The sequence below is a fragment of the Echinicola pacifica DSM 19836 genome, from assembly GCF_000373245.1.
In the GTDB taxonomy this organism is placed as follows: Bacteria; Bacteroidota; Bacteroidia; order Cytophagales; family Cyclobacteriaceae; genus Echinicola; species Echinicola pacifica.
The window spans coordinates 173,015-230,685 of the sequence record NZ_KB890756.1 but is presented as its reverse complement, the minus strand read 5'-3'; the positions used below and the strand labels follow the sequence as shown (position 1 = coordinate 230,685).

The following is a 57,671-nucleotide window of genomic DNA, read 5'->3' as shown; positions in this document are numbered from 1 at the left end:
GTTATCAGGATTCGCTAATACATCATTCATATCAGCAATGATATTCTCTGGAAGTGCAGCATTATTTGGGTCAAATACATAGGCCAGGTCATTGGAGCTTACGAAGTCTCCATTCACGTTTCCATTTACCCTGAGTGAGTAGCGGGTGCCGCCGATGCCAGAGTAGCGTACGCCTAGCTTGAAGCCCTTGAAGGAAGGCAGGGTACCATAAAATACCACCTTGTTTCTGAATTGAGAATTGGAGTAATTCATCATGCTGAGGTCTCTCGGATCATCGACCACCATCTGGAAGAGGGTTGCACTATTGGCCACGTTGCCGTTATAGGAAGTATTGTCCTTGGTGTCATTCCAAGTGTAGCTGAAGCTGATTTGGCCATCTTTATAGTACTGGTACGTACCATCGATTACCACGGTGAAGGTATTGTTTTTGCCTTCGCTTACCAGCTCCAACACTCTGCCTAGCTCGTCTGTTTTACGACCCTGAGTCCAGTCTGCCGCGCCATTGCTTGGGTTGATTGATTCAGTAGGTACATATACGCCACGGTCGGCCTCATTGGCGAGACGGAAATAAGGATCGTCCACCATATTGCGGTCGATGTACATATAGTTATTTCTTGCCAGAGACATGATGAAATTTGCTCCCATTCTGAATCGGTCATTGAAGATTCTATTATACATGATATTGGCCTTATAAACAGTAGGGATTTTCAGGTCCTCACTATTCATATTGATGGTGGTCATGGTGTTGATGCCCGGCTGATTTAGCAGGTCCACACCCGGAGCGGTGGATGGATCTTCTCTATAGGACTCAAAATCCGGAACCGGCACATTTTCTCCAGTTACGTCGATCGCAAAGATCTTTGTCCCGTCAAATTGTAGGTTGTTGATATCCGAATAATTGTTCAAGGCTGAGCCAAATATACCGCCACCTACTCGGATGATATCACGTTCCTGCTCATTGATATCCCAGGTAAACTGGAATCTTGGCTGTACCTGGAATCCACCCGCTGAATGGTCTGTGCGTAGGCCCAGTTCGTCAAATACCGTCTGGTTAAAGGTCGGCTTATTCAGGTATTTGGTATAGTCTGCTCTTAAGCCTAAGATTAAATTCATGCCATTACCTAGATAGGTTTCTCCTTGGCCATATATCCCTGTAGCGAAGATATTCTGTGATACGGTAGGGTCTGTGATGGCCACCTCTCTTGCATAGCGATAAGGTGTCAAATTGTCAAAATTGTCTAGTCCAGTGAAGTAGAATCTACCATTAAATTCACTGGTAGCCAGAGAAGTCAGATTGTTTACCATCATGTCCATCCCGAAGGTATAGTTCACATTGCCTGAATTATAGTACAGGTTATTCACCAGTTGGTACACATTGGACTTAAATCTCTCTGGAAGGTAACGCTGGCCACCTAGCTGGATGGTGGTGTTTACATCGCGATCGTTCACCACGGACTCCACACGCTCCACGATGGCTCTAGGGATATTTGACTTAGGAAGCTGGTCGTTTGGACTGCCTTCGTCAAGCGTATAGAGGTACTGTAGCTTCAGCTCATTGGTGAGTTTATTGCTGATTTTAGTTCTCAAAGAGGCCATTAAGCTATTGGCTTCGGAAAGGTGGTTACCGTAAGTTTCGAAGAGCTCGATAGGGCTATTATCGCCTACACCTTGCTCATTGAAATCTCTAGAATAATTGTTTCTTACCGTCAATAGATTGGAATCATTGATCTGGTAGTCTAGTCTTACAAATGCCGTATGAGAATAACGTAGCTTGTCAAAACTTCCTGTCTGAGGGCTGTCCGCCACTCCATATTCGCCTCTGGCGATGCTGAGGTAGCGATCGAGAGATTCCTGCGAAAGATTATAGCGGGCTTCATCCTCTGTAGTTCTGATATCTGCTATATATAGAGGCCTAGCGTCGCGCTGACCGTCATAGGCCACGAAATAATGCAGCTTATCCTTGATGATTGGGCCACCTAGGGTAAGGCCATATTGCTGGATAGCAAATTCATCTTCTCTCTTATTTCCACGAGTATCATAAGGACTGGACAGCCAGTCCGCACGGTTATAGAAAAAGGCAGATCCTTCCAGCTGGTTGGTGCCCGATTTGGTTACTGCACTGATATTACCACCGCCACTTCGGCCATTGGTGACATCATAATCATTGGTGACCACCTCAAACTCCCGGATGGCTTCCATGGAGATCGAAAATGGACCTCTATTGGTCGCTCCGCTGGACACCGGGCTCTTATTGGTCATTCCATCAATGGTGTAATTGGTGGAGGAATACAACTGCCCCAGTAGATTACCCCCATTACTTACTGGAGATAAGTCGGTCAGGGAGGTAAAATTCCGGCCGTTTACTGGCAGGGAGGACATAGCATCGGCGTCCACCGCTGTGCTGGAACCAAAGCGGTCAATATTGTTCTTTAGGGAATTGGCAGAGACACTTACCTCCTCCAATGTGGTAGCTTCCTGACTAAGGCTGATGTCCACCCGAAGGTGATCCCCTTGGTTAATGGCATAGCCGGTGATCTTCTTCGTGCCATAACCTAAAAATGTGCTGGTGATGGAGTAGTCAGTTCCCAATGGGATCTGGGTAAACTTGAAATTCCCGGAGATTCCAGAAATTGTGGAGGCGGTAAAGCCCGTTTGGCCGTTTTTGACCGTAATGGCAGCTCCTGTGAGCAGTTCTCCACGCTCATCACGGACTGTTCCGCTGATGGTACCCAAGGTGGATTGGGCCTGAGCGCCAATGATGCTGAATAGCATCAGGACTACATAAATCGTAATCTTTTTCATTTTAATTAAAATAAATTGGTAAAAGATTGAATGGTTTGTGGCCAACGAAAGGACTTCTAGGCAATTCATAAGGCTGTCGACTCTAGATGGTCTTGCGCCTTCAGCGCAAAAAGGTGATTTGCCGAACCCTTTATATATTTTGCCTTTTATCCGTTTTGTGGACCATTTTTCATGATTTTTAGGAGATTAAATATTTTTGTACCATCCGCTAAAAATTATGAAGTGCAAATAAAAAAATAATAATTGTGCTATTTTTGATTAGAAAATTAACTTTATGTAGTCCTTGTCATGAGGATTTAAAAAAAGGGTAACCTACGTTTTGATGTTTTGATATGGACGGATGTTTTTTTCGGATAAATGGTATTTGATTCCATTCGAAAGGTGTGAAGCTGTTAATAGAAAGATAACTTCGAAATACTTGCAAGGCTTTGCAAAAGTTATTTTCATTTTTTATATCCACTGGCTCTCGTCAAAAAAATGGAAATGAGAGCTTGAGAAAAATATTCCGGGTTAAGAGGAATTCTCTCAACCCGGAAATGATAGTTAGACTTTAGGTCTTTTTGCTTGCAATTTGATATCGATCAGGTCCGCCACTTTTATAGGTTTTTGGCTCTCGATGCTTTTCCTAGCGGCGATGCCAATCAAAATGGACATGGCTCCATCTCGTGTTCCCGCTGACTGGCGATATGGGTCAGCCATATCGGGGCTTTTGAATAGCTTATCCTTCAGACGGGTGTCCCCGCCGCCATGTCCGCCACCGCCATGCGGAATGGTGATGATCTCAGATTCACCAAAGTTTTTGGTCAGCCTGATTTCGTCTGCCGGCTTGGTATCCCAAGGTTGGCTTTCCTGTATCCACGCTTCCAGTCTGCCTTTGGTGCCATTGAAAGCGATCCGGTATCCCTCATATGGCGAATAGGTGGTGAGAGAATAGCTGACTTGTACATTATTCATATACCTGATCTGCACGGCCATCTTATCATAGATGTCGATGTCCTCACGATAAACGCAGCCATCTCTTAAGTAACCATCATATTGCTCATTATCGGTATAGAGGTCGGTAAGTCGCTCGCTTTTGGTGATGTCCCAGTAGAAATCACATTGCTCCTTATGCGGGCAGGGACGGCAGTTGGTATGACGAAATGGACCGTTTTTGCCGTAAAATTCTAGTTTCCCATAGGCGAATACCTCCTCAGGATCGGAGTCCAACCACCAGTTGAGTAAGTCAAAATGATGCGTGGATTTATGGACCAGCAGGGTGCCTCCCTTATCCCGGTAGCCATGCCATCTGCGGAAATAAGAGGCGCCATGGTCAGTGTCTAGGTACCAGTGAAAGTCCACAGAGGTTACCGTGCCGATCTCGCCACCATGGAGCATCTCATATATTTTTTGTCGATGCGGGCTGTAGCGATAGTTGAAGGTGACGATGACCTTCTTTCCCGTCTTCCGCTCTGCATTCAGGATGTTTTGGCACTTTATCTCATCGGTGGTCATGGGCTTTTCGGTGATCACATTGGATCCTGCCTCTAGCCCCTTTATGATAAACTCATCATGGGTGCTGTCCATCGTGGTGACGATCAGCACATCAGGCTTGGTCTCTGCCATCATCTTATCAAAATCCACAAAGGTGGGGCAGTCCGCACCTATATACTCCTTGCCATAGGCCAATCTTCCGGGGTTGATGTCGGATAGTCCTACAAACTCTACCTGGTCAGCATATTCCTCCAATACACTTTTTCCAAACATACTGGTGCCGCGAATTCCTGTGCCCACTAAGGCGATGCGTAATTTTTGCCCCTTATTGCTATGCAAAGCCAGGGCTTCTGCTATTGGGTGAATGAAAAATGAACCTGCAGCCATGACCCCTGCACGGCTGATAAATTTCCTCCTTTGAGGATCTTCTACTTGATTTGACATGTTATTTTGAGCTTTAGGTTATTGCTGGTTTAATATAAGGATATGATGGTAGAAAACTGTACTGATCTTTAGGGTAATCCACCAATGGCCTTATATTATTGGTAATGGAAGCTTTTCTCTTTCTTTTATAGAATAAATAGACTTGATATTCAATTTGTAATGATTAAATTGTCATAAATAATATTTGAATAGATCAATTTTGTCAAGGTATTTTTTATCCTTGGACTTTTATTCCTCTAATAATGATTGTGGGGATCGCTATGAACTGGCGATGCTTATGGCCTTTCGTCGCAGGGGCTTTACTTTATTGTTTGAGGCATTCATCTGAGGGTTTGGGAAATGAATTTTATACCAAATAAAAATTGCCATGTTTAGAATCTTTTTGATAGCCAGTATGCTGTGTTTTATGGCTGGCCCGCTGTTGGGACAGGAGCGTTTTTTAAGTGTTCAGTCTGCGGACAGTCTGGCGGGTAAGCCGCGATTTAGCAGTAGCCTTGGGGTGAATATGAAGCTTAATGGATATTTGGACTTGTTTGGGGGACTTCAGGATAGTGAAACCTTTAATGTGGGCAGCATCAATGTCTTTGGTCATGATGACTCCAAGAGTCTGAAGGTGGACATGTACCAGACTCAGATCAAATGGGCCACAGACCTGATGCTGCCTGATGGACGGATGATCCAAGCGCTGGTGGAGACGGATTTTTGGGCGGGAGAAGGGGCGCTGCGGTTGCGGAGGGCTTTTGTAGAAACTACCCACTGGCAGGTGGGGCAGAATTGGAATAATTTCGGAGATGAGGTATTATGGCCCAATATAATGGAATGGGAAGGCCCTCCCTCCGGCGTGTGGCAGCGTACCCCTCATGTCAAATACAAGAATACCTTCAGAAATCCAGCCTTGGTTTATGAGCTTAGCTTGGAGGCTCCCATCAATGAGCTGGATCACTTTGAGGAGGTGCAGCCCTTTCTGGAAGAAGCCAATCAGTACATCCCTGACTTCACCGCCGCCTTTAAGGCCAGGCAAAGCTGGGGGCATATTCGTCTGGCTTCTGTATGGCGGTCTATAAGGTATAGGTTGGATAGTGAGGATGGGAGTTTTTTGGGTTATGGCTTTAGTCTTTCTGGCATTCACAGAAATGATATTAGTAAAAATAATTTCCAATTCCAGCTAGTAGGAGGCCAGGGAATTACCGCCTATATGACCAGCATTACGGGACAGGGATATGATGGTTTTCCTTCTGAGGATGGCACGGTAAAAGCCACTCCGGTTTTTGGCGGGTGGACGAGCTATGAATATTTCTTCACCCCTAAGTTTCATGCTAATATGGTCCTTGGCTATACCCGTTTCTTTACCAAAAATTCCGACCGTTATTTCCTATTTCCTGAGGAGGATATCAGTGAGCTGTACTTAGAGGGAGATGTTTACCATATGCATTATTATGGGATATTCAATATTATGTATGAGCCTTATGAGCGAATGACCATTGGCTTAGAGATGGATTATGGGGCGAAGAGACTTTCGGCAGATGGCTTGGTGAATGGCAACTTTATTGACCAATCAAAAACCCGTGATGCCATGCGGATCAGCTTTGGCTTTATGTTTTATTATTGATATGCTTTAGCTAGGCTGGTTTAGAAGGTTTTTATTGAGGCAAAAAAAAAACCTTCTACGGAGGTAGAAGGCTTTTTAAACATCCAAAACAAACAATTAACCAATTAAATTTCCTTCTTCATCCCATTGTGCCAGGGTATGTCTGGTATCTGGGTCCATATAGATAGGAAGATATTTTTCTTCTAATTTAAATCCATGTTCCGCCATCACTTCATCAGGGATTCCCTTCCAGACGTTTGGTGTATTTCCTTTATAGTCTAGGTCTTTGAATCCTTCGGGAGAGGTGAAGAAACCTGTGGAAGTAAGATTCCTTAGGGTGTTGAAGAATTTCACGCCCCTTGCCATTTCTGGCTTTGCTTGATCAGGATAAGCGATATCATCGATTATTTTAATTCTTTCATCTTCGGAGGCTTCCATATAGGCCTTGCCATAGCGATCCTGCGCTTCGGTGTCCAGCCACATCAGGCCACCACGCATAGGGGTTTTATAGTAAGGCATATCTTTCACGATAAACTCAATGAAGTCAGGCACGCCAGCTTCGGAGGCACTTCCTGAGGTTTCATCCTTAGGGATAATGACGTCCACCAGATAATTGAGCTTTTTCATTTCGTCCTCTGTGAAAAAAACGTCCTCCTGGAGGGCAGCATTTTCTGCCAATTCCTCAGGAGTACGGCCCCATTTGGTCCCCTCTCCGATGGTGGGAGCATGCAGGGTTTCTTTTGGCGCCTCCGGACCGCAGCCGGTCATAAATATCCCTGAGGCCAATGATCCTGTAAATAACAGTTTTAGATTTTCTCTTCTATTCATGGTTCAGTAGGTTAGATATTTTTCTTTTTCATTTCTCCGACGATGAAGTCAGAGGTTCTCCAGGCTAGGGCCAGGATGGTCCATGTTGGGTTTTTGTCAGCTTGAGACACAAATGGTCCACCATCCACCACGAAAAGGTTTTTGCATTCGTGAGCCTGACAGTTGGAGTTCAACACACTAGTATTAGGATTATCTCCCATTCGGGTGGTACCCACTTCGTGAATGATTCTGCCAGGAGCATGAAGACCATATTTGGAATCTGGTCCTGCTTTCTCACCCATTAGTACAGCCCCCGAATTGGTAAGTACCTCCTCGAAGGTGTCTTGCATATGCTTGGCTTGATTGATTTCCTGATCTGTCCAGTTATAGTTGAATTTGAGTACAGGAATACCGTATTTATCGACGGTGTTATTGTCTATTTCGCAGTAGTTTTCATATCTGGGGATACTTTCACCACGGCCAGACATACCCACCATCGTACCAAAATACGATCTGATGTCCTTCTTAAGACCGGCACCATAGCCACCATTTTGGCTAGGCTTACCAAATTCATCGGTGATATACTTACGGATGGTGTCCATTCCGAAGCCAAATCCATAGCTAGGCATGCTCATGCCGCCCCAGTATTCTATATGATAGCCTCTGGCAAAGTTCAACTTGCTATTGTCTAGCCACCAAGGTGTATAGACGTGCATTCCACCTACGCCATCTTCATTGTACTTCTTCCTACCCAGGAGGTCAGGGATAAAGCCCATTCTGTCGGATCCAGTGGAGTCATGCAGGTATCTGCCGACCATTCCGCTACCATTTCCCAGTCCATCAGGGTGATTGGAGGATTTGGAGTTGAGCATGATTCTCGCTGATTCACAGGCAGAAGCCCCAAGGACTACCACTCTGGATTTCAGCTTATATTCTTTCATATCCACTTTGGAGATATAAGAAACGCCAGTGGCCAATCCCTTCTCGTCAGTGGTTACTTTTCTTACCATTGCATGCGTGTACAGGTCCACCTTGCCTTTTTTCATGGCTGGCTTTACCAGACAGGTGCCGGAAGAAAAATCCGCATAGGCCTGGCAGGCTCTGTTACACTGGTTACAGAAGAAGCAAGCGCCTCTATCATTATTGATCGGCTTAGTGAGTATCGATAATCTTGATGGAATTACCGGTACATTCATTTTGTCCGCGCCTTTCTTGATGAATAATTCGTGGAGACGTGGCTTTGGCGGGGGAAGGAAATAACCGTCTGGTTCATTGAGAATCCCTTCCTTGGAGCCAAATACCCCAATTAGTTGATCGACTTTATCGTAATATGGCTTGATATCCTCGTATCCGATAGGCCAGTTGTCTCCTAAGCCATCGATGCTTTTTCGTTTAAAATCATTCGGGCCAAATCGTAGGGAGATCCTTCCCCAGTGGTTGGTTCTTCCTCCTACCATCCTTGAGCGGAACCAGTCAAACTCCGTACCTTCGGTGCGTGTATAGGGCTCCCCGTCTATGTCCCAGCCACCTATGGCTGCGTCAAAGTCTCCGAATGGACGATTACGGGTGGAAGCGCCTCTTCTTGGAGACTCCCATGGCGGACGCAGCTGCGTGCGGTCTTCCTCTTTGGCAGGGTCAAAATCCCCTCCAGCTTCTACCACTGCCACCGAAAATCCGGCCTCTGACAAAATCTTAGAGGCCATGCCCCCTCCGGCTCCAGAGCCAACGATGATTACATCATACGCCTCTCCCGGCGATTTTATTTGAAAACTCATAATTGATTATTTTGAAATTGTCTCCTAAGTTATTCTAAAATTTTCAATAAGAAAAGCCTGATTTATTATGTTTTAATTTAGGCATTTTTTGCCATAGTCGGAAGCTTTCTTTAGTACTACGAAGCTTTTGAGGTTTTTCTTAGGGGGAAAGATACTAAATATTATTGAAGCTAAAAGGGTTTAGTCATTTTGAATATGACTTCGATTTCATATGTATTTTACACTATTTTCAAGAATGAAAACCCTTATTTGCCGTAATTGAAAATTAACCAAGTGCATTTTATGAAAAATGTAAATCACCCCGCGCCTTGATACTTTTTTGTTCCCTCTGTATTAAGATTATATAATATGAAATCATCCGAAACTTTAAAAACGTTTTACTTTCACCAATTGTCCTTATCAATGCAAATTTTGAAAGCACTGTCCCTTCTAAAGTTTTTTGATTTTTGATGAAATGGGACTTAGTCCTGGATTGATAAGAGAAATGACCTTTATAGAAGCTTTTACTTTTACCTTCTAACAAAGAGGTCTAAGATTCTTTTTTTGGCTAAAAAACGCTAAGAGTGATCCTTGCCTGAGGCAAAGGTCACTCTTAGCGTTTTGCACTGAGGCAAATACTACTTTAGTATTATTTATTGGGGAGGTAAAATCCGGCTTAGGATTTCTCCCTAACGATGGGTTCGAGATATTTCCACACCGTTTTGGCAATGATCTTATGTCCTTCAGGGGTAGGGTGTATGCCATCCGCCTGATTGAGTTTTGGATCTCCGCCCACACCGTCCAGAAGGAAGGGGATGAGCACCAGATCATTGTTTTTGGCAAGAGCGGGAAACATATCCCTAAATTCTTCACTGTAGGTTTTGCCCATATTCGGCGGGATTTGCATTCCTGCCAATACGATTTCGGTGGCAGGGTATTTGGTCTTTACCTTATCAATAATCTGTTGGAGATTCTTTTTGGTTTCGCTGAGGTCTATGCCTCTTAGGCCATCATTACCGCCCAGCTCAAGGACGAAGATGGCAGGTTCATCTTCCATAAACCAATCGATACGAGTAAGGCCGCCAGCGGAAGTTTCTCCGCTCAGGCCTCCATTGATCACCTGAAAGTCCAGATTTAAGGTGTCTATTGCGTCTTGCACCAGGGCGGGGAAGGCTTCCTCTTTTTCTACCCCATATCCTGCCGTCATACTATCGCCGAAAATCAGGATGGTTTTCTTCTCACTATTTTGCTCAGGAACGATCTCACTGCCCTCCTGAGTCTCATTATCGGTGGTGGCGGTACAGGATAATGACAGCATACTTATGAGAAATAGCGCCAAAGGAAAAAGATAAAAGTTAAGTTTGTTCATAGTATGAAACTAATTGCGATGAATTTACGATTTATATACTTATGGTTATTTCGCAGGTCATTGATTGAGGGTGCTTAATATTACCTTAATAACAAGAACCATGCGAGGCTTCCAGCAGGATAACGCCATATGGAAATCAATTGTTTTTGATTTCATGGCAAATTCTTGCGAAGAGGCTCAAAACTATAAGACTAGAGGTGCTGAGGTATAGAGGAGGGAGAAATGGAAACTATATACAATATTAAAGAAAATTTATGACAGTACTCAAGGTGGATAAGGTGAGTAAAACCTATCAAAGTGGCAGCCGTCAACTCACGGTTTTAGATGATATTAATTTTTCGGTAGCTGCAGGCCAAAGCTTGGCGATTGTAGGTCCTTCAGGAAGTGGGAAAACCACCCTTCTTGGGCTCTGTGCGGGGCTGGATCATGTGAGCGCTGGCTCCGTGCAGCTCGCTGGCCATAAGCTCGAATCACTCAATGAAGACCAGCGTGCTGAGGTTCGCTCGCAGGAAATAGGCTTTATATTTCAGAATTTCCAACTCTTACCCACTTTGACCGCTTTGGAAAATGTCATGGTCCCGATGGAGCTCAAAGGCCAAAAGGACGCGATGAAAGTCGCCAGGGAACTCCTCGCTAAAGTAGGCCTTGAAGATCGATTGACCCACTATCCGAGCCAGTTGTCGGGTGGCGAGCAGCAGCGGGTGTCCATTGCTCGCGCTTTTGCCAATAAGCCAAAGATTCTCTTTGCAGATGAGCCCACGGGGAATCTGGATACGGACACCGGCGAGATGATCGAGCGGTTGATTTTTGACCTTAATAGACAAGAAAATACCACCCTAATCATGGTCACTCACGACCTGGAGCTGGCCGCAAAGACGGACAGGATTGTACATATGAGAGGTGGAAAATTAGTCAGTGATAGTAATGAATAAAGCAGGATGGATATTTAAAATGGCCTTTCGGGACTTCAAACAGAATAAGGCGAAACTTTTCTTGTTTGTATCCTCCATCGTCATCGGTATCGCTGCTCTGGTAGCGATTAGTTCTTTCGGAGATAATCTAGTGAAGGACATCGACTCTCAAGCCAAGGAGCTGCTGGGAGCAGATTTGGTTCTGGAAAATAATAAGCCTATTGGGGATCAGGATTTGGATTCTATAGCGATTGACCGCGCTTCGGAAGTGAATTTTGCCAGTATGGTAGCTTTTCCCAAATCCGGCGAAAGTCGCTTAGTGCAAGTCAGAGCGCTGGAGGGAGCATTCCCATTTTACGGAAAACTCGTCACCGCCCCGGAAAGTGCCGATGAACTTTTCCGTAAAGGCGGTAAAGTGGCGCTTGTGGAAGAACTTCTGATGAACCAATACAGCATACAAGTGGGCGATGAGGTGAAAGTCGGTGACCTGATATTTGAAGTAGTAGGAGCCTTACAGGAAGCCCCTGGCCAAACGGGCATTACCGCCACCGTGGCGCCAGTAGTATATATCCCTAAATCCTTTGCCGAGGAAACTGGCCTGATTCAGTACGGCAGCCGACTGGAATATATGGAGTATTATAAGTTTGCTCCTGAGGTCAATGTGGAAACCTTAATAGAACCTTATAAGGAACTTTGGGAAACGGAGCATATCGATGAAGATACGGTGGAGGAGCGAAAGGACCGTACCGGAAGATCATTCGCCAATATGTCTGATTTTCTGAGTTTAGTGGCTTTTGTGGCCTTGCTGTTGGGCTGTGTGGGCGTGGCTAGCGCAGTGAACGTTTTTGTGAAGGAAAAACTTCCTTCTGTGGCCGTATTACGATGCCTTGGCGTTTCCTCACGAGATACTTTCCTGATATACCTCACACAGATCGTAGCGATGGGCATGCTCGGATCTCTTGCTGGCGCAATTTTAGGCACCCTTGTCCAATACGTATTGCCTCAGGTGTTTGGAGAGTTTCTTCCAGTGGAAGTTACTGTGGGCATCTCTTGGTCTGCCGTTGGTTTTGGCGTGCTGACTGGAGTTTTGGTATCTGTATTATTTGCCCTGCTGCCATTGATGAAGATCCGTAAGGTGCCTCCAATGATGACCTTGCGCCCTTCCTCAGACAGCCTCAGCCTAGCTCAGGACCCCATGCGATGGGCTGTATTGGGTCTGATCGCAGTATTTGTGCTGATCTTCAGCTGGGTGCTTTTGGGTGGATGGAAGGAAGCCGCAGGTTTCTCGGCGTTTGTGGCAGGCGCTTTTGGTATGCTCTGGTTTGTGGGGACGGGGATCATGTGGTCCATTCGACGATTTTTGCCGCTTACCCTGCGCTACCCCATTCGGCAGGCCCTCGCCAATCTCTACCGGCCAAATAACCAAACCATTTCATTGATAGCGACTATCGGCCTTGGCACCGCCATGATATCCACCCTATTCTTTGTCCAAAATCAATTGCTCGATCAAGTGCGATTTGCGGATAAAGAAGATCAGCCCAATATGCTGTTTTTCGATATACAGACTTCTCAAGTTACTGAAGTAAGGAAAGCAGTGGAAAACGAGGGCCTGCCCATTATGCAAGAGGTGCCCATCGTCACCATGAGGCTGGAGGAGATCAATGGCGTGGACAAATCCGAAAATGATGACCTCTCCGATGAGGTGCGTAAATCCAGGGGATTATACAATAGAGAATTTAGAGTCACGTATCGTGATAGCTTAATTTCCTCCGAATCGCTGGTGGAGGGTCAGTTGCATACCTATCAGAATGATGGCGACAGTATTTTGGTGTCAGTAGATCAAGGGTATGCTGACCGTACAGGAATTGAGATGGGGGATAAGATCCTCTTTAATGTGCAGGGAAGACCTCTCACCACTTATGTGGGGAGTTTTAGAGAGGTGAATTTCCAGAAGGTAAGTACCAATTTCCTGGTGTTATTTCCTGAAAATGTCCTTGAAAAAGCCCCTAAGTTTCATGTCATCATTACCAAAACCGAAACTGACCAGCAGGCCGCCGACGTCCAGAATAGGATCGTAAAAGATTTCCCCAATATCTCTGTGATCAACTTAGGGATGATAGTGGATACCCTTGAGGATATCCTGGGCAAAATCAGCTTTGTAATCCAGTTTATGGCTTTGTTTAGCATCTTGACAGGTGTATTGGTGCTGGTGAGCTCGCTGATCATAAGTAAATACCAGCGAATGCGCGAGAGCATTTTGCTGAGAACACTCGGAGCAGGCTCGGGAACGGTCAGTCTGATCAATACCCTCGAATATTTCTTCCTGGGTAGCCTGGCCTCCCTGAGCGGAATTTTACTTTCCTTTATTGCCACGGCAATGCTGAGTGTCTTTGTATTTGATTTTCCACTCAAATGGGCCTTTGGGCATGCCGCAATCATTTATCTTGCGATCACCGGATTGACTGTCCTTTTAGGTTGGCTGAATGGAAGAGGGGTATTGAATAAGCCTCCCATGAGGATATTGAGAAGTACTTCCTGATCGATCAGTAGCAGTTATTAATGCGATTCCTCGTCCTAAGAATGGATTAAGGGGACTAAAGTTTCAGTTTGAGGTGGAGATAAAAAAAAATCTTCCTCAAACTGAAACTTTTTTTATATTATATATGTATATACATTTATTGCTCAAGTATAAGAAAAAACTATGAAGCTAGAGGAGGAGATCAAGCAAAAGGAATTTAAGAGTGAGTACAATAAGGCAGTGGTGAATTTGCATTTTACCCAAAGCTATTTGATTACCTTTCAGGCCAGGCTATTCAAGCCTCATGGTGTTTCTCCTGAGCAATATAATGTACTAAGAATCTTGCGCGGGCATCATCCGGAGCCCATTACGGTGAGCTCTATCCAGGAGCGAATGCTCAATAAAATGTCCAATGCCTCCCGACTGGTGGAGAAGCTAAAGCAGAAGGGCCTGGCAGAGCGCAAAGAATGTCCCAGTGACCGGAGACAGGTGGATATTACCATTACCAGCAAAGGCCTGGACCTGCTGGGACAGCTCGACGAAGAAATTAAAAATTTTAACCATTCGATCATCAAACTTGATGAAAGCGAGGTAAAACAACTCAATGATTTACTGGATAAATTAAGAGGCTAAAGCTTGAAATAAAAAATTTTACCCAAATGTATGTATATACATATAATGTCTAAACTTAATTATTTAACTATTAAACAAAAATAATATGAGCACTATCAAATGGACCATTGATCCCACCCATTCAGAAATTAATTTTAAGGCCAAGCACCTAGTAATTTCTTCCGTAACAGGGAAGTTTAAGCAATTTGAAGGTCAGGCAGAGGCAGGCGCAGAGGATTTTGACGGCGCCAAAGTATCTTTCACGGCGGAAATCAGCAGCATAGACACCAATCAATCTGACCGTGATGCGCACCTTAAGTCAGCGGACTTCTTTGATGCGGAGAAGTATCCTGTATTGAAATTTGAAAATGGGCTGATCGAGAAATCAGGCGGTGACTATAAGCTCAAAGGGGAGCTTACGATCAAGGACATCACTAAGCCGGTGGTATTGGATGCGGATTTTGGAGGTATAGCAGAGGACCCTTACGGAAATACAAAGGCGGGATTTGAAATTGAAGGTAAGGTAAATCGGAAGGATTTTGGTCTGACCTGGAGCGCCATCACCGAGGCGGGTAATGTGGTGGTAGGAGATACCATCCGTATAATGGCCAATGTGCAATTTGTGAAAAACTAAGGTATTACCGTAACGATAAGCGGGAAATAGCAAGGAGCCTATGACTGAGGAGTTCCCAAGCGTCAAAAAGAACCTTAAGACTCAGAGAAATTCAATTTAATAATCAATAGAAGCCTTTCAGATTACTGAGAGGCTTCTTTGCTTGCTTTGTATTTTTTCCAATATAGACCTGGAAGAATGAGTGCTTTAAGTTTCCAGCTATTTTTTTCATTGATGCTCAGGTTTTCATCCCGATGCACGGCATTATACATCATGGAGGCCATGATAGCGTGAGCAAATAAGAGGATAAATAAAATCGCGTAAAGGATAAGTTCTGTCATTATTATGCTGGGTTAGGCATCAGTTTGCGGTGAATTTAGCATTTTTTATTTTTATATTGACAAGGCAAAGCAGCATCTTTGGTTTTGTTGATTCATAAGACAGTATAATTCATGATAAAAATAGGCTTAATAAGGGAGGGCAAGATCCCGATGGATAGACGTGTGGCTTTCAGTCCGCAGCAGGTACAGACGCTCAATACTCGGTACCAGGGCAAAGCAATATTCGTGGTTCAGAGCAGTTCGGTCAGGGCATTTAAGGACGAGGAGTATGCCGATTTGGGCATAGAGGTGGTGGATGATGTCAGAGACTGTGAGGTATTGATGGGGATCAAGGAAGTGCCCATTCCGTCGCTTATTGAGGGGAAGACCTATTTTTTCTTTTCGCATACGATCAAGGCTCAGCCCTATAATAAGGGTCTGCTGCAGGAGGTTCTTGCTAAGAATATCCGATTGATAGATTATGAGGTGCTGCGTAGTGGAGGAGATCGTGTGGTGGCCTTTGGTCGCTGGGCAGGTATCGTGGGAGCATATAATGGCTTATGGACCTATGGTAAAAAATCCGACTTGTTTGACCTGAAGAGAGCAAGAGACTGCTTTGACCTGCAGGAGCTATTGCAGGAAGCTAAGAAGGTCCAGTTACCTCCCATCAAGATGGTGATCACCGGAAATGGTAGAGTGGGCAATGGGGTGAAGGAGCTATTATTAGCCACGGGCATCAGGGAGGTAAGTCCAAAGGACCTGCTCAATACCTATTATGAGGAGCCGGTATTTGCTCAATTAAGCATGGAGGATTATAACCGACGGAAGACCGACGGTGGTTTTGATAAGGCGGAGTTTTATAGCGAAGCCGCAAAATATGAAAGTCATTTTCTGAAATATGCCGAAGTTAGTGATATTCTCTTTGCAGCAGCCTATTGGGACCCTGCGGCCCCCCGGTTATTTACGGAGAAGGACCTGCTGAGTGATGAGTTCAATTTGTCTGTGATCGCAGACATCACCTGTGATATCAGGGGTTCCATTCCCACCACCGTCATGCCGAGCACCATTGCTGAGCCGGTATATGATGTGGATCGGGAGACTATGGAGGTGGTAGAGGCCTTTGGAGAGCAGCATAGTATATCGGTGATGGCAGTGGACAATCTTCCCTGTGAGCTTCCAAGGGATGCTTCTGAGGATTTCGGAAGACAGTTGATGGAGAAGGTTATTCCAGCGCTTTTGGAGCATGATGTCCATCCCGTGATAGAGGAGGCTTCCATCACCAAGGCGGGTCAACTGACCTCTTATTTTGATTATCTGTCCAGCTATGTGCAGCCGGACTAAAAGACAGTAAATGAAAATCAACGAATATCTAGAGCATACTATGCTCAAAGCCGATCTCACCGACCAGGACATCTCTAAGCTGGTGGAAGAGGCGCGCAAATATCAGTTTGTAGGCGTATGTGTCCCACCATTTTGGGTGAAGCGTGTGAAGAGGGATTTGGAAGACCTACCCGTACAAGTGGTGACCGTGATTGGTTTTCCACTGGGCTACCAGATGACCGAGACCAAGATGGCGGAAGCCAAAATCGCCATTCGGGATGGGGCGGACGAACTGGATTTGGTATGGTCGATTACGGCTTTTAAGTCAGGGATGAACTGGCCGAAAATCGAAATGGCTAAGATGGCTGAATTATGCCATGAGTCGGGGAAGGTCCTCAAGGTAATCGTGGAGACGGCTTATCTGGATACTGATGAATTGCGTCAGGCCTGCAAGATGGCCACAGATGCGGGAGTGGATTATGTGAAGACCAGCACAGGGATGGCTTCCTCAGGAGCTAGGTTAGAAGATATACGCCTGATGCGCGAGATCTTGCCAGCGGGAGTTGGGATCAAGGCCAGCGGGGGGATCAGCACCTTGCAGCAAGCCCAGGATTTTATAGCAGCCGGTGCCGACCGTATAGGGACGAGCAAGGGGCATATGATCATGGAAGAAATCCGTAAGTAGGAGCTGAGGCTAGTGGGGACTAGAGGTGGAATCCACCTGCTCCACTTGGTCGTTATTGATTTTTAGATCTCTGACATCATCATTTTTATTGAAATAGATCAACATAAATGGAATGATAAAGAAGGCCAGCAGGATATAGGCGATACCGATTGCTTTTTGATCTGCTGCTTTCTTGCCAAAATACAAAGCGAGTTTCACAGGGATATTACGGATGGCCGGAAATGGAAGGAATATCACTGCGCCCACAAAGTTGAATAGGAAATGGACCAATGCGATGGCAATGGCGGCTTCAGTCTTAAAGACGGCTGCGATGGCGGCCGTGATGGTGGTGCCGATATTGGCTCCTATGATAAATGGAAAGACCTTGTTTAGGGCGACCTTTTTGGTGGCCACTGCCGGCACAAGAAGTGAGGTGGTCACGGTGCTGGACTGCACTGCTGCTGTAAAAAATACTCCATAGGCAAAGCCCCTGTAGGGATATTTGAATATATGCTTACTTACTTTCTTGAAGTTAGAACTTACGAAGGTTTTATAAACTGCCGAAGAGAGGATTTTTATGGAAATAAATAATAGGCAGACACTGATCACTAGGGCAATTATGGGGAAATTGATCCATTCGATAAGCTTGATACTTAGCGAGCGAGTGAAAATAATACTGTAGGAATAATCATCTCCCGCAGGTGAATTGGAGGAAAATAAGGCTTCGGAAGCAAATATCGCGACCTTGCTCACCAAGCCAAAGTAATATTCCAGCGGCAGGAGGATGATCACTGTGATGATATTGAATAGATCGTGCAGGATACCGGCTGAGATGGCTTTCCGAAATTCTGCTTTCTTCATGATATAGGTGAAAGAGACGAGAGTGGAGGTGATGGTGGTGCCGATATTAGCGCCCATCACCAAGGGTACCGCCTGCATAATGCTGAGGTTTCCGGAGGCTACCACGGCCACGATCATCGCGGTCACGGTGCTGCTAGACTGGATCAGTGCGGTCATCAATAGACCAATAAATAAGCCTACAAAGGGGTTATTGGTTGCCATGAAGATTTCATTGGCCACCTCATTATTAAGATTGAGCAGAGATACCGTGAGCAAATCTATAGAGATCATAAATAGCAAAAGAGCAAAAAGCATCTGCGCCGCTACTTTCCAGTGATAGTATTTTGATTTCTTTTCGGGTAATTCAGTCATTAAACTCAAAAGCTCTAAAGTATAAAAGCCTAATTTAGGCTAATTCACAAAATAAGTCGAATACAACCAAATAATTTTACAAAACATATGAAGGTTTTGTTAACATTATAAAATGGAAAAATAATTATAGAAAAACTTACCCATATTTTATTTGCGTATTCTTGGTCATTTTAGGATTTCGTTTTGCAACTAAAATAAAATGAAGCATATTGTGGCATGTTAAGCCTTTATTATCGAGGAGCGCGGGATGATTAACAATTTCATAATACGCAACTCTTATAAAGTTATTTAACTTTGTCCCCGAATAAAAAAAACGCCAAAACTAAATCTATGGCAAAGCTAAAAGATCAAAACATCAATCAGGACGCATTATCCAAAGCTGCCTATTCACTTTTTGATTTTACCAAGAAAGAAAAATCCTTTTTACTAGTACTGTGTATTTTGGTGTCTATTGCTGGTTTTATCACCCAATATACCTATGCAGCGATGTGGTTTGGATTTTCTTTGGCCGCTTATTCGGCTATTGGGAATGACAGTATTCAGACCATTGGTACCTTCATCGCCTCCAACCAAAAGAAAAAGTGGTATTGGTTGTGGTTTTTTATGGGGGGAATATTCGTAGTCACAGCAATTTACAGTTGGGTAACCTATGGCGGAGACGTGAGTTATCAGCGTCTTCACGTGAAAGGCCTGGACAAGGCCCCACAGGAATTTGTATTCTTACAGTTGGCAGCGCCGATTGTGCTTATGGTGATGACCAGGCTAAGAATGCCTGTTTCTACCACCTTCCTGCTGCTAAACGTCTTTACCTATAAGGCGGGTACCATAGCAGGGGTAGTTCAGAAGAGTTTGATAGGCTATTTACTGGCCTTTGTGATCGCCATATCCGTATGGTATGTCCTCGAGAAATTCGTGACAGGCTACCTTAAAGGGCAAATCAAGAGCTATTGGTATATCCTTCAGTGGGTGACTTCGGGGACCTTATGGGCCTTATGGCTCATGCAGGATGCTGCCAATATCGCGGTATTTCTTCCACGAGAACTTAATATCTACGAATTTATCGCCTATGCTGGCTTTATCTTCTTCGGAATGGGCTTCCTGTTCTACTTTAAGGGAGATCGAATACAAGGGATAGTCAACGAAAAAACGCAGGTTACAGATGTAAGAGCTGCCACCATTGTGGATTTTGTCTATTGTATCCTTCTATTTTATTTCAAAATGTACAGCAAGATGCCAATGAGTACCACCTGGGTATTTATAGGTTTGCTGGGAGGTCGTGAGATAGCGATCGCCATGGCGAAGTCTAAGAAGCTTAAGAAGCGTAAAGCAAGGCTCTTTAGAGCATTGATGATGGCACGAAATGATGTGGTAAAAGCCTTTATCGGTTTGGTCGTTTCACTGGTTCTCGCACTGGTGATCAATGAAGGCGTAAGAGAAGAAGTCATGAATTTGATATTCAAATAAAATTTTAAAGCGGCAATAGCCGCTTTTTTTTTGCCTCATTTTTAGCCTATTGATTGATAGATAATGCCGGGGCTTTGTACCGCGGATTATTTCCATTAACTTCATTGGCCAAACAGCAGGAAATGGAACTGTACACACCGGAATACTTTATGAATGAGGCTCTGAAACAAGCTCAGATGGCATTCGAGGATGGAGAAATCCCCGTCGGAGCCGTGGTGGTCTGCCGAAATCGCATCATCGCCCGAGCTTATAACCAAACTGAAAGGCTAAAGGATGTCACTGCTCATGCAGAAATCCTCGCTATTACCGCCGCATCAGGAAGCTTGGGCGCTAAGTACCTCACCGAGTGTGAGCTATATGTTACCCTGGAGCCCTGTATTATGTGTGCCGGGGCGGGCTTTTGGTCCCAGATGGGCGCCGTCCATTATGGAGCATCCGATCCCAAAAGAGGATTTAGCAGGCTTGCAGAACCTATTTTGCATCCCAAAACAAAAGTGTCCAATGGGCTTTTGGCGAAAGAGGCTAAAGACCTTATTGATCGCTTTTTTCTAAAGTTGAGAAAGTAGGAAGAAGCTAAGCTTTTTTAGAACTCTTTTGGCATAACTTTGGTTGTTTAGGGTGAAAGATTTTATACCGAAGTATTATTTTAAATGTTTAACCATAAAATTTTATAAACAATGGCTTTCGAATTACCAAAACTACCGTACGACTACAATGCATTGGAACCAAATATCGATGCTAAGACAATGGAGATCCACTACACTAAGCACCATAATGGCTATGTAACTAAGCTGAATGATGCCGTAGCAGGAACTGACCTGGAAGGTAAAAGCCTTGAAGAGCTTATGAAAGTGGCAGGATCTAATGCCGCTGTGAGAAATAATGGTGGTGGTCACTTCAACCACTCCCTTTTCTGGACTATCCTTTCCCCTAACGGTGGAGGAACTCCTTCTGGTGACTTGGCTTCCGAAATTGATGCGAAGTTTGGTTCTTTTGACAAATTCAAAGAAGAGTTTGAAAAAGCTGCCGCAACTCGTTTTGGCTCTGGCTGGGCTTGGCTTTGCGTAAGCGATAGCAAAGGACTATGTGTATGCAGCTCTCCAAATCAGGACAATCCACTGATGGATATCGCTGAATGCCCAGGTACTCCTATCCTCGGACTTGATGTATGGGAGCACGCTTACTACCTAAACTACCAAAACAGAAGACCAGATTATATCTCTGCTTTCTGGAATGTGGTAAACTGGGAAGAAGTAAGTAAAAGATATGCAGCGGCCAAATAATTTAGCCGTTCACCAATAAATTAACTGATTAGGTTCTGGAGCATAATGTGTCCAGAACCTTTTTTTGTGCTCATTATCGTACGGTATTTTTGTTCGATTCCGTACAGTGTTCTTAAAGTCCTGTCTTGTAAAATGCTCTTTAATAGCTATTTAAAGTATTTTTTTGATAATGGCACTACATTTTCAATAAAGATCTTGAATCTAATAAAATTTGATCCTTATCATGAAAATTCCTCATCAACTCTGTATTGCTATCTTTTCATTTTTTCTGCTGTCCGCAGAGACCCTCGCTGAGCAAGGCGCCAAAATCTCCGGAACGGTGATCGATGGTTCTGGACAAGCCATCCCATTCGCCAATATTTCTCTGCTGGAAGCATCTTCGGAGCGATTGATTACAGGTGTGGTTTCCGATGAGCAGGGTGAGTTTCTCCTTGAGACATCAGCCAGTCCTAAGCTTATCGTTCGGGTTTCTACCCTTGGGTTTAGCGTTTACCAGTCGGATACTTTCCAGCTCCTTCCCGGCAACCATAAGAAGATGGGGGCCATTCAGCTAGAGGAAGAAGCGACTGCCCTTGAGGAGGTGGAAGTGCGAGCCAGCCGTCCCGAAGTAACCATAGAGGCCGACAAGACCGTGGTCAATATAGAAGGAACGGTGATGGCAGAGGGTAGTAATGCCCTTGATGTGGTGGGAAGATCGCCTGGTGTATATGTGGATTCTGATGGTAATATCAACCTCAACGGTAGAAGTGGGGTGGTGGTCATGATCGATGATCGCCAGACGTATATGAGTGCCAAGGAGCTGGCTAATTTTCTGAGATCCATGCCTGCGGATAATATTAAGAGCCTCGAGGTGATCAATAGCCCCTCAGCAAAATACGATGCTGAAGGTGCCGCAGGGATTATAAATATCCGATTGAAGAAGAATGATAGCGATGGCATCAATGGAAATCTCCAGATGGGAAATTATTATAATGGCCGACATGCACCGTTTGTAGGTGGGTCTCTGAACGTCAGGAAAGGGAAATGGACGACCAATGCCAGTCTCAACTATAACTCTTGGGTGAGGAATGCAGACCTAAGCATCATCAGAAGGTTCCAATTGGAAAATGGCCCTTCGGTATTCGATCAGGATGCTTTGCTAAAAATGGGAGGTAATAACGTCTTCTTTACCGGAGGTGCGGATTACCAAATCAATGAAAAGCATAGCGTGGGGGCTACTTTCCAGGCCAATGATTATAATGGCAAAGATGATAATACCTCCCTGACCACTGTCACCAATCCGGACAATCAGGATATCAATTACCTCTCTTCTTTAAATGATAATAGCAATACCAATAAAAGGTTTTTTACTAATATCCACTATATCGGCAATCTTGATACTCTGGGTACCAAACTATCCGCGGATTTCGATTATACTGCCGTGGATGGTGGTGGGCTTAGCACACTTTCCAACCGCAATTGGGTAAATGAGGATTTGACGGGAGGTACTTATGGGCAGATCCTGACAGACAATAATATGAACTATACCATTCTTACTGCCAAGGCGGATTTCACTAAGCCATTGAGCGAAAAGGCTACCCTGGAAGCAGGACTTAAAGGGAGCTGGGTAGAATCAGATAATCAACTTATGATCTCAAAAAGTGAGGAAGATGGCCCCTTCGTACCTGATGCCAATAGCAATCACTTTATCTATAATGAAGATGTATTGGCAGCCTATACTTCGCTGAAGGCTCCCATAAATAAAACTTTCAACTTCCAGGCAGGGCTAAGACTTGAGTATTCCAATATTACGGGAAATTCAGTCACCCTGGAGCAGGTGAATAAGCAAAAGTATGTGAACCTCTTCCCTAGTCTATTCCTGCAACAAAAAGTGTCTGATAAGTATTCCATCAATTATACCCTTAATAGAAGGATTACCAGACCTAATTATAGAATGCTAAATCCATTTGTTTTCTATATAGATCCGCTGACTGTGGAGGAGGGTAACCCCTATTTGAAACCGCAGTATTCCACAAATTTTGAGATGAGTCATGTCATCAACAACGCCTTCCAGTTTACCCTAGCCTATTCACGGAACATCGATTCCTTTGGTCAGGTGATGATGCAGGATGATGAAACACGTAAGACGGTGCTGCAGGTGCAGAATTTTGAAAAATCTGATGATCTGAGCCTTAGGATAATGGCTCCTCTGGAGATCGCCGAATGGTATAGCACCTCCAATATGCTGCAGGTCTATTATAAGTCCTACCAGTCTCAGCTGGGTGAAGACTTCCTGGATATCAGTCAGGTCTCGTATATGGCACGGACCCAGCATAATATCACCCTGCCTAAAGGATTTAAAATCGAAGTCGCCGCATTATACCTTAGCCCCTTCCTGGAAGGTCAGCTAGAGCTGGATGGCTTTGGTTGGGTGGATGCTGGAATCACCAAATCCTTCAAGGATGATAAGTTCAGCCTTACCCTCAATGGAGATGATATCTTCAGAACGAGAGAGGTTACTGGTCAGGTAGAATTTGGGGATATCAATACCCAAATCAGACAGTATAATAATCAGCAGGCGGTACGTCTGACCTTCAACTGGAAGTTTTCTAAAGGGGAGAAATTCAAAGTCTCCAACAGAAGTGGAAGCACTGAAGAAAGAAATCGCTTAGACTAAGGGTGATAATAACGGAAAATTTAATTTTGGTTTAACATCAAAAAAAGCAGCTTTTTTTAAGAGCTGTTTTTTTGTTACACTTTCACCCAAGCACTAATCCATGGTTGATCCTCACGTTTCGTGCCCGAGGCTCACTTCTATTTTATATGACGCTTATCAGGATCAATAGTATTTATCATTATTCATTATATCCTGAGGAACTAGTGTGGCTTGATCAGCGGCCATTAGCCCGGCTAAAATCGGGAAGCTGCGGTGTCGCTAATGTCGGTGTCCTTTATAAACTCAGCTGCGCATAGGCTGAGGAGAGGTATAGTGTGTCATCGGAGAGGCTTGTGGGTGCCGTGGCCTTTGGTTTTACTGCTGCTGCCTTATACCAGTTGCCATTTACCTTGTGGAAAATCAGCATTTCCTTGCTGTATTCTTCGGGGGCGTATTTATCTATAATAATAAAGGCGTACTCATGATCATCCCAAAATACCGGCCTCGATATTTCATAGAGAAATTGTGGCTTGCCTTCGTTGCGAATATGTTTTTTGATATAGGAACTGTTGCTTTTGCTTACGAGTTGCAGGCCAATTTCATTCGCTTTGAGGCAGGAGAATTTGATAGGTTTATAGTTCTTTTTGGAGCATAAGGCTTGGGATTTAAAACTAATTATTTCTTCCTTGACAGTGATGCCTAAATGGGTAAAACTCAATAGCTGCCCAGGACTGGCTTTATTTTCACAGAAAAGCTGATTGATAGAGTCCTTCCAGAGGAGTCGAGATTCATCGATCAAAAACACTTCGTGTCCATTCGACAAATGCTCCTGCATATAGGTGTCCAGTAAGGCGTAAGTTTCCTGATTGTCCTTAATATGGCAGGAAGCCAGGAAGGGAAGTATGACTAAGAATACTAGTATGTTTTTCATAGCTGCGGTCTTATTTGATTTCTAAACGTTGACTATATGGGCTGTATTAATCTATCTGCTGAAGGTAGTATAGGGGATGCTGAAGATTAATAGTAATGAATTAAACTTTGCCTGTGGATGGCTGGCCGAAATGCACCGTTGATTAATTGTGATTTCTGGGTTTGTATTTAGTTAAATACTATAATTGAGAAACATACTATTTAATTTTTAATCCCACAACTAATCAGCTACGCATCCCTACGCAAAAAGTGAATTATATAATAATTTATTTTTATTGTACTAAATAATCCTTAAGATCTCCTTTTGGGATAGGGATTTGATAGAAAAAAATAATGGGCAATGCCCAGCTCGGCATTGCCCATTATAGAAAAGACCAAAAGGGATGGCTTGATCTTTTTGAAGGTTCAAAGAGATTATTTGAAATGATATAGGAAAACCAATTTTCCAGTAAAGGCGGGTTTTCGCTGATCTTTTATCTCCAATTTGATCTCCATCTCGGTTTTTACAGTTCCACGGAGATTGGTGATATTTGCTAGTTTGGCATGAAGCCTCACTTCACTATCCACCACGACTGGCTGTGCAAAGCGCAAAGACTCTATTCCGTAGTTTACTAACATAGTAAGGTTGTTTACCTTCACTATCTGCTCCCATAGATAGGGGACGATCGATAGGGTGAGGTATCCATGAGCGATGGTGTTTCCGAATGCACCTTCTTCCTTGGCTTTTTCTGGATCGGTATGGATCCACTGATGGTCTAAGGTTGCATCTGCAAACTTATTGATTTGGTCTTGGGTGATTCGTAAGTATTCTGATACTCCCAGATTCTGACCAATATGTTTTTCAAACTCCTCGAAACTATTGATTTCTATTTGACTCATTACCTAAATGTTTTATTCAAATGACGAATATACTGAAAAGGGAGGAATTGTGAAAAACTGAATCCGAATTGCCTCCTTCCCATCTTTGCGGCCTTGGTATTAAGTGAACGTTTAATTGTCGGGTTTTTCTTTTTTTATGATATAAATCATAAAGAAATCGATGGCGAAAAAATATGGATTTTTTAATTCTGCTAAATGCATTTATCCAATATTTCATTCCTTTAATGTACAGATATGACTCATGTGTTGTATTATTATTAATTAATATTGGCTTGTAAATTTCATATATTTTATTTTACTTACATTTTATTTTAGTTTTAAATGGCGCAATATGTTCAATATTTATAAAGTAAAATTTACTATAATCAGGCTGATTTTAAGTATTATACTACTATTTGTAGTTAATATATTAATTTTTGCACAAACAGTAAAAGTGGAGCCGAATATTTATTCCCAATTGGAGTCCTCTTTAGAGATTGAGCTCATGGAGGATTTTAAGGTGATGACCACTTATAGGGAGACGATTACTATTTTGGACAAAAAAGGTCTGGATCATGCCATTATATATATAGGCTACGATGGGCTTACCAAGATCGCGGATTTTGAAGCGGAGATTATTAATCCTCTTTCCGGAAAGACCCTCGAGAAGTTGAAATTGAAGGATCTCAAGGATTATTCTTTGACCTCCAGTGGAAGCGTATTCGATGACAATCGGGTAAAATATTTTCATTTACAATCAGGGCATTTCCCCATTCAGCTGAGCTACTCTTATACTACTCAGCGGGAGGGGAATTTTAGTCTTCCACGCTGGAGGCCCCAATTTTATTCCAATCAGCTGGTAAAAAAAGCCCAGTTGAAAGTGAAATATCCAGAGAAAATAGGTCTTAAATACCTGGAAAAATTCCTGGACCAAAACCCAGGCAAGGTAAGCGAGGGAGGAAAAAGTAGCCTGCAGTGGAACCTTAGTGATCTGATAAGAGAGGAGGATTCTGATCTGGACAGTTTGCCTATGGTGAAGCTGGCGCCTAATCAGTTTTCGATGGAAGGATATGCCTCGGATATGAACTCATGGGAGGGCCTAGGTCGATGGATAGCTTTGGTGAATAGAGGACGGGATGAATTGCCAACAGAGGCTAAGACCCTTGTCAGTCAGATGACCGCGGGTCTATCGACCAAAGAGGAAAAGATAGCGGTGCTCTATGACTACCTACAGGAGAACTATCGCTATGTGAGCATTCAGCTCGGTATAGGCGGCTTACAGCCTATGGCGGCCTCCGATACTTATCGCCTCAAATATGGTGATTGCAAAGCCCTGTCCATGCTGATGCTATCCCTGCTCAAAGAAGCAGGGGTAAATTCAAACTATACGCTGGTGGAGGCGGGAAGGGATGCGAAGGATATAGAGGTGGGTTTTCCTTCAAACCAGTTTAATCACGTCATCCTTCAGGTACCGGACGAGCGAGATACGCTTTGGCTGGAATGCACTTCCAGTGTTCTTACGCCAGGTTTTCTGGGGGATTTTACCATGAACCGCCATGTCCTGGTGGTGAATGGGGAGGACGGTTCCTTGCATAAAACGCCAGCTTATAAATCCAGTAAATTCAATACTATCACGAATGAATCTACCGTCACCTTACTCGATAATGGGATGGCTACTATTAGCCAAAGCAAATCGCTGGAGGGCTTTGCAGCGCAGTTTTATATGCAAGTAGAGAATGGTTATGAGGAGAAGGATGTAAAGAAACTAATCTATATGGACCTGGGACTTACCGGGGCAAGTATCCTGGACTATAAGCTGCGCACGGAGGATACTTTACAGATTCCTCAGGCTTACCTCACGCATAATACACGCATTCAAAATTATTATCAATCGACGAGCAAGCGGATCATTATCTATCCCAAATATCAGAAAATTGATATCAGTGATATTCCTAATGGATACCTCGCCTGGGTGGAAAATATGCGCTTTGACTTGCCTGGTGAAATGGCTGCTGAAAGCGGATTTGAGCCCTTGGAGGTCGTTCATGACAGTTATGATTACCATAGATCAGTCGTGGTGTCCGGGACTGAAATGAAAGTACAACGCAAAGTGAATTTTCACCTGGCGGAAGGCCTGGATGAAAAGCAGCGGAAAGACCTGCTAAAAGAAGTGGACAAATTAGATAATCAACCAATATTCCTACAGAGATGAACTACTACTCACCTACTACTAGAAATCTGTTCTTCCTACTAGTTTTCCTTGGACAGACCCTTTCCTTCAATGCATTTTCTCAAGATTTTAAGATGGGAAAATACAGCGAAGAAGATAAAAGCCTGACTTCCTGCTCTTTTGAACCCGATGCGGGTGCCATGGTGCTGTCGGAGTCTGGTATTAGCTATTTCAGTACGCAGAATCTGATTACGGAGATACATCGGAGAATTAAAATTTTCGATGCTGCCAAGGCGAAGGATCAGGCTGATGTATCAATTAAATTTTATGCTGGTGAAGACCGAAATAATACCACATTCAGTAACCTGAAGGCTCAGGTAATGAATGTTGAAGATGGAAAAGAGGTCATTACCAAGATTCCGAAGTCTGATATTTATGAGACGGATCTTGGAGATGGTTACCGTGAGGTGGTTTTTAGCTTTCCTGAGTTTAAGAATGGCTCCATCCTGGAGTACGAATATAAACTCTACGCCAAAGCTATTACCTACCTGAACGGATGGACCTTCCAGAATAGTATTCCCACCTTATATTCCACCTATTCGATAGATATCCCTGAGCATTTAGATTACCGTTTTTTGGGGCAGGGAGGAAATTTTGTGAGAGCTAATATGAACCAGGAAAATAAATATGGGACAAGCTCCTGGACCCTAGAGAAACTCCGCTCCTTCAGGGAAGAGCCTTATATGCATAATTATGTGGATTACCTGGACAAGGTGCAATTTCAGCTTGCTGGCTATAAAGACTTTAGTAATCAGGGTTATTATACCTCAGTATTGACCACCTGGCAGAAGCTGGCTGATGAGATTTTTGAAATCGATGTCTTCAATTCTTATTATAGAAATAGTGGCTCTTATAAGGATATGGAAGAAATGAAATTTGAAGGCGAAACACCTCAAGAACGCGCAGAAGCCATTTATACGTATGTGCAAGATAAGTATACCCTGAATGATGAAAGAGGTTTCCTGCCTGATAAGAAGCTCAAAGATGTGCTATCGAGTAAAGTCGGAGGATCTACTGAGCTTAACCTTCTTCTTTTGGCGCTTTTGCGAGCAAATAATATTGAAGCCTATGCGATGCTGATCAGTACTCGTGGAAACGGCAGAAGTCAACTGGTGCAGTTTCCCTTTGTTTCTCAATTTAACGATCTGATTCTTTCAATTAAAATAGATGATAAAGATTACTACCTGGATCTGTCGGAGGAGGATATGCCTTTCGGCTATCTGCCTTTGGACTGTCATGTGAAAGGCGGATTGTTGCTGGACCAGAAGGTAAGTGATCTGTTCTCCGTTGACTTACCACATGCCTCTGGTACGAAGCAGATGATTAAAATTCAAGTGGATGGTGACTCATTACGCTTTGATGAGGTGGTGAGATTTGAAGACTATGATGGGATCAATTTTCTTCTAAAACAGTCCAAAAGTGAAAAGCCTGAATCTGACTGGATTAAGCTTAGCGATAACACCAGGATGAAAGAATACACACAAGAGGTCTCCAGAAAAAAGGTGATTCGAGCGGAAACTAAATTCAAGCTTTCCCAAGGGGTAGATCAAGGAAGCGACTTCCTATTGATAAAACCCATCTCCAATCCGAGATTTATCGAGAATCCCTTTAAGGTAGATGAGCGTAATTTCCCTATTGATTTCAATTATACCTTTGCGGATACTTATATAGCCAATATTGCTATTCCAGAAGGGTACGTTTTAGATGATTTCCCTGAGCAGACGGCCATGGTATTGCCAGGAGAGATGGCGAGGTTTCTCTATTCTCCAAAGCAGTCCCCGGATGGAAAATCCATTCAGGTTACAGTGTCATTCTCGCTCAATACCAAGATAGTTTCTGAGGAATATTATACCGAACTAAAATCCTTCATTGAGTTTTATGTTAAAAAGCTGCAAGAACCAGTGGTTTTAAAGAAAACTTCTTAATTGCTTAAATGAATAAGGGGACAGCGCCAGCGGCACTATCCCCTTATTTTATTTTTTTAATTTTAGTGATTGCGGCGCTTCATAATAAGGCTGTCCGCGGGATAAGTAGATTTCAACATGGCCATTTGTGATTTTGCCCAGTCTATTAACTTCCCTTTTTCTGCTTCAGTCAAGTTTGCTTCCTGATGCATCCCTAATTGCGTGTAGGATTCCAAAGGCATTTCGCCTTCTTCTATCATCTCTACAAATTCCTCAAATTTATGATTTTGTCTGGCAAGTGGAAGATTGGTGAATTCATCAAAGTTAAGGTGGCGCTTTCCATCTTCAATATGGCTATTCATCCACCATCCCACAGGTTGGATATTGGCATACCATGGATAAACGGTCGAATTGGAGTGGCAGTCATCACAGGCTTTTTGGAGGATGCCTTGCACATCCTCAGGTATAGCGTAAGCTTCTTTTAGTGGTGCTGGCTGCTCTGCGGAGACATTTTGCTCGGGACGAAAAAACTGAATGAGCACAATAAGGATGAGTAATCCCAATAAAATCTTCTTTACCATAATTGAGTTATTTGATTTTGGAGTCTAAAAATACAAAAAATGTTTGGCGCATGTGGCTTATCACCGTTTTTTTGGATGGGAAAATAGGTGGCATCTTTCAAAAACTATGGTTTGGAAGAACCTGCCTTCAGCTTTCTAACCCCGGGTTTCAAGGGGGGCAAAAAAAAGCTCCCGTATGGGAGCTTTTTTGGAAATAATTTGGAAGTCCTCACTCCCTGAAAAAATATGTCAGCTTTGAAATTTAATACTTGATTTTAATAAACTCCCCTTCTAAGGTAAAGTCGATTTCTATGCCATTCTCCAGCTCTATCTGCTGAATGCCCGCTTCTATCTCCCATTCTGTAATGGTATGACCAGCGAAGTTGGCGGCTATATACGCCCTGATGTTTTCAGGCACCACCTCGTTAGGTAATTTATGCATGGCATCAATGCTAATGATTTCCAGGTTTTTGTTAAACTCAAGTTGGATATTGTCCTCCAAAATGATGTCATAAGCCTTGGTAATGCCTTCCTTATCCTTGACCGCATGTAAGATGTCATGATCTGGAAAGTGCATTGTAATAAAAGATTTGATCTCTGCGGGAATTTCAGAATCAGTCAATACTTCTTCTATATCACATGAGGTCAATGAGCTAAAGCCCAAAGCCATTATTAATGCGAAATTTGATTTTGTATTCTTCATAAAAGATGTTGTTAGTATTACTGTTAATTTTTCAATAAACCTGTGGTGGCTATTGCTCTGTAATTCGCTGAGCAGTAAATCTTTGAGTATATACAAAAGTATAGGTCTTTTGCCTAAAAATTGGTGATACGTATTAGCTTAAAACATGACTTTTGTCATGTTTTAAGTATAAAACACCTGAAAATCAAGCTATTTGATGACTTTTAACAGGTAATTTGATTGCCTTAAAGCAAGTTTAAAAATAGGTCAAAAGGCCGTTTTTTTGTTTCAAAGTCCTAAAAATAGGCTATAATATACTAATTTAAGTATATTATAGCCTAAGTGATTCAGGAGGACTTTTCTCCCGTAGTTAGTACCTAAAGAATAAAATCTATTTTTCTGTAGGAACAGAAATTAATTGGAATTAATAAATATCATCTTCATTAAAATCCTCATCTTCAGGGTTCCCCATATCAAACATGCTGCTAAAGAGATCTTTGAATTGCATTCCTGTGTCGAGTACCTTTTTGCTCAACTGACTGTGCTCTGCCAGTCCGTGCAGGGCAAATTCCATATAAAATTCCTTTTCCTTTTCGGGGAGGCTCTTGATATGTTCGGTGGTGATATCCTCTAAGCCTGGCACCATATGCAAAGCATCCTTATAGGACTTATCATTTTGTGAGGCTAGAATATCCAGTTGGTTTCCTTCTCCAAACCAGGATAAGGGCAGGACATACGGATTGCCTTCTTTTTCTTTTTTCTTCTGTTCGGGAGTAGGGAAATATTGGGAGAATAAGGTTCTGATGGCTTTCCCAATTAGGTTATAAGCTACCAAGCCGGCCCCTTCCTGCTCTCCTTCATAGACCAATTCTACTTTTCCGGTGATTGCAGGAATGACGCCGATCAGGTCCGCGATCCTCACGACCGTATTGGTCTCATTATTCATATATAATCGGCGCTCAGCGGCAGACAGGAGGTTTTCATAAGCGGATATAGTAAGACGGGCAGACACCCCACTTTTTTCATCTACATATTCACTGCTCCGGGCTTCCACGGCGATTTGTTCGATAAGGTCTTTCATGATCTCAGGCACATGGATCTTGTCCAGCGGCTTCCCTGCTACCCGGGCTTCCTGTGCGGTGATCTGCTTGCCGATTTCGATGTTTTTAGGATAATGGGTGATGATCTGTGACTCTATCCTGTCCTTCAGCGGAGTGACAATACTTCCCCTATTGGTATAATCTTCTGGGTTTGCTGTGAATACAAACTGGATATCTAAAGGCAATCGGAGCTTGAAACCTCTGATTTGAATATCGCCTTCCTGGAGGATATTGAATAGGGCTACCTGAATTCTGGCTTGCAAATCCGGTAGTTCGTTGATGACAAAGATCGAGCGGTGGGAGCGAGGCACCAATCCATAGTGAATCACTCTCTCATCATTATAGGATAGCTTCAGCGTAGCTGCTTTGATCGGGTCCACATCGCCAATAAGGTCGGCTACCGACACATCAGGAGTGGCTAGTTTTTCCGTGTACCTTTCGCTTCTGTGCCACCAGCTGATGGGCGTATCGTCGCCGAGTTTCTCGATGAGTGCAAAGCCCTGATGGCTCAGGGGCTGCAAAGGATCCTCATTTAGCTCGGTGTCAGTAATCACGGGGATATATTCATCCAGCAGCAAGGTCATCTGACGCGCGATACGCGTTTTGGCCTGGCCTCTTAGGCCTAATAAATTGATATTATGACGGGAAAGAATGGCTCTTTCTATATCAGGGATGACCGTGTCTTCATAACCCCATATTCCCTCAAAGACATTTTGCCCCTCCTTTATCTTGACAATTAGGTTTTGACGGAGCTCTTCCTTGATGCTGCGGGAGCTATATCCTGCGCTCTTAAGTTCTCCTAATGTTTTTATTTTTAACTTTTCAGTACTATTCAATTGTTGGTAAGTCATGCTCAAAAGCGTTTAGTTCTATTTCGTCTATAATCTTCAAAAATCAAATGGCCCAGTCCCTTAAGGCTGCTATAATAGGCATTACCATTATTCACCTTGGTAAACTCCTGGACAAATTCCTTAAGGTAGGGATCTGAGGCAATCATAAAGGTGGTGACAGGTACTTTTAGTTTCCGACATTGAGCGGCCAGCTTTAGCGTTTCATTTAAGATTTTGCTGTCAATCCCAAAGCTATTTTTATAGTATTTAATGCCTACTTTGAGGCAGGTTGGCTTCCCGTCGGTGATCATAAATATCTGCTTGTTGGGGTTTTTTCTCCGCCGCAGCAGGTCCATGGCGAGCTGTAAGCCGGCCACCGTATTGGTATGGTAGGGTCCGACTTGAAGATAAGGTAAATCCTTGATGTCGATCTGCCAAGCGTCATTCCCAAATACGATAATGTCCAAGGTGTCCTTTGGGTAGCGGGTTTTGATCAGCTCCGCAAGGGCCATGGCCACCTTCTTGGCGGGGGTGATGCGGTCCTCACCATAGAGAATCATCGAATGAGAGATATCGATCATCAATACCGTGCTGGTCTGAGTTTTAAACTCATTTTCGGTTACTTCCAGATCATCCTCTGTGAGCAGGAAATCTCCCGAAAAACCGTGATTCACCTGCGCATTTCGCAGCGAATCGGTCAAGGCAATTTGCTCCAGGCTATCTCCAAACTCAAAAGGCCTTCGGTCGGTGCCTCGGTCATCTCCCAGACCCGTATGGGTACTGCGGTGCTGGCCGCCTTTGCCTCGCTTCAGCTTCCCAAAGATCTCCTCTAATGCGCTTTTGCGTATCTGCTGCTCTGACTTTCCAGTGATTTTTATCTCACCCTTCTGGTTGTCTTCTGTCAAATAGCCTTTTTCCTTGAGCTCATCAATGAAGTCCCCAATGCCATAGGAGGGATTGGTCATGCCATAGCGATTGTCCAAATTAGTCAGCCAACTGAGAGCTTCCGACACATCCCCACCCGTCATCGTCACCAACTGCAAAAAAATGTCTAGAAGGTTTTCGAAGGTGGTTTTGTTGGGGTCCTGGTTTGGGCTGTACTTTGTAAAACGGAATCCTTTCATATATGATACCTAACACGATTTGTACCTGGCAAGTTTAAACTTTATGTACTTTTTCATCAATCCCCCTTTTTTACTACTGGTCAAGAAATACTATTTCCTATACCTTAGATGACTTTTAGGGTACGATCTGAGCCTTTGCTATAATCAGTGGCCTTAGATCAGGCACTGATGCATTCACTCTTTCCTTTAGGGGTCTGATTAGGACCCAAGCTAATAATGAAAGGGGGAATACAAAAACGATAACCCCTGGCTCATCGGTCACCAAGCCTTATTATAGATTTCCTAGTCTAATAGGAATGCCTAAGCATTATTAGAATTTAACCTTTGAACCTTGATTATCCTCAATTCATCACTAATAATAATAAAAAGAATACAGTAGGAAGGACTTTGTTGGATGGAATTTTATAAATTTATTCCTTTCAGAAACCAATTGTTTTTTAAGTCAATGCACAAGAAATTTAAGATTTTAGGGAAAGTTCAGGGTGTTTTTTTTAGAAAGAGCACACAGGAAAGAGCAGGCGATTTGAATCTAAAGGGTTGGGTAAGAAATGAGGAAGATGGTTCGGTGATTGTATTTATCCAAGGAGGAGAGCAAGAGGTACAGCAAATGGCTGAATGGCTAAAGCATGGTCCTGAAACCGCTGATGTGCAGCAATTATTGCTATTGGATGAGGGTTATGACATGCCTTGCAAAGGCTTCGAAATTATATAGTGGGGGAGGTTATACGGTCTGAATTTCAGCTAATTACGCAGTTTTTAGCTTTAGTGCTCCTTTTCTTTTGACTACCTTGAGCTTAAAAAAGTCATTGACAAAACTCTTACATCTGTTTTCTGCAAATTCCGCCCTGTTTTCCCCATCAAAAAGTACAGTCATCCGAAGCATTGTTTTGACATATGATTCATGCGCTCCCAGTTCCTGGATCCACTGAATAAACTGTTCCTTCCAATCTTCTCGGTATTTGTCCAGATGACTCCTGCCATCAAAAAGCAATTCCAGTTGGTTTGACCCGAACTTATAGCGATATATTCCACTGAGTTGCTCATAAATTACCGCTATTCTATCCACAGGATAGTCAGAAGAACCGATGATCCTTCCATAAGTATCATCCACCAGCCCCAGAGGATTGTACAGCTGGGTATAGGATGCTTTCATTTGCTCCACCATTATCACCAATAGTTCCTCCTCCATCACTGACTGCGCCTGGCGAAGGATGTAGTTTTTGTCTAAAGGGAATAATTTTTGGATCATGATGTACTTATGGAATTAGCGTGCAATTTACGATATAATTATAATATAGAAAAGTGCAAATTCATATCTCTGCTTTTAAGAGTACAAAAAGTAGGTAGATTCTGATTGTTTTTCGGATATATAGCCAAGCTCTTCGACTAGGAATGGAAAGCGTAAGAGCGGTGGGACAAAAAAAATCCCTTGTCAGGATCTGACAAGGGATTTAATAGCTTAGCGGGCTGAGCTACTGCTGATGGTTTGCCCAAAGAAAATACTATTGAAGAATAGCTTATTGGTGCCAAACCAGAAGGCTCTGAAATTGGGGTCGTCCACAAAGCCAATTACCTTACCTCTTCCTACCGCAGATACGCGGATCATGGCGGTATTTTTCATTTGCTCCAAGTTAAACGGATAGACGTAACCGCTGGCCAGAGGACTATCAGTATATACCAGTGGATTGGCATATGGATTCTTGGAGGGAAGTAGGAATTGGTTGCTATTACGGAAGGTGTACATATCTTCCTTGTCATAGCCATATCCCAGAGGGTGGCTGAGATCCAGCTTCACCTTAAAGATCGCGCCCCCCGTTACCTTAGAGCCAAAATCATTGGATAGGTTCGCGTAGCTTTTTTGGATCGTGCTGTCTTTTTCGGTTTCAGTCTTGAAGGAAAATTCACCGATTTGCTGACTATTAAGCCATTCCAAAGCTCTGCCTCTGGCAATGATGGTGCCTCCGGCGCGCACCCAAGACTTGAGTGATTCCACCCCGGATTTGCTGATATTGCCATAACTTCCATTGGGAAGTACGATGACATTGTACCTGTTTAAGTCAGCGCTGTTCATCTCATCCGAGGGCAGCAGGGTGATAGGCATCTCAAGGCGCTGGTCTAGCAAATGCCAGATTTCACCGGCCTCATTGCTATACACTCCTCCATCCACCAATAGAGCGACCTCAGGTTTTTCCAAAACGTCTATACTTGGCGAGCCCATATTGATGCCACCCGTATAGCCCGTGTTGATGCCATGAATAGTGATTCCGGTAAGTTTAGCGATAGACTGAAGGTCTTCAAAGAAGGTCTGATCACTTACAGGCTGTCGGCCCTTATCCACCAAGATACTCCCTCTGCCCATGCTGAGGTCTCCAGTGATATCAAAGGCTTCATGGGCTAGGCGTAGATTATATCCTTTCTCCATCAGTTTAAACGCAGCCTTTGGGGCGTAATATTCGTTCCACTCGAAGGCATAGGAATAGGCACCGGCAGCACCATTTACCTTGCCTTGGGGCAGGGTGATGCCCTTCTTCACTTCCTCGACATTAGCGAGATTCAGGATGCGGGAGTTGAGCGCCATGAAGTCCATATCAAAGGCCATCGGTAAGGTCCAAGCCGATACATCATAGAATAGGCTGTCTTGAAAATCCGTCCGTGTCTCAAACATCCCCTTGATAAGGCGATATTGTGGCTGGTTTAGCGGAACGATAAATGCTCGGTCTGCCTTGAAGTCCAGCCCATTGATTTTGATGTCTTCTTTGAGGCTGTATAATTTTATATCATGGTATAAGATCATATCCGCCAAGTGGTAGGTACGGCCCTTATCCTTCGCCAGACCAAAAATATAGGCCTTATTGGTGTCTGCATCTGCATCTGACTTGGCATCTATATAGAAATCCCTCATATAACTATTGAGTTCTTTCCTCATGGCCACCGAGGCCTCAAAGGAGGACAGGGAGGCGGTAAACTGATTTCTTACCGTAAAAGCAAAGGTCAATGGGCCATTTACACTCTCCTGAAGGTGTCCTCTGGAGGAGGCTTGCTCAAATAAAATCCCCACTTGCCCCTGTACATCGGGGTAGGTGGATCCTTTACCATAGTAAAAGTCATCGTAACTCTCTTGTGTAAAATAAAGAGAGCCTATTTCATCCAGGTACTTTGCATGGTATTGGGCTATTTTTTCTGTCAGCTCAAAATTCTTGGCAGGGGTAAGCGGGTGATTTCTGGAAGGAATTCCTGGCTGAAAGAAGAAGGTGCTATTGGTGCCCATCTCATGAAAATCCAGGATCAAATTCGGTTTCCACTCCTGGATTTTGGTGATTCTTGCTCTTGATTCTGGATGCTGCACAGGAAGCCAGTCTCTGTTTAGGTCAAACCAATAATGGTTGGTGCGGCCTCTCGGCCAAGCTTCATTAAGCTCTCTATTATTAGGATCGCCATTCATATGAATGCTTCGATTGGAATTTACCCATGAGGAGAATCTATTGATTCCGTCAGGATTTATCCCTGGTTCCATCAGGATAATGATGCTTTTTAGGTCTTCCTCGATTTCATTGGCTGCCGCAAAGTGGTAGGCAGCAAGGAGGGAGGCATTTACCCCACTGGCTTCATTTCCATGAACCGAATAGCCCATATAGGTCACCACCGGCAAGGCTTCCAAGTCCACATTCCTAGATTCTGCAGGAATCCTTAATTGGCTCCGCTGGTATTTTATTGCATTAAGCTTGCCCAGATTGTCCCGGTGGCTTATGGTAAGCATCATTAAGGGGCGCTTCTCATAGGTCCTGCCAGTGACTTCCAGCTTGATCCTGTCAGAAGCTTCCGCCAGGGCCTGCATATACATATATACCTGATCATAGCTGACATGCCACTCTCCAATATTGTATCCAAGGACGGATTCGGGCGTTGGGATATCGGGATTATACGAGTAGCCAGGTTTAAGGTAATACTCTAAAGGGACTTTCTCCTGAGCAATAAGGCTGTTTGCTTGCAAGAGTAACAAAAGGAATATTAATTTTTTGAACATAATAATAAGATTAGTTCTTTCTGATTTCTATTATTCAAAACTCAACAAAATTTTCTTAATAATTGAATTAAATTCATGTTGATGGTAAAATAACCTGATCGGATTGCTTATTTTATCCATTGTAGAAAAATAATAAAACGATATGTATAAAATGGGCCTCATCGGAACAGTCATCTATGTGCTAACTATCATCGACGTGGTGAGAAGTAGGTTTCATACCGACCGGGATAAGGTGCTTTGGCTGCTAATAGTCATTCTTGTGCCTTTTATCGGTACCATCTTATGGTTTCTGATCGGTAGAGGAAAGGCCATTCTTTAGCTGGCATTGCCATAGATCTCCTTAAGGGCATGCTCGACTGTGGCATATTTGAATTTAAATCCAGCGCTGAGCATCTTATCGCAGGAAATTTTATTACTTCCTAAAATCATCCCTGCCATTTCTCCTAAAGCTATTCTTAATATAAAACCTGCCACTGGAATGCCCAAATAAGGCTTTCCTTTTTGCTTGGCAGCAGCCTTGGTGAGATGCTTATTGGTGGCTGGGTGTGGAGCCACGGCATTATAGATGCCTGACACATGCCCGTTTTTTAGACTATGAGCGTACATTCTCGCAAGGTCTTCTATATGGATCCAGCTCATATACTGATTTCCACTGCCCAAAGGCGCCGCCACAGGAGGCTGAAGCATTTGGCTCAGCGCGCCCCCGGCCGCATCCAGCACCACTCCGGTTCGTAGAAATACGGTGCGCAGGCCCAGAGAAGCGATCTTTTTGCCTGCATTCTCCCAAGCTACCACGACTTCGGAGAGGAAGTCATCCCCTGCCGGATCCTCTTCATTGAGCCATTTGGCGCCATTGTCTAGGCCGTAATAGTTGGAGCCACTGGCGGAGACAAATACCCTAGGTCGGGAATCCAGGTTTTTTAGTTTTTGGAAGATCAGTTCTGCAGATTCTGTGCGGCTTTTGATGATGAGCTCTTTCCTTTCGGCTGTCCACCGTTCGTCGGCCACGCTAGCTCCTGCCAGGTGGATGATGGCATCCGCCCAGGCCAGGGCAGCTTCGTCAATATAACCTTCTTTAATATTCCACTCATAGCATTTTTGCGGCTGCTTGTCGGGAGACCTGCTGAGCCAGGCGACACTTTTACCCTCTGATTCCAGGTGTTTGGTGAGCGCTTTTCCGATTAATCCAGAGCCGCCGGTAATGAGAATGTTTTTCATATTTTCATTTTTTTATATAACTGACTGCCTTCATTTAAGTTAAGAAAAAAGTATATATTTGTTCGAAAAGTGCGATTTTCTATTGTTTTTTCATCCATCAATTTTATCCTCTTCCATAATAAATACCCCTAAAAACCAGTCGTTATGTGGGACAGTGCAAGGAAAGTTATCCATTTCAAAAAGTTTACCAAGTTTGAGTTTTGGCCTAGTTTAATCTACACTTTTAAGTGGTTATTATTGGCCATTACCATTGGTTTTTTGATTGGGACTGCCTCTGCATTTTTCTTGTTTGCGCTGAGCTGGGCTACTGAGTACCGTAATGAGCATCATTTTCTGATCGCCTTACTGCCTATTGGAGGTTTTATTATTGGATGGGTTTATTATAAGTATGGAGCCTCTGTGGTGAAGGGAAATAACCAGCTGCTGGAGGAATTTTACAATCCCCTCAACACTATTCCCATTCGGATGGCCCCTTTGGTTTTATTTGGGACCATCGCCACGCATTTGTTTGGTGGCTCAGCAGGTCGCGAGGGCACTGCTATCCAGATGGGTGGTTCCATTGCAGATCAGTTTACCAAATGGCTGAAAATGGGTCCTATTGATCGCAAGGCCATTATTACCCTTGGGGTAGCTGCGGGTTTTGCCTCCGTTTTTGGGACACCCCTGGCGGGAGCAGTCTTTGCCCTGGAGTGGCTTATTGTGGGGCGTGTGCGGTATGAATCCATTCTGCCGGCATTTCTAGGAGCTTATATGGCGGATTATGCCTGCGCAGATTTTTGGCATGCTCACCATACCCCTTATGAGGTGCCCTTCGTTCCTGATTTGAACCTCGCCAATTTACTATGGATAATACCGGCAGGGATAAGCTTTGGCTTGGCGGCAAGGCTATTTTCAAAATCCACTCAGCTCTGGACAGAGGTTTTCAAAAAGATCTCCTACGCTCCTTTTAGGCCTCTTGTGGGAGGTTTGATTATTGCCCTATTAGTGTTTTTGATTGGAAGTACCCGATATATTGGTCTTGGTGTGCCGGTGATTTCTGAAGCCTTTGATCAGCAGGTGCCTTGGTATGATTTTTTAGCAAAAATAGGTTTTACCTCCCTTACTCTTGGGGCAGGCTTCAAAGGTGGAGAAGTGACGCCTCTATTTTATACAGGAGCCACTTTGGGTAATATGCTTTCTGGATTTATTCCCCTGCCCATGGCTTTGCTCGCTGGGATGGGATTTGTGGGGGTGTTTTCTGGGGCCACCAATACGCCTTTGTCCTGCACCCTGATGGGGATCGAGTTGTTTGGTTCCGAATCAGGCGTGTACATTGGCCTCGCCTGCGTGGTGGCTTACTTGTTTAGCGGCCATTCGGGAATCTATGGCTCTCAGGTCATCGGCTCACCCAAGCACATTTCCCTCGATCATAATAAGGGAAAGCGCATGGGCAAACTGGAATGATTAGAGGGAACCTCTATCGATAAAGGAAAAGATGTTTGGCACCACTTCCTGCTTATGTTTTTTGATCATATAAGCTGCCGACTCGCCCATAAGCTCGAAGTCCGTCGAGATCACCGTGATATCAAAAAGTTCCTTCAGCGGGGTGTCATTATAGGAAACCACACCTATGTCCTTGCCGATTTCGTAGTGCATATCCCGGGTCTGCTTGACTAAGCTTACCAGATCATTTTCATCAATGACGATATAAGCATCCTTCTTTTGTAGCTCCATATCCGGATAGATCTTGTCCAGCACCTCTGCGTCAATACCATGATTGCTGCAGAAATTCAGAAATCCTTGCTTTATTTCCTTCGGATAGGGGTAGATGGGGTTGTCGGGGAAAGCCAATATTAGCTTGTCGTACTTTTGCAATAAGGCCTTTGCCTCCTCAAGAGCCTTATAAAGGTCGGTCTTAAAATCCTGGTAGATACAGGCCACATCATCTCCCAATTCGGGAAGATAATTGTCCATGATTACCAGCTTATTTTTGGGGATGCTTTTGAGGCAGTCGATTACCTCAGGATTGGTATTGCTATGTAAATTATTCTTGTTTTTGAAATGAGGCATGATCACAAAATAGTCATAAGCACCTAGGTTTTCTTCTATGATATTTACCAGAAGCTTGGGGTCACAATGATATACCTGCAAGTCTATCTGATGATCGGAGCCCATGCTATTGATGAAGGTGTTGTAAATCTCAAGCTTATAATTGCTAAGCTTATTCAGCACAAAAAGGATTTTGCTATTACTGGAGTTAACGGCCTTATTAACGTAAAAGCCTTTGCTGACCACCGAAGTGATGATTTTCTTCTCTCGAAGTAAATTGTAAGCCCGGACCACCGTGTCACGGCTGAGGTAGTATTCTTCACTGATATCATTGATGGAGGGGAGCTTTTCTCCTACTTTGAGGTCACCTCTCTCAATATTCTTTACGATGGAATCTACGATCTGCTGGTATTTTGGGATTCGGGATTTGCTGTCGATCTGCAATAAAAGTCCATGGGCTATTGATGTCATAACGTCTTGAAATTGGTTGAAACTAAGGGTTTATTTAATTCAGATTTTCCGCAGGACATAGCTGTCCCTCTGGCAAATCTGTGGGTAATTTTTTAGACGTTCAGGGTTAATGCAATAGTCGGTGACCCATATTGATGTTTCTATAACGTGTGGAAAATCAATAGCTTGGGAGAATTAGCTTGGGACAAACCTATCTCAATCACGCTATGCAATATAGATAAAGTGTGGAAAGCACACAAATATTATTCTCAAAATTTATGATTGAAATTAGGCGTGGATAAAAAAACTGACAAACGGTTTTGGGACTCTCCCTAAAAATAAATTATATGGGTGCAGTGGGCATTTCCTTCCTCTAAAATTTGTAGTTATACTTTAGGCGATTTGTAGGGTGGCGCAGGGTTTAGCCACCAACTGATGTCCTCCAGTAAGCAAGAGGAGGCTAGGGAAGTAGAGTATTTATTTTTTTCGTTTGATGATGAAGCCGTTCGTGATCTGGTCAAAGCCCACCTTTGGATAATAGTCCATGGCAGTGGGAGCAGATAATAAAATCAAGGCGGTCTCCTCTCCAATTTCTCTTTGGGTGATTTCGATTAGTTTTTTACCTATACCATGCTTTTGATACTCCTTGGACACAGCAAGATCCGACAAATAGCACGCATAGCAAAAGTCAGTCAATGATCTTGATATCCCGATTAATAGGTCCCCGTCCCAGGCTGTTATTACCAGATTGGAGTTAAGGTACATCATCTCAATACGGCCAGGATCGCTAGTGGGGCGATTTATTCCAGAATTATCATATAATTCTATGATCTTTTCCGTAGAAGGAAGGTCCCCAATTTTAAATTCTATTTGCTGCATGATGCTTTTCTTAAGTTATATCCACCCGTCAATCGCTTGGAAGAAGGGGCCTGAATGGTGTCCACTTATCGCTTGGGGATAGAAATGCAATGATGGTTGTGGAGATTTTATATGCTTAGTAAGTATTAACAGCACTGTCTATAAGCGCTAATAAATTCGCTAAAGGGTTTAGCTATTTAGGCGAAATACCTTGGTAAAGTAGCGCCTCTCATTTAGTCAAAAAGGTCTGAAATCCAAGTATGGCTGAGCGCTAGCCATGAGGCTGCATTGCCATGTTGATCGGCATTGCCTGCACCATACCCGTGGCCACCTTTTTCGAAAAGATGAAGTTCCACCTGGATGCCTTGCTGATTTACAGCCTTAGCATATCGAATGGAGTTCTCGGCAGGTACAGCCCCATCATCCCAGGAGTGTACCAAAAATGCGGGTGGAGTGTCTTTGTTCACTTGCGTTTCATTGGAATAATATGATTCCCATTCGGAGTCTATTTTTTCTCCAAGCAGATTATGTCTGGATCCCTGGTGGGTGATGCTGGTATCCATACTGATTACTGGATATACCAGGATGCTGAAGTCAGGTCTCGTGCTGAGGCCATCGGCAGCAGTCTCATGATGTACAGATGCTGAGGAAGCGAGATGTCCTCCGGCCGAAAAACCTAATATGCCTATTTGATTGGTATTGTAATTCCATTCGCCAGCTTTTCTGCGGAGAAACAGCAGGCCCTGTTGAGCATCTAGCTGAGGGACTTTCCAGGATTCATTAAGCAGGTCTTCCTGTGGAAGTCTGTATTTCAGCACCGCAGCGGTATAGCCTTGTTGGCTATACCATTCTGCAATTTGATAGCCTTCATGCTCTATGGCCAGTATGCCATATCCTCCGCCCGGGCAGATAAGGATGGCTTTTCCATTAGCGATCGCCTGATCGGGCCGATAGACGATCAGCTGAGGGACGGCCACTTTGGTGACTCTTCCCCCTTTGCCAATGCTGTCTGCCGCGATCAGCGAGCGGGTATGAGGGGCTTCACCTTTATATAAGGGATAAGTTTGCTGTGCACTACTAAGGGCGATGTTTGACAAAACAAAAAGGATCGTAATGTAAAAAAACAGAAGTGATTTCATGAATATAAATTTTGGTTATCGGCTCTTTCATTACGAGACTCAAGGCGCTGCTTAGGTGTCTGAGGTGTTTTTGTTCATCCATCTAGGGGCGGTGACAAACCATGAAATGGTACCGATTAGCATCAGTGTCTTGCAAAGGTCTGGGCTGATGTCTCCAGAAAAAACCAAAAATGAAGGAACTATTGTAAATCCTAATGCAATAAAGGATATTATTTTTAAAATATTGTCCATGATAATGTTAATTTATAGGGTTAGGAGATACTTACTTCTTTTTGAATAGGCTTGGTGGCAATAGGCACAACACTATTCTTCTGGACGATCTTACTGCTGATGATATAGGCGATTACGGCGACGAACCATCCTGGAAGGCCCAAGAAGAATATTTCAATGCCTCCATAAAGGTTTAAGCCTAGGCAGAATACCAAGGTTACCAACCAGGTAATGCCCACTGCGGGGTTGAAATTTCGATTGGTGATTTCTGCGAAGTTTGATCTCAGCCCCATTTTGGGGAATAAGAAGATATCAATATAGATCACCGCACCCACAGGCATCAATACCAGTCCATAAAGGGCCACAAAATCCAATAATTGCATCATCAAGGCGGGGAAGCAGGCGGCAATGGTGGTGATAAGCCCCACAAATAAGGTTACTTTCCAGGTTTTCCATTTAGGATTTATAGACTGGATAGCAAGCCCTGCTCGATAAAGAGTAGGGTTGGCAGTGGTCCAGCCGGCTATGATCACGCAGATGGCACCGGAAATTCCCACCGCTTCATAGGCGATAGGTCCTGGAGCAAACACCAAACTGTTTTGAGATTCTAGTAAAAATAAGGAATATAAGATCCCGGAGGCTAGCCAGGCGACATAGTGGCCCAGGAATACCCCGGTGGATGTGGCAAATCCTGCGGTCCATTTTTTGGCGTATCGCAAGATGGACATATCTGCCATACCAATGTGCATAGCCATATTGCAAAACCAAGCAAAGAACATGATATGCCAGAAGGTAAATTTAGATTTTCCCTCCAAAGGCACACCTGACCAAATCGTTTCTTTGGCCACTGGCCAGAAGTCTTCTATAGAATTGATGCCTAATCTTGGGAGCACCGCGACCGCCGCTGCTATAAAGATCATGATCATCCATGGAGCAGCAATATTGGCGAATTTCACCACCTGATTGAACCCAAACATGGCGATCACTGTGGTGATGGCTCCCACCACAAAGACGGTGATGACAAAGCCAAAGCTCGTGGGTAAGGTGTCATCCAAGGCAGGCATGGCCATGTCAAAAGGGATGCCCACCGCCGTGGCGGCAACGGTAATCATCGCCCCTGCCAGAAAGCAGAAGGCCACCGCATTGACCAGATTATAAATCATGGTGAAACGGCTTCCAGCGATTTTTTCTAATTGGAAATAAAGAGTGGTTCTGGTTTTGGCTGCGGCTTTTCCAGTGAAAAACGCCCAGCTGAGCACAGCAAGGATATTCCCTACCAATAGCCCTGTGACCAAATCAATGGCACTTGCGCCATGAGCGACAAATAGGGGGCCTAAAACAAATTCCGTCCCTGCGGTATGCTCTCCGGCGTAGGTGCCGACAAAGCTCTTCCAGCTTTTTAATTTACTCTGAGGTATGGGCTCCCTCTCGTATTCGTTTACAGATTCGAGTTTCTGTACCAGGTTATTTTTTGCTGCCATAATGGATTGTGTATTTTGGGCGAAACAAGCTTCATACTTGATTTTAATTTGGCTTATTATGAAGGCTGAATCTTTTTTAATGTACGTTATTATCAGGACAAATTATTAATAAAGACCCGAAATGCTATCCTGTACTGTTATGGATAGACTTCCTGACGCAGCGTAATTTTTTTTGAGCTATTCCCTTCGCAAAAAACAGAGGCCTCTATAGTTCAGCGCTCAGCTTAGCGGAGTAAAAGATTCTTTGATTCGCCTGTATTCGCTATTAGATGGATCCCCTGTCGATAAAATTGAATACATTTTTTACCACTTCTTTTTTTCTTTTTTTGATCATATAAGCGGCAGTTTCCCCCATCACTGTGAAGTCTGTGGATACTGTGGTGATGCCCAGCAGTTCTTTGAGAGGGGTATCATTATAGGAGATCACACCCACATCCTCACCCATAGTGTATTCTTCATCCCGGATCTGGCGCATTAGGTTGACCAAGTCATTTTCCTCTATTATTATATAGGCGTCGCGAGGGCTAAGCTCCATTTGTGGATAGATGGTGCTTATGATTTCATAATTTATATCGTATTCGATACAGAATTTCTTAAAGCCTTGTTTGATTTCCTTGGGGTAGGGATAGATTACATTTTCAGGATATACCAATATCAGGCTTTCATATTTTTGCAACCTTGCCTGACCTTCTTTCAAGGCTTTATAGATGTCCATTTTGAAATCTTGGTAAATGGAGGCTACTTCATCACCGAGATCAGGCAGGTAATTATCCATGATGATGACCTTGTCCGGGGAGATCTTTCTTAAGGTGTCGATGACAGCCTGATTATAATTATTATGCCGCAGCATATCATCTTTGAAATGGGGCATCACGACATAATAGTCGTAAGCACCGATATTTTCATTGAGTAGATTGAGCAGGTTTTGGGGTTCACAATGGTAGATATTGAGGTCTACTTGCGCATCTGCACCGAGGCTGTTGACAAAGGAATTGTAAATCCTCAGCTTATAGTTGGATAGCTTATTGAGGAGAAAGAGGATTTTTACCTGGGATTGGGAGACATTTCTTGCGACATAATATCCCTTTCCCTTCACCGAAACGATGATCTTCTTTTTCTTTAATAAATTATAAGCCTTCTCCACCGTATCCCGCGAAAGATAATATTCCTCAGAAATCTCATTGATAGAAGGGATCTTATCCCCTACAGAAAGGCTGCCTTTGTCAATGTCCTCAATAATGGAATTGACGATTTGCTGGTATTTCGGAATCCTGGACTCCGAATCAATACGGATGGATATTGGAGCTTCGATCATTTTGGGGTTTAAAGTTTCTGTGCAATCGATTGTAATATAAATATTACTTACTATATCAAGCAAGTTACAGGTGATTTTTTATGTGAAAGGTTATTGCACTCAGTGATTCATATAAGTCACAATTCCCTAAATCACCCTTATAATGTCGTTCAGTGCCGATGCTTGAAGTATGCTGACCCACTCAGAGATTTATTGTTAGAAAAGTGTGTAAATAACGCTTAAGAGTGCTTTTGATGAGGGTTTTGCTTGAATCACCTAAGCTTTGTGTAATCGATTGCGCACCGTAAGTATGATTGCATTGAATTAGATATAGCAGGTTAGTATGGAGATATATAATTGGTAAATCATTATGATATTTATGTCAAAAAAGTACCATTGTAGGAAACTTGGAAAAATAGGTAATCGCCCCAATGCCGTGGAACCTGCCAACTGAAAGACTATTGACCAAAAATATTCAAGGGTAATACAACTGGTATTCAGTACAAAGTACTGAGATTTAAGTATTGAGCACTGAGTGGAGCATAAAGTTGCCTGGCCCTTGAGCCAGCCTTGATAAACATTGGGTCTGCGACCCACTGCAAGGATAATAAGTGTTTTGACTTGCCTAATGTTTGAGAGAAGTTCCAGCCATAAGCTCGATGGGCATGGAGGCAGGCCAAGCTTTCTTTCCATACTCGTATGAAGGTAAGGAAGTAAGCTGTTTTTTATATCGAAAACTGAAACGAATCGCTTGATTGTAAAGCAAAGGCATGAAGGAGTAGTTTGCGGAGGTAGGCCTTTTATCTGTTAGTAGGTATAGCAATATAAAAATGAAAAGTTATGCCATAGTTTTCCATGGCATAACTGATAACAAGAGAGAGCTCAAACTAGCTGAGTTGATATAGTATCAAAACTGATATTCATATCCCAGATAAAAGCTGGTGTCATTTCCAGAAACTTTGTCTGACGCATGGTAGATGTCTTCCCCTACTTAAAAGGGTCGAAGTGACATTGCATGGTCGGTTTGCTTTTATTGATAGCCCACTATAGAATACGAGACTGTAGGGCGACTTCCATTTCTTAAATTTTTTAGGCTTTTGAATTAAAAATCAATTACCTAAACGATAGAAGGTGAGCTAATCAAAACACCTCTAATTCGACAGGTCCTTCCAATCCCGAAGGCATCACCTCCCAGCCAGAAGCATCAAATGGTTTGTAGTTGATGTTTACAAAATTGATTTCATGATAGTTTCTCCATTCCAATTCCTGCTGATCCATATAGCGAATCCTATTGGCCATTAGGTTGGCCACCTGGATTTTGATTTCATTTTTACCGTCTTTCAGGAATTTCCCTACACGGACTTGGTAGGGAATGCTCCAGGCATATCCGGCTTCCTGGCCGTTGACCCATATTTTGGCACTTTCATGCACTTTTCCGAGTTTCAGAAGGTAATTCTTGCCTTCCACTTTTTGGAGGTCAAAGGTGGCGCTGTAAGTAGCTTGTCCTGAAAACTCATCGGCTTTGGAAACTCCCAAATTGGTCCATGGCTGGATGGTTTCGAGATTTTGGTCAAGTGGAAGTTCAGGGCCTCCCGCGTCAAAATGTAAGGTCCAGGGGCCGCTGATAGGAAGTGTTTTAGCAGCTTCGCTACGGTAGGGCCATGACGGGGAGTCAGGAGCTTCGGCAGCTGAGGCATGGATAATGAGGCTCTCTCCGGACTCCAAATGTACTTTAACGGTAGTTTTGCCTTCCTGACGATGGCTTTCTGCTAAGCCGGTTTCCCCCGTAAGCGGGTTCATTAGGTTTATAGAAGCCGCCGCAACGTTCAGCGTGATTTCCTGGTTAATGGTCTCAGCAGTGTGATTTACCAGAAAGTAGTATTTGTCATCAGCCAAGGCTCTGCGGATAAATTGGAGGCCACTGTCTGTGAGGGACTCCCTTTCGATAGCTTCTTTTTCCAGTGCTTGCTGGAAATTTGGGTTCAGGATGACTTTGCCTTTCCCCACGATTGCTTCTCCCCGGTCATCAAACGATAGCTGAGCCCAGATCCTAGCCAGTTGTTCTTCCCTTTTTGCCAATTCATAATGCCCTGGCACCTGCTCTGGTACAGCCTCAAAAATGACTGTGGCACCTTCATCGGCCAGCGCAATAGCTCTTTCCAGGGTTTGTATTGGAAAATATTCCATTTTTGGAAATAGTAAGGCTTTAGCGGGAGAGGCTTCATTCTGAGTAAGAATTTTCCCTTGATCCACCCGGGCATTAAGAATCAATTGATCAGAAGCAAAATCAACCGAATAACCTTGTTTCATCAGTCCTGTCGTTTGAGAATAAAAAGAAGTGGGATGCAGCCAGTCATCAATATGGTGCACCGAAATCATTTTGAACATATTCCCTTCAGCAGCCCATACATCGTACACCGGCCAATAGACGATCAGCTCATTGTCAGGCTTGCCGGCCTGAAGGACCGACTGGCAGCGAGTAATATATTGGTTGAAGCTTTCGAAATGTGGCCAAAGGCTGTTTTGCTGGCTTAGGTTCAGGGAGGCGTAGAATAGCCAGCCGGGGAAGTCCACATCCTCGGGCGAATAAGTCACCCCATGGTAAAAAATATGATTTATTCCTGCCAGAAATACCTGGTCCACTTCAGGTTTCATCTGGGAGAAGGAGGATTTGAAATGCTCGCCAAGCCAGGTGAAAGTCTCGCAGGAGATCAGTGGCTTTCCTGCAAGGTGGCCCGCCGAAGAGGCAAATTTCAGCATAATTGGGTCGGGATCCACATTCCTAATATCCGCGCTGTCTCTGCGCAGGCCAGGAATGGGAAAATAGCTACTCCCAAAGGTTTCGCACTCTGGAATGTCCACTGCTGCATAGAGATCAATGATATTTCCGGGAGATCCATGGGCTTGGTTTTTGGTTTTCTTACCCTTCTGATGTGCCCAGCCTGTCCATCGCTCAGTGAAGTGCTCTAAGAGCAGTTCATGTAAGGTTTGTCGATAATCAGATTTGACGCGAAGCGTCTGCTCCTCTTCATTCTTGCTCAGCAAGGCTGGCAGGAAAGGCTTAAGATCATATCCTCGTCGGGACTCAAATTCCTCTAAATAGCGTAGGGTGAAGTTGGCGCCATATACCTCAAAGCTATCATTATAGAAAGCGCGAATACCAGGGACTGCCGTCCCAAAGGCTTCGTCAAAGGTCTGCAGATACTGCTGAACTGCGGGCACCGAAAAGTGGTCCAAAGTATATCCCTGTCCTCCGGGAGCGGCTCGTTTTACCATTTGCCCGGTTTTAGCATTATAGAAGGCCCAGATATTCCATTTTCCTGTAGCAGTCCACTCCAGCAGACCAGATTCCTGCACCTTGTCGCTGAGCTCTTCCACCTTGCCCTGGTCATCATAGGCCATGACGGCAATAAGGCTAGGGCTCATTGCCGGGTTTTTTTCATCCTCCAGCTTAAGGTTTTGGCTAAATTCCCCTTGTCCATTATAAGAATATTCCTTGGTGGTCAATTTGGAGGCGGCATCTTGAGGATCCACAAATGGACCACCAAATGGCCAGCCGGTGCCTTGGGTGAGGTCCACCTGCATACCGAGGCTGTCTGCCACTTCCACGGTGTATTGCAGCATATGGATCCATTCAGCAGAGAGAAAGTCGATATAGCGATCTTCGTAGCCTTTGGCCCCATAGATAGGAGCGATTTCTACTCCGCCAAGCCCTGCATCTGCGTATTCATGGAGCAGATAAGTAAGGTTTTTTTGGTCCACCGCATTGCCCATCCACCACCACCGGGTCCAAGGTTTGGTATGCGCCTCGACCTTAGGCCATTCTCCTGGAAGAGGAGTTTTCTTTGGCTGGGGAGCAGAAGTGGGCCTTTGGCATGCGGCTGCGAGAAGAAGGAGGACTAGGAAACAAAGATGCTTGAGAAAAGGAGCGTTCATAAGGCAGGGGAAGGGGGACTATAAGGTAAAAACTTCTTTGAGAGGTATGCTGATGGGGCTGTTGTCAGGATGGGTTTCCATAAGATCAGCCATATATGCCCACCATTTCCGAACTATCGCCGTTTGTCCCAGGTCCTGTGAGCCGATATGGCCGCTGATGGTCTGCACCGCAAAGAGCGTGGAGGTCTCATGATCCAAAAATATACTGTAATCTACCACACCACTATCTTTTAGGAGCTTTACCAGTTCCGGCCAAATCTCCCGGTGACGCTTTTCATATTCTTTTTCATTTCCAGGAATAAGCTTCATCCGGAATGCTAGCTGATTATTCATTGGGCAAAATTGTTAAGTTCAATAAGGCAATAAACATAAATCTTTCTAATAAACTGTTCTGCACTGGCAGGATCGCTTTAGATCTCCTCATCGGGGGAAGGTAGGCAATGGATTATAACACCATTTTTTGGCCAAAACGGGATAGTACAGTACGCGTATTTTGATATTTGCAGATACCTTGTCAGCCTAAAGTGATGGAAAGAGTTGCAGGTAATGATTTGTATATCAGCCTGCCAAGCAGCTTTCCATGGGCAAATCGCCCCGATCAAAATTAGGACTATAGTTAGGGTTAATAAATGGTTAAAAGCCATTCGCATTGGGCGGGTGGTTTTTTTTAGCTTTCCCTCTGGGGAATCCTGAAGGCGTTTATTATGCTGTTTCCCTAATTCCACAGCCTTACAGTTCGTCCCAAATAGACTTATTCATATCATAAATACAAATCGATTGTCATGTCCATTCCTCCAAAAATCCTTTCTTTCTTCTCAATGCTGATGGCTTGTATTGGCCTCATGATTTTTGTGACTCCGAAAGGTCAGGCTCAGGAATATTGGCATGATATCCCCAGGGAGCTGCGCTATCATCCGGATGAGCAGGATTTCGTGATCAATAATGGCGATCGCCGCTTCAATAGAGCCTTATACGGGTATCATTCTGACTTCCGGACGGAGGCGGGGGATCAGCCGCTTTTCTCGTTTTATCTGCCGGGTATGGGAGGACATTTTAGGCTGGGGATTCAGCGTGGTGAGGATTCGAAATGGCTGCATGAATGCGCGCAAGTGGAGGCTAGATATAGGGCTGGGATGATGGTGTACCATATTTCTGATCCTTTATTTGAGGGAGGGTCGATTAGCCTGGAGGTGATGCCGCTGAGAGATAGGGAAGGAGCGATCTTTAAGTTGAACCCACAAGGCTTGCCCCAGGACCTGGATTTGACCTGGCTGTATGGGGGTGTTACAGGGAAGAAATTCCGGCGAATGGGGGATTTGGGTGCTGACCCACCTACGGTTTTTGACCTAAGCGGTCAGAAGGCCGAGGGCAATGAATTTGTGCTGAATGAAGATAACCAAATTGAGCTGCAATATGGCGCCGATAAGAAGGAGGGTGACAGATCAAAGATGATGGCAGTTTTCCCTCCTTCTGCAAAGGTAAAGATTGGTAGTGCTGAGGAAATCACTTCGCCAAAAACGCTATGGGGCTCTCAGGCGACTTCTCAGCCAGTGGTGATGGGGAGAATGGCGGTGGCTGAGCAGATTCATTATTTTGCTATTTTTCCCGAAAACTCAGCAGTGATCGCCTATGATCAGATGGCTGTGGCCTATGATCAGGCCAATATCATGCGAGAGGAAATAGCCAATAGGGTACAGGTGCGCACACCCGATCCTTATATCAATACGGTGGCTGGGGCGCTGTGCATTGCTGCAGATGCGATCTATGATGCTCCGGCTTATGTACATGGTGCGGTGGCATGGCGAATGCCTCTACCGGGATGGAGAGGAGCTTATGTAGCCAATGACCTAGGCTGGCATGACCGTGCCAAAGTGCATTTCGATGGCTACCTCGCTTCGCAGTATTTGGCCCCAGGGGGAAGTAGGAATGATCCAGATAGCACCAGGCATCTGGCTCGACAAATGGAGCAGACCGGGAAGTCAATCTTTAATGAGGGCTATATCAGTCGTCGCCCGGGCGCCCCATCAGCACCGCATCATTATGATATGAATCAAGTGTTCTTCGACCAGTTGATCCGGTACTTCGACTGGACAGGGGATATCGAGTATCTTCGGGAAGTATGGCCAAATATTGAGCGGCACTTAAACTGGGAAAAGAGGAATTTTGATCCCGATGGGGATGGATTATATAATGCCTATGCCAGCATCTGGGCCAGTGATGCCCTCCAGTACAATAGCGGCGGTGTGGCTCATGCCTCTGCCTATAATTATTATGCCAATAAAAGAGCTTCAGAATTAGCGGAGTTTATTGGTGCTGATGGAAGCCAATATCAGCAGGAATCCGCCCATATCCTTAAGGCTATGAATGATCATCTATGGCTGTCTGGGGGATGGTATGCGGAATATAAAGATTTCTTAGGGCCTAAAAATTTACACCCTCAAGCGGGCCTTTGGTCGATCTATCATAGTATAGACAGTGAGGTGCCCGACCCTTTTCAGGCTTGGCAGATGACCCGATATGTAGATACTCAGATTCCACATATCCCATTGGTGGCAGATGGCTTGGAGGAGGGACAATTCCATAGCCTCTCCACGACCAACTGGATGCCTTATACCTGGTCGGTGAATAATGTGGCCTTGGCAGAGGTGCTGCACACCAGTTTGGCTTATTGGCAAGCAGGAAATACCAGGGAAGCTTATAGATTATGGAAAAGTGCCTTGTTGGAAAGTATGTATTTGGGCGGCAGCCCAGGGAATTTCCAGCAACTATCTTTTATCGATGCCATGAGAGGTGAGCTTTACCGTGATTTTGCCGACGCTGTGGGCATGGGAGCACGGTCACTTATCGAAGGTCTGTTTGGCCTCATGCCGGATCTGATGAACGATAGGCTGGTGATCAAGCCGGGCTTTCCCAGCGACTGGCCGTCTGCTTCACTAAGCACTCCAAACGTGGCAATACACTTCGAGCGAAATGGAGAGGTGGATCATTATGAAATCACCAATCGATATGGCAAGCCGCTGACCCTGGAGCTGATTATAAGAGCGCAAACAGACCGTATTGCGGCAATAAAGATCGATGGGGAATCCGTGGATTGGAAGCTGGTGGAAAATCATGTGGGCACAGCAGCCATCATGATCCTAAGTCCATTAGCAGAAAAATGCCGGATATCCATTACCTGGCAAGGGAAACCCATCAAGCCTTTTCCTTTCCCCAAGCAGCTGACAGCAGGTGAATATAGCCATATAGATGGAGGAGATGCCCAATTCTTACAATTGAATGATCCGGAGGGCCTGTTTGCCGAAAAGGAAATCACCACTAATGGCTTAAATACCAGGGTCGGAAATCAACTTGGAGACAAAACCTTTTTTGCTAAGCTGCAGCAAGGACAACTGACTTGGTGGGAGCCGATAGCCCTCAAGGTGGTGCCAAAGCTGGTGATAAAACCCTACGAAGATCAAAGTCCTGCGGCGCTGAAATTTTCCATTACCAATTACCAAAAGGAGGTCCAGAAAGCTACCCTTATGGTAAACGGCAAAGTATGGAAGGAGCAGGTAAATCTGTCACCTAATACTAGGCATGATTATACCGTTGAGGCCCTTTCCTTTCTTCAGACAGGGACGAATGTGCTGGAACTTTACCATAACGATATACTCCTCGCTCAGCAGGAACTGATTCATTGGGATCTGAATGCTTCTTCAAAGCAGCTGGAAATGCAGGACATCACAGCTCAGATGAATGATAAGGTCAGTGCATTATTCAGAAATGAATACCTCAGCCCTCGATCGCCTTATCCCACCTTGCAGCTTCCTATTCAGGGAATGGGGGATTGGGCTTCCTATGCTGCCTATATGGATATCAATGATGAAGGGCTGCGGAAATTGGCTGGTAAAAATGACCAAATTGTTTTGCCGCAAGGCATTCCATTCAAAACCCCCGCGGAAGCTTCGAAAGACAATATCCTATTTGCTTCTCTTTGGGATAATTACCCCGAAAGTGTCCAGCTGCCTCTGGCAGGAAAGGCCGCTCATGCTTATCTGCTAATGGCCGGATCTACCAATCATATGCAGAGCAGAATAGAAAATGGCCAGGTGGTCGTGCACTATAAAGATGGCAGCAGGGATAGCTTGTCTTTGAGGAATCCAGAAAGTTGGTGGCCGATTGAGCAGGATTATTATATCGATGATTATGCCTATAAGATGGGAGTGCCGAGGCCTTTCAGGGTTCACTTAAAAACTGGCAAAATCAGCCGTAAGGCCCATGATAACTATGTCGCCATCGACCACTTTACCGAATATGGTATTGATGGTGGGGCGGCCACGGTGCTGGATTTGCCTCTAGATCCAAAGAAGGAATTGGATTACCTGGAAGTAAAAGCGACGACCATTGAGGTGGTAATTGGCCTGATGGCGGTAACCCTGGAAAGGGAGTAAAAGACAAGTAAAAGGCGAGGGATTACCCGGGAGTTTTTCATGCTTATGGGATCCCTAAACTCATTTTTCACTTTGCGGCTGATTGTTTGATCAGCCTAGGGCAGATAGAGTGACCATAAAAGGGACTATGTGAGCTGTGTGCGGGGCCATGATCAGAATGGAAATAAAGCGCTAGCCGTTGCCGTGAAACAGCGCTCTCAAATTTCAGGACCTTCCCGCCTTGTCAACATATAATTTCTCCAATTAATAATTCACCAGCTGATGCTGTAATAGCAGCCCCAGCTTGGTCAGGGCGGTGGCGGTTTGCTCATCCCAGGGCAAGCCAAAACTGAGACGGAGGCAGTTATTGTATTGGTCCTTAAGAGTAAACATCCTTCCTGGCGCATATTTAATCCCCAGCCTTAGAGCAGGTTCATAAAGTAGCCCGGTGTTGATCCTAGGGTCGAGCTCCAGCCAAAGCAGAAATCCCCCGTCCGGAAAAGTGACTTTGGTATTTTCGGGGAAATATTCCTGAATGATATGCAGGTATTTATGTAGGTTATGCTGAAGGCTGCTACGGAGTTGGCGGAGGTGGTTTTCGTATCGGCTTTTGTCAATGAACTTGGCGATAGATTCATGCAAGAGTGTAGGGCAGGAAATAGAATGGACCAATTTAACTCGACAGATATCATCCATGAATTTTCCCGGGGCGATCCAGCCCACGCGGTATCCTGGGGCAAGGGTTTTGGAGACGGAGCTGCACCAAAGAACGATGCCTTCCTTATCGATACTCTTACAGGAAATGGGTCTTTCTTTTCCGAAATAGACGTCTCCATACAGGTCTTCTTCTATGAGGGGGACCTGGTGGTTAGTGCAGATTTTTACTAAGGCGCGCTTACTTTGCTCGGACATGGAGAAGCCCAGAGGGTTATTGAAATTGCTGACGACGATGATCGCGGCTACTGGAGAATTCTTAAGATATCCCTTCACTACTTCAAGATCGATGCCATGCAGGCTGTGGGTTGGCATTTCGATACATTGGAGCCCTAAACTCTGGGCCAGCTGCAAGGTACCAAAGTACACGGGGCTTTCAGTCAGGATAGTGTCTCCTTTCTTAGTCAGGGCCATCAAAGAAATGGCCAGGGCATGTATGCAGCCATTGGTGGTGACAAGTTCCTCCGTGGACAGGCCTTTTTCCCATAAGGTCGTCCTCTTGGCGATTTGCCGTCGAAGAAGACGACTGCCCTGAATGGGCTCATACTGCGTGCAGGCTTCAGGACTTTCGCGTAGCGTTTCCCGAATGATCTTTTTTAGTTTGGCGATCGGAAGCATGCTGGAATGTGGCGCTCCAAGCGAGAAGTCCGTCAGCTCCAGCTCTTCCTGCTCCATGCCATATACCTTATGTACAAAATCCGTCATGCCTTCCTTGCCCTGGGAGGGGCGGGCAGGGTATTTCACCGCCTGGAAGACCAGCTGGTGAGGTTGATAAGTTACGAAATAGCCCTTTTTTGGCTTGGCCTCCACCAGTCCGCGGCTCTCCAGCCAATACATGGCTTGAAGTACTGTGCTGATACTTAGCGTAGATTCCTTATGGATACTTCGTATGGAGGGCAGCCGCTCTCCATATTTGAAAGTCCCATTTTTGATCTGCTGCTCCAGTTCTGCGCCTAGCTTTTCGTATAAATTCATTTTAAAATCTGTTATGCTCAAAAATACAAAAATCTGTAACTGTATTGGTTCTTGTATATTATTTAGTTTTGAGGGTATTCGAAATTTTAACCTGACAAATGATATAAAATGGAAATTAAAATAAAGTTAAAACCGAGCAGTGCTTTAGATCAATTTGATTTTGATCAGTTTCAATTTGGCAAGGCTGCCACTGATCATATGTTAGTGGCTGATTATGCAGATGGAGCTTGGCAGTCTGCTGAGATTAGAGGATTTGAGTCCCTTTCATTATCGCCCTTATCGATGTGTCTGCATTATGGGCAGACGGTTTTTGAGGGTTTAAAGGCCTATCGGCAGGTCGATGGATCGATCAGCATCTTCCGATTGGAGGGGCATTGGGAGCGGATGAATCAGTCGCTTCGCCGGATGGCCATGCCTGAGCTACCTGCGGAATTATTTATAGCAGGCATCAAAAAACTGGTGGAGGTGGACCAGGACTGGGTGACTGATCGGGAAGGGTTTAGTTTGTACCTGCGGCCTTTTATGATTGCGACGGAGGAGCGTCTGGGGGTGAGTATTTCCAGGGAATATAAGTTTATGGTGGTAGCTTCCCCCTTGGCGGCTTATTATTCTGCTCCGCTAAAGGTAAAAGTAGAGAAGCATTATACTCGTGCTTGCCCCGGCGGCGCAGGTATGGCAAAGAATGGAGGTAATTATGGTGCCTCGTATTATCCTGCTTATTTAGCCCAGCAGGAAGGATATGATCAGGTGATGTGGACTAATAGCCGGGATCATGAGTATTTGGAGGAGTCAGGGACAATGAATTTGATGTTTATAATAGATGGTATTCTGCTGACGCCTCCTACAGGCGAGACGGTACTGGCGGGGCTTACTAGGGACTCCTTATTGCAGGTCGCCAAGGATATGAATTGGAGCTGTGAAGTACGGC

At 44.3% G+C, this 57,671-nt stretch carries 43 protein-coding genes (2 of these 43 running past the window's edge); 18 read left to right on the top strand and 25 right to left on the bottom strand.

Translation table 11 applies throughout. From position 1 onward, the window contains the following. Together B050_RS0118285 and B050_RS0118280 are read right to left on the bottom strand one after the other, a co-directional pair. Positions 1-2,802: the 5' portion of a TonB-dependent receptor gene (locus B050_RS0118285; RefSeq protein ID WP_018475411.1), read on the bottom strand. Its footprint begins 345 nt before the window's first position; the window shows 2,802 of its 3,147 coding nt (coding positions 1-2,802); it begins with the start codon at positions 2,800-2,802; its stop codon lies off the left edge, out of view. Positions 2,803-3,345: 543 nt separating this feature from the next. Further along, positions 3,346-4,719 (bottom strand): Gfo/Idh/MocA family protein, encoded by a 1,374-nt coding sequence (locus tag B050_RS0118280; RefSeq protein ID WP_018475410.1) that lies wholly within the window; start codon positions 4,717-4,719, stop codon positions 3,346-3,348. Positions 4,720-5,086: 367 nt separating this feature from the next. Here B050_RS0118280 and B050_RS0118275 point away from each other — a divergent pair, with 367 nt between their 5' ends. Next, entirely contained in the window at positions 5,087-6,328 is a 1,242-nt protein-coding gene (locus tag B050_RS0118275) for a hypothetical protein (protein WP_018475409.1), read from the top strand. A 96-nt stretch (positions 6,329-6,424) separates the two neighbouring features. On the opposite strand, the gene B050_RS0118270 is transcribed toward B050_RS0118275, so the two are convergent. From B050_RS0118270 to B050_RS0118255, 3 genes are all read right to left on the bottom strand, one after another. After that, positions 6,425-7,135: a gluconate 2-dehydrogenase subunit 3 family protein gene (locus tag B050_RS0118270; RefSeq protein WP_018475408.1), complete on the bottom strand. Its 711-nt coding sequence runs from the start codon at positions 7,133-7,135 to the stop codon at positions 6,425-6,427. An 11-nt stretch (positions 7,136-7,146) separates the two neighbouring features. Next, a complete protein-coding gene (locus B050_RS0118265; protein WP_018475407.1) occupies positions 7,147-8,889 on the bottom strand; it encodes a GMC family oxidoreductase in 1,743 nt (580 codons plus the stop codon). A 655-nt stretch (positions 8,890-9,544) separates the two neighbouring features. Further along, complete coding sequence (locus tag B050_RS0118255) at positions 9,545-10,237, bottom strand: arylesterase (protein ID WP_026236007.1); 693 nt, start codon at positions 10,235-10,237, stop codon at positions 9,545-9,547. Positions 10,238-10,491: 254 nt separating this feature from the next. Here B050_RS0118255 and B050_RS0118245 point away from each other — a divergent pair, with 254 nt between their 5' ends. The 4 genes from B050_RS0118245 (at position 10,492) to B050_RS0118230 (ending at position 14,912) form a co-directional block, all read left to right on the top strand. Continuing rightward, complete coding sequence (locus tag B050_RS0118245; RefSeq protein ID WP_018475403.1) at positions 10,492-11,169, top strand: ABC transporter ATP-binding protein; 678 nt, start codon at positions 10,492-10,494, stop codon at positions 11,167-11,169. Then, on the top strand, positions 11,162-13,687 hold the full coding sequence (locus B050_RS0118240; protein WP_018475402.1) for an ABC transporter permease: 2,526 nt from the start codon (positions 11,162-11,164) through the stop codon (positions 13,685-13,687). The genes B050_RS0118245 and B050_RS0118240 overlap by 8 nt, the downstream gene beginning before the upstream one ends. A 162-nt stretch (positions 13,688-13,849) precedes the next feature. After that, a complete protein-coding gene (locus B050_RS0118235) occupies positions 13,850-14,299 on the top strand; it encodes a MarR family winged helix-turn-helix transcriptional regulator (RefSeq protein WP_018475401.1) in 450 nt (149 codons plus the stop codon). An 85-nt stretch (positions 14,300-14,384) separates the two neighbouring features. Then, complete coding sequence (locus tag B050_RS0118230; RefSeq protein WP_018475400.1) at positions 14,385-14,912, top strand: YceI family protein; 528 nt, start codon at positions 14,385-14,387, stop codon at positions 14,910-14,912. 122 nt (positions 14,913-15,034) lie between these two features. Here B050_RS0118230 and B050_RS0118225 read toward each other — a convergent pair whose 3' ends face one another. After that, the gene (locus B050_RS0118225; protein ID WP_018475399.1) at positions 15,035-15,232 is read right to left on the bottom strand and encodes a hypothetical protein; all 198 of its coding nucleotides are present in this window, start codon (positions 15,230-15,232) and stop codon (positions 15,035-15,037) included. 111 nt (positions 15,233-15,343) lie between these two features. Between B050_RS0118225 and B050_RS0118220 the strand changes: the two genes are divergently transcribed. Next, the gene (locus tag B050_RS0118220) at positions 15,344-16,552 is read left to right on the top strand and encodes an NAD(P)-dependent oxidoreductase (RefSeq protein WP_018475398.1); all 1,209 of its coding nucleotides are present in this window, start codon (positions 15,344-15,346) and stop codon (positions 16,550-16,552) included. A 10-nt stretch (positions 16,553-16,562) separates the two neighbouring features. Further along, positions 16,563-17,216, top strand: coding sequence for a deoxyribose-phosphate aldolase (gene deoC, locus B050_RS0118215; protein WP_018475397.1), 654 nt, complete (start codon positions 16,563-16,565; stop codon positions 17,214-17,216). 9 nt (positions 17,217-17,225) lie between these two features. On the opposite strand, the gene B050_RS0118210 is transcribed toward deoC, so the two are convergent. Beyond that, complete coding sequence (locus B050_RS0118210; protein ID WP_018475396.1) at positions 17,226-18,407, bottom strand: Na/Pi symporter; 1,182 nt, start codon at positions 18,405-18,407, stop codon at positions 17,226-17,228. A 330-nt stretch (positions 18,408-18,737) separates the two neighbouring features. On the opposite strand from B050_RS0118210, the gene B050_RS0118205 reads away from it, so the two are divergent. The 4 genes from B050_RS0118205 to B050_RS0118190 all read left to right on the top strand — a co-directional run bounded on the left by B050_RS0118205 (position 18,738) and on the right by B050_RS0118190 (position 23,810). Continuing rightward, complete coding sequence (locus B050_RS0118205; protein WP_018475395.1) at positions 18,738-19,871, top strand: hypothetical protein; 1,134 nt, start codon at positions 18,738-18,740, stop codon at positions 19,869-19,871. 122 nt (positions 19,872-19,993) lie between these two features. Continuing rightward, positions 19,994-20,437 carry a nucleoside deaminase gene (locus B050_RS0118200; RefSeq protein WP_026236005.1) on the top strand — a complete coding sequence of 148 codons (444 nt, stop codon included), beginning with the start codon at positions 19,994-19,996 and terminating at the stop codon, positions 20,435-20,437. A 111-nt stretch (positions 20,438-20,548) separates the two neighbouring features. Continuing rightward, positions 20,549-21,154 (top strand): superoxide dismutase, encoded by a 606-nt coding sequence (locus B050_RS0118195; RefSeq protein WP_026236004.1) that lies wholly within the window; start codon positions 20,549-20,551, stop codon positions 21,152-21,154. A gap of 223 nt (positions 21,155-21,377) precedes the next feature. Next, complete coding sequence (locus B050_RS0118190) at positions 21,378-23,810, top strand: outer membrane beta-barrel family protein (RefSeq protein ID WP_018475392.1); 2,433 nt, start codon at positions 21,378-21,380, stop codon at positions 23,808-23,810. A gap of 274 nt (positions 23,811-24,084) precedes the next feature. Here B050_RS0118190 and B050_RS0118185 read toward each other — a convergent pair whose 3' ends face one another. After that, a complete protein-coding gene (locus B050_RS0118185) occupies positions 24,085-24,720 on the bottom strand; it encodes a hypothetical protein (protein ID WP_018475391.1) in 636 nt (211 codons plus the stop codon). Between the two features lie 413 nt (positions 24,721-25,133). Beyond that, a complete protein-coding gene (locus tag B050_RS0118175; RefSeq protein WP_018475389.1) occupies positions 25,134-25,598 on the bottom strand; it encodes a MaoC family dehydratase in 465 nt (154 codons plus the stop codon). 433 nt (positions 25,599-26,031) lie between these two features. Here B050_RS0118175 and B050_RS0118170 point away from each other — a divergent pair, with 433 nt between their 5' ends. Both B050_RS0118170 and B050_RS0118165 read left to right on the top strand, forming a co-directional pair. Continuing rightward, a complete protein-coding gene (locus B050_RS0118170) occupies positions 26,032-27,789 on the top strand; it encodes a DUF3857 domain-containing protein (protein WP_169336271.1) in 1,758 nt (585 codons plus the stop codon). After that, positions 27,786-29,732 carry a DUF3857 domain-containing protein gene (locus B050_RS0118165; protein WP_018475387.1) on the top strand — a complete coding sequence of 649 codons (1,947 nt, stop codon included), beginning with the start codon at positions 27,786-27,788 and terminating at the stop codon, positions 29,730-29,732. Before B050_RS0118170 ends, B050_RS0118165 begins: the two co-directional genes overlap by 4 nt. 62 nt (positions 29,733-29,794) lie before the next feature. On the opposite strand, the gene B050_RS0118160 is transcribed toward B050_RS0118165, so the two are convergent. From B050_RS0118160 to B050_RS0118140, 4 genes are all read right to left on the bottom strand, one after another. Next, on the bottom strand, positions 29,795-30,292 hold the full coding sequence (locus B050_RS0118160) for a heme-binding domain-containing protein (RefSeq protein WP_018475386.1): 498 nt from the start codon (positions 30,290-30,292) through the stop codon (positions 29,795-29,797). A 241-nt stretch (positions 30,293-30,533) separates the two neighbouring features. After that, the gene (locus B050_RS0118150; protein ID WP_157492892.1) at positions 30,534-30,974 is read right to left on the bottom strand and encodes a PepSY-like domain-containing protein; all 441 of its coding nucleotides are present in this window, start codon (positions 30,972-30,974) and stop codon (positions 30,534-30,536) included. Positions 30,975-31,377: 403 nt separating this feature from the next. Then, positions 31,378-32,904 carry a P-loop NTPase family protein gene (locus tag B050_RS0118145; protein WP_018475383.1) on the bottom strand — a complete coding sequence of 509 codons (1,527 nt, stop codon included), beginning with the start codon at positions 32,902-32,904 and terminating at the stop codon, positions 31,378-31,380. 2 nt (positions 32,905-32,906) lie between these two features. Then, positions 32,907-34,007 (bottom strand): vWA domain-containing protein, encoded by a 1,101-nt coding sequence (locus B050_RS0118140; RefSeq protein WP_018475382.1) that lies wholly within the window; start codon positions 34,005-34,007, stop codon positions 32,907-32,909. A 445-nt stretch (positions 34,008-34,452) separates the two neighbouring features. On the opposite strand from B050_RS0118140, the gene B050_RS0118135 reads away from it, so the two are divergent. Next, complete coding sequence (locus B050_RS0118135; RefSeq protein WP_044203016.1) at positions 34,453-34,719, top strand: acylphosphatase; 267 nt, start codon at positions 34,453-34,455, stop codon at positions 34,717-34,719. A gap of 33 nt (positions 34,720-34,752) precedes the next feature. Here the strand turns inward: B050_RS0118135 and B050_RS0118130 are convergent, their stop codons facing one another. Both B050_RS0118130 and B050_RS0118125 read right to left on the bottom strand, forming a co-directional pair. Further along, entirely contained in the window at positions 34,753-35,256 is a 504-nt protein-coding gene (locus tag B050_RS0118130; RefSeq protein ID WP_018475380.1) for a hypothetical protein, read from the bottom strand. A 210-nt stretch (positions 35,257-35,466) separates the two neighbouring features. After that, positions 35,467-38,031 (bottom strand): M14 family metallopeptidase, encoded by a 2,565-nt coding sequence (locus B050_RS0118125; protein ID WP_018475379.1) that lies wholly within the window; start codon positions 38,029-38,031, stop codon positions 35,467-35,469. Between the two features lie 142 nt (positions 38,032-38,173). On the opposite strand from B050_RS0118125, the gene B050_RS23305 reads away from it, so the two are divergent. Then, positions 38,174-38,350, top strand: coding sequence for a PLD nuclease N-terminal domain-containing protein (locus B050_RS23305; RefSeq protein ID WP_018475378.1), 177 nt, complete (start codon positions 38,174-38,176; stop codon positions 38,348-38,350). Here B050_RS23305 and B050_RS0118115 read toward each other — a convergent pair. Further along, on the bottom strand, positions 38,347-39,249 hold the full coding sequence (locus B050_RS0118115; protein WP_018475377.1) for a TIGR01777 family oxidoreductase: 903 nt from the start codon (positions 39,247-39,249) through the stop codon (positions 38,347-38,349). The two genes, B050_RS23305 and B050_RS0118115, sit on opposite strands and share 4 nt — an antisense overlap. Positions 39,250-39,393: 144 nt before the next feature. On the opposite strand from B050_RS0118115, the gene B050_RS0118110 reads away from it, so the two are divergent. Further along, positions 39,394-40,692 carry a voltage-gated chloride channel family protein gene (locus B050_RS0118110; protein WP_018475376.1) on the top strand — a complete coding sequence of 433 codons (1,299 nt, stop codon included), beginning with the start codon at positions 39,394-39,396 and terminating at the stop codon, positions 40,690-40,692. On the opposite strand, the gene B050_RS0118105 is transcribed toward B050_RS0118110, so the two are convergent. The 8 genes from B050_RS0118105 to rhaM all read right to left on the bottom strand — a co-directional run bounded on the left by B050_RS0118105 (position 40,693) and on the right by rhaM (position 50,978). Continuing rightward, on the bottom strand, positions 40,693-41,748 hold the full coding sequence (locus B050_RS0118105; protein WP_044202984.1) for a GntR family transcriptional regulator: 1,056 nt from the start codon (positions 41,746-41,748) through the stop codon (positions 40,693-40,695). Between the two features lie 456 nt (positions 41,749-42,204). Beyond that, positions 42,205-42,606, bottom strand: coding sequence for a GNAT family N-acetyltransferase (locus B050_RS0118100; protein WP_018475374.1), 402 nt, complete (start codon positions 42,604-42,606; stop codon positions 42,205-42,207). A 212-nt stretch (positions 42,607-42,818) separates the two neighbouring features. Beyond that, on the bottom strand, positions 42,819-43,724 hold the full coding sequence (locus B050_RS0118095; protein ID WP_018475373.1) for an alpha/beta hydrolase: 906 nt from the start codon (positions 43,722-43,724) through the stop codon (positions 42,819-42,821). 51 nt (positions 43,725-43,775) lie between these two features. Next, positions 43,776-43,955 (bottom strand): hypothetical protein, encoded by a 180-nt coding sequence (locus tag B050_RS23300; protein WP_083923302.1) that lies wholly within the window; start codon positions 43,953-43,955, stop codon positions 43,776-43,778. 20 nt (positions 43,956-43,975) lie between these two features. Beyond that, positions 43,976-45,415, bottom strand: a complete 1,440-nt coding sequence (locus B050_RS0118090; protein WP_018475372.1) for a purine-cytosine permease family protein — start codon at positions 45,413-45,415, stop codon at positions 43,976-43,978. Positions 45,416-45,680: 265 nt separating this feature from the next. After that, positions 45,681-46,730 carry a GntR family transcriptional regulator gene (locus tag B050_RS0118085; RefSeq protein ID WP_018475371.1) on the bottom strand — a complete coding sequence of 350 codons (1,050 nt, stop codon included), beginning with the start codon at positions 46,728-46,730 and terminating at the stop codon, positions 45,681-45,683. Between the two features lie 1,119 nt (positions 46,731-47,849). Next, positions 47,850-50,645 carry a glycosyl hydrolase gene (locus B050_RS0118080; RefSeq protein ID WP_018475370.1) on the bottom strand — a complete coding sequence of 932 codons (2,796 nt, stop codon included), beginning with the start codon at positions 50,643-50,645 and terminating at the stop codon, positions 47,850-47,852. An 18-nt stretch (positions 50,646-50,663) separates the two neighbouring features. Then, positions 50,664-50,978 carry an L-rhamnose mutarotase gene (rhaM, locus tag B050_RS0118075; RefSeq protein ID WP_018475369.1) on the bottom strand — a complete coding sequence of 105 codons (315 nt, stop codon included), beginning with the start codon at positions 50,976-50,978 and terminating at the stop codon, positions 50,664-50,666. A gap of 449 nt (positions 50,979-51,427) precedes the next feature. Between rhaM and B050_RS0118070 the strand changes: the two genes are divergently transcribed. Next, on the top strand, positions 51,428-55,075 hold the full coding sequence (locus tag B050_RS0118070; RefSeq protein ID WP_018475368.1) for a DUF4450 domain-containing protein: 3,648 nt from the start codon (positions 51,428-51,430) through the stop codon (positions 55,073-55,075). Positions 55,076-55,318: 243 nt separating this feature from the next. Here the strand turns inward: B050_RS0118070 and B050_RS0118065 are convergent, their stop codons facing one another. Further along, entirely contained in the window at positions 55,319-56,743 is a 1,425-nt protein-coding gene (locus B050_RS0118065; RefSeq protein WP_018475367.1) for an aminotransferase-like domain-containing protein, read from the bottom strand. A gap of 108 nt (positions 56,744-56,851) precedes the next feature. Here B050_RS0118065 and B050_RS0118060 point away from each other — a divergent pair, with 108 nt between their 5' ends. Beyond that, positions 56,852-57,671, top strand: the 5' portion of a protein-coding gene (locus B050_RS0118060) for a branched-chain amino acid aminotransferase (protein ID WP_018475366.1). The gene runs 248 nt beyond the window's last position; only the first 820 of its 1,068 coding nucleotides appear in the window; the start codon lies at positions 56,852-56,854; the stop codon falls past the right edge of the window.

Coding starts and splice junctions, on each gene's coding strand:
- B050_RS0118280 (WP_018475410.1), bottom strand. CDS start 4,719: ATGTCAAATCAAGTAGAAGATCCTCAAAGGAGGAAATTTATCAGCCGT.
- B050_RS0118275 (WP_018475409.1), top strand. CDS start 5,087: ATGTTTAGAATCTTTTTGATAGCCAGTATGCTGTGTTTTATGGCTGGC.
- B050_RS0118270 (WP_018475408.1), bottom strand. CDS start 7,135: ATGAATAGAAGAGAAAATCTAAAACTGTTATTTACAGGATCATTGGCC.
- B050_RS0118265 (WP_018475407.1), bottom strand. CDS start 8,889: ATGAGTTTTCAAATAAAATCGCCGGGAGAGGCGTATGATGTAATCATC.
- B050_RS0118255 (WP_026236007.1), bottom strand. CDS start 10,237: ATGAACAAACTTAACTTTTATCTTTTTCCTTTGGCGCTATTTCTCATA.
- B050_RS0118245 (WP_018475403.1), top strand. CDS start 10,492: ATGACAGTACTCAAGGTGGATAAGGTGAGTAAAACCTATCAAAGTGGC.
- B050_RS0118240 (WP_018475402.1), top strand. CDS start 11,162: ATGAATAAAGCAGGATGGATATTTAAAATGGCCTTTCGGGACTTCAAA.
- B050_RS0118235 (WP_018475401.1), top strand. CDS start 13,850: ATGAAGCTAGAGGAGGAGATCAAGCAAAAGGAATTTAAGAGTGAGTAC.
- B050_RS0118230 (WP_018475400.1), top strand. CDS start 14,385: ATGAGCACTATCAAATGGACCATTGATCCCACCCATTCAGAAATTAAT.
- B050_RS0118225 (WP_018475399.1), bottom strand. CDS start 15,232: ATGACAGAACTTATCCTTTACGCGATTTTATTTATCCTCTTATTTGCT.
- B050_RS0118220 (WP_018475398.1), top strand. CDS start 15,344: ATGATAAAAATAGGCTTAATAAGGGAGGGCAAGATCCCGATGGATAGA.
- deoC (WP_018475397.1), top strand. CDS start 16,563: ATGAAAATCAACGAATATCTAGAGCATACTATGCTCAAAGCCGATCTC.
- B050_RS0118210 (WP_018475396.1), bottom strand. CDS start 18,407: ATGACTGAATTACCCGAAAAGAAATCAAAATACTATCACTGGAAAGTA.
- B050_RS0118205 (WP_018475395.1), top strand. CDS start 18,738: ATGGCAAAGCTAAAAGATCAAAACATCAATCAGGACGCATTATCCAAA.
- B050_RS0118200 (WP_026236005.1), top strand. CDS start 19,994: ATGGAACTGTACACACCGGAATACTTTATGAATGAGGCTCTGAAACAA.
- B050_RS0118195 (WP_026236004.1), top strand. CDS start 20,549: ATGGCTTTCGAATTACCAAAACTACCGTACGACTACAATGCATTGGAA.
- B050_RS0118190 (WP_018475392.1), top strand. CDS start 21,378: ATGAAAATTCCTCATCAACTCTGTATTGCTATCTTTTCATTTTTTCTG.
- B050_RS0118185 (WP_018475391.1), bottom strand. CDS start 24,720: ATGAAAAACATACTAGTATTCTTAGTCATACTTCCCTTCCTGGCTTCC.
- B050_RS0118175 (WP_018475389.1), bottom strand. CDS start 25,598: ATGAGTCAAATAGAAATCAATAGTTTCGAGGAGTTTGAAAAACATATT.
- B050_RS0118165 (WP_018475387.1), top strand. CDS start 27,786: ATGAACTACTACTCACCTACTACTAGAAATCTGTTCTTCCTACTAGTT.
- B050_RS0118160 (WP_018475386.1), bottom strand. CDS start 30,292: ATGGTAAAGAAGATTTTATTGGGATTACTCATCCTTATTGTGCTCATT.
- B050_RS0118150 (WP_157492892.1), bottom strand. CDS start 30,974: ATGAAGAATACAAAATCAAATTTCGCATTAATAATGGCTTTGGGCTTT.
- B050_RS0118145 (WP_018475383.1), bottom strand. CDS start 32,904: ATGACTTACCAACAATTGAATAGTACTGAAAAGTTAAAAATAAAAACA.
- B050_RS0118140 (WP_018475382.1), bottom strand. CDS start 34,007: ATGAAAGGATTCCGTTTTACAAAGTACAGCCCAAACCAGGACCCCAAC.
- B050_RS0118135 (WP_044203016.1), top strand. CDS start 34,453: ATGCACAAGAAATTTAAGATTTTAGGGAAAGTTCAGGGTGTTTTTTTT.
- B050_RS0118130 (WP_018475380.1), bottom strand. CDS start 35,256: ATGATCCAAAAATTATTCCCTTTAGACAAAAACTACATCCTTCGCCAG.
- B050_RS0118125 (WP_018475379.1), bottom strand. CDS start 38,031: ATGTTCAAAAAATTAATATTCCTTTTGTTACTCTTGCAAGCAAACAGC.
- B050_RS23305 (WP_018475378.1), top strand. CDS start 38,174: ATGTATAAAATGGGCCTCATCGGAACAGTCATCTATGTGCTAACTATC.
- B050_RS0118115 (WP_018475377.1), bottom strand. CDS start 39,249: ATGAAAAACATTCTCATTACCGGCGGCTCTGGATTAATCGGAAAAGCG.
- B050_RS0118110 (WP_018475376.1), top strand. CDS start 39,394: ATGTGGGACAGTGCAAGGAAAGTTATCCATTTCAAAAAGTTTACCAAG.
- B050_RS0118105 (WP_044202984.1), bottom strand. CDS start 41,748: ATGACATCAATAGCCCATGGACTTTTATTGCAGATCGACAGCAAATCC.
- B050_RS0118100 (WP_018475374.1), bottom strand. CDS start 42,606: ATGCAGCAAATAGAATTTAAAATTGGGGACCTTCCTTCTACGGAAAAG.
- B050_RS0118095 (WP_018475373.1), bottom strand. CDS start 43,724: ATGAAATCACTTCTGTTTTTTTACATTACGATCCTTTTTGTTTTGTCA.
- B050_RS23300 (WP_083923302.1), bottom strand. CDS start 43,955: ATGGACAATATTTTAAAAATAATATCCTTTATTGCATTAGGATTTACA.
- B050_RS0118090 (WP_018475372.1), bottom strand. CDS start 45,415: ATGGCAGCAAAAAATAACCTGGTACAGAAACTCGAATCTGTAAACGAA.
- B050_RS0118085 (WP_018475371.1), bottom strand. CDS start 46,730: ATGATCGAAGCTCCAATATCCATCCGTATTGATTCGGAGTCCAGGATT.
- B050_RS0118080 (WP_018475370.1), bottom strand. CDS start 50,645: ATGAACGCTCCTTTTCTCAAGCATCTTTGTTTCCTAGTCCTCCTTCTT.
- rhaM (WP_018475369.1), bottom strand. CDS start 50,978: ATGAATAATCAGCTAGCATTCCGGATGAAGCTTATTCCTGGAAATGAA.
- B050_RS0118070 (WP_018475368.1), top strand. CDS start 51,428: ATGTCCATTCCTCCAAAAATCCTTTCTTTCTTCTCAATGCTGATGGCT.
- B050_RS0118065 (WP_018475367.1), bottom strand. CDS start 56,743: ATGAATTTATACGAAAAGCTAGGCGCAGAACTGGAGCAGCAGATCAAA.